This window comes from Cytophaga aurantiaca DSM 3654 (genome assembly GCF_000379725.1).
In the GTDB taxonomy this organism is placed as follows: Bacteria; Bacteroidota; Bacteroidia; order Cytophagales; family Cytophagaceae; genus Cytophaga; species Cytophaga aurantiaca.
This window is the reverse complement of record NZ_KB903664.1, coordinates 57672-115342: the sequence shown is the minus strand read 5'-3', so window position 1 is coordinate 115342 and position 57671 is coordinate 57672. Positions and strand designations below refer to the sequence as shown.

Sequence of the window (57671 nt, the reverse complement as noted above, 5' to 3'; positions counted from 1 at the left end):
TTGCTTTGATGCTGGCAATACCAATATTGTAATGCGATAAGGTTTCTACAATACGATCTTTGTTTGCACTTAATTCTTCTTTTGTTACCTGAATCGCTTTGCTTGAATCGTATTCATTCAACAAATCAAACGTTGGGTATTTATATGAAGACAGATCTAAAGTAGGATCGTAATTGAATGTTTCAAGATTGCCTACATTCTCAAGGGTATCTTCTTCCTTCGGTTTTTCGACAACAAGATCCAATTCACCTTCTGCAATTGATTCCGGCATTTCCACCAATGGTTCAACAACCGGTTCTTCAATCTGCAGTTCAGAAGTACCTTTCGTTGCAACAGGTTCTTTACGTTCAATTACCCATTCTTCTTCGTCTTCTAACTCTTCTTCTTCCTCCAGTTCTTCTTCCTCTTCTAACTCTTCCTCTGACTCTTCAATTTCCTCTTCTTCGTCTTCTTCTAACTCTTCCTCTTCTTCAAGCTCTTCTTCTGTATCTTCAATATCTCCCGGCACTTCTGCTTGCAGATCTGTAACCGGCTGCGGAGCGAATAAATGAATCTTAGTTATGTTAAAGAAATAGATACCGAACGCCAGTAGCATGAACAGCAATAAAAACGGCGTTCCCCAACCAATTAAATTATCCAGGTATAAGGCAATGTCAAATCCGATTCCTCCACTTAGAAAAGCAAGAAACTTATCTCCATCTACAGACAATACAATGTATCCAAAGGCAGTACTGATCCATAATAGAAAATAAAAATTGGTTTTAATCAAGGTTCCTAAATGGATCGGAGAGCTTAAATAAATAATTCTGAAACCGACCAGGAAGAATATCGGAAGGAACAAATACGAAGCAAGACCAAACCATTTATAAATAAAAAAGTACGATAAAACTGCGCCAATAATACCTAATAAATTATCTACTTCCCGTCCCGATTCCTGTACGCTTGTATCCCAAATAGACTCGACAATGCTTTGATCGTTTCTTCCGCTAAATAAAAATGAAGTGAATGCAATCAGCAATGCAAATGAAAAAAGCATAATGAACATACCGACTACCAAATGTAATCGACGGTCTCTCAAGAAAGTCATGATTGCAGAAGGGCCTTTGGGAGCTTTTTCTTCTTCAACTTCCGGTTCCTTTTTGTCAGCCTTTGAAGCAGTATTTGTCTTATTATTTTTTTTCTGAACAGGCGTATTTTCAGCCCTATACGTATTCTCAGCCATATGTACTTAGTAACGCCTAAAGTTAACCAAAATATATGTTAGTTACCAGTTTCTAGCTTCTAGTTACTAGACAAAAGAATTCTCATTATTTGCAATTTTCAACGTCTAGAAACTAGTACCTGGCAACTAGAAACTTTTCTTCAAAATCGCTTTATTAATTGCTCCTACCAAAGCCGGTCCTTCATAAATAAACCCTGAATACAATTGGATCAGGGAAGCTCCTGCATCCAGCTTATCTAAAGCATCCTGAGGTGAATGTATTCCACCCACGCCAATAACCGGAATGGTTCCATTCGATTTTTTTACCAGATAGCGAATAACTTCTGTAGACCTTACGGCTAATGGTCTGCCGCTTAAGCCTCCCATTCCGATCGCTTCCACGTTTTCTTTCTCAGTTACCAACCCATCTCTGGATATGGTTGTATTGGTAGCAATGATACCCGCAAGTTTCGTTTCGGTAATGATTTCAACAATATCATCTAATTGCTCATTGGTCAGATCCGGAGCAATTTTCAATAAAATAGGTTTGGGAACTGCTTTTTGATTATTCACCTCCTGCAGACTGTTCAGGATCTTCTTCAGCGGTTCTTTTTCCTGCAAAGCTCTAAGTCCGGGTGTATTTGGAGAGCTTACATTCACAACAAAATAATCTACACAATCAAATAATTCATTAAACGCTTTGATGTAATCGTTCAATGCTTCTTCGTTTGGTGTGATCTTATTTTTACCAATGTTTCCACCGATCAATACCTTCGATTTTCTTTTGCGCAAACGTGCCGCAATCTCTTTCATCCCGCCATTATTGAAGCCCATTCGGTTTATGACAGCTTCGTCCTGAGGCAAACGGAATAATCTTGGCTTATCATTTCCTGCCTGTGGGACAGGTGTAACCGTACCGATTTCAATAAAGCCAAAGCCCAGTACTGAAAACTCATCTACAATCTTCGCATCTTTATCAAACCCTGCTGCCAAACCAACCGGGTTGGGAAATGTGATTCCAAAAACCGTACGTTCCAAACGCTTATCTTCAACAGAATAGATCAGTCTGAAAACACTGCTTACACCAGGGATTTTAAATAGGAACTTAATGAATGCAAACGTTATATGATGTGCTGTTTCCGGGGTGAAACAGAACAAAATTGGTTTTATTAGGAGTTTATACAAGATCGTATGCGTTTAATTTTCTACTGCAAAAATACGCAAAGACTGGATGTGAAAGAAAGGTTTGACTTGATTGTGGAAAAACTCGTTGGGGTAGCCTAACCTGACGCCAGTCTTCAGACTGGTGCCCTTCATTTTAGTAGTCTTTGACTACTTAATTATAAAGCAGTCAAAGACTGCAAAAATGCTAGACACGAGTCCCGCTTCGCTAAGACTCGCGCCAGAAAAGGGCTTGACTTGATTGTGGAAAAACTCGTGGGAGAAATCTATTTTACTTGGGGCGATGCCCCAAGCTATGCTATCTAAGCCTTTCAGGCTTATCGGTTCACATGAGATACTTAGGCTGTAAGCCTGAAATATTCGAACTAGGGGCATCGCCCCTAGAAAACATCAATCCTACGATCTCGGATGGAAATCCTTAATGATCTGCTTTAAATAATCCCGATCCAGATGGGTATATATTTCTGTAGTTGTAATGGATTCGTGACCAAGCATATCCTGAACGGCCCGTAAATCTGCACCGCCTTCAATTAAATGTGTCGCGAAGGAATGGCGAAAAGTGTGCGGACTGACGGTTTTATTTAAACCTATTTTCGTGACCAGATCTTTAATGATCGTAAAGACCATCACGCGGGTCAATTTATTTCCTCTTCGATTTAAAAAAACATAATTTTCGGCACCTTTTACAATGTCCAGATGACAGCGTATTTCGTTTTTGTAAATCGTAATAAATTTTCTGGCTTCTCTGCCGATTGGCACCAAACGTTCTTTATTCCCTTTCCCAAGAACTTTTATAAATCCATCTTCGAAAAACAAATTCGAAATTTTCAATTCTACCAGCTCTGTAACACGTAAGCCACAACTGTAAAGGGTTTCAAGCATCGCTCTGTTGCGGACGCCTTCCGGTTTTGATTGATCAATAGCCTGCAACAACTGTTCGATTTCAGGAAACGAAAGGGTATCCGGAAGCTTGCGTCCTAGTTTTGGACTATCAATCAACGACGATGGATCTTCATCACGGATTTCTTCCATGAGTAAAAAACGGAAGAACGATTTTATACCGGATAAAATACGAGCCTGCGAATAAGCGGACATACCCAGTTCGGTAATGTATTCTAAAAATTGCTGAATATGCTTTCCCTTTACCTGCATAGGCCCGATTGAAGGTTCTGTCAATTCCAGATATTGCATAAACTTTACAATATCGTGCTCGTACGCTTCGACTGAATTACCCGACAAAGAGCGTTCAATTTTTAAATAATCTCTAAACTGCCGTATCAGGATCTTCCAATTCATGGTGTAAGTTATACGTTTTAAGTTTTAAGTTTTAAGAAAACGCCACAAATAAAATTTGATTATAATTTCAATGGTTTTAATACACCCAAAACTATTTTTCATAAAAAGTTAAATAGATACACTCTTAGAACTTAAAACATAAAACTTATAACTTATATTTACTTTATGAAAATACTCATTCTCAACGGTCCTAATCTGAACCTGCTTGGCAAACGCGAACCGGGTATCTATGGCTCAGCATCTGCTGAAGACATTTTTAATGAATTGAAACAACTTCATCCATCTGTAACATTCACGTATTTTCAGTCGAATGTTGAAGGTGAACTGGTAAACAAGCTGCACGAAGTTGGTTTTGACTACGATGGCATTGTATTTAATGCCGGTGCATACACGCATACCTCTATTGCAATTGCTGATGCAGTAGCGGGAATTAAAACACCCGTTATTGAAGTTCATATTTCAAATGTATATGCCCGCGAAGAATACAGACACAAAAGTCTGATGGCAAAAAACTGTGCAGGAATCATTACAGGTTTCGGTATGAAAAGTTACGCATTAGCTGTTCATCATTTGCTAAGTAAATAATATGTTAAATTTCTATCCCGGTCCATCCAAATTGCACGCACACGCAAATATACATGTGCAGGAAGCCATTGCGTCCGGTATACTCAGCATGAATCACAGAAGCATTGAATTCATGGAGCTGTACAAGCAGGTACAGGAAAGATTTGAAACATATTATGACCTGCCTAAAGGTTATCGCGTATATTTTACTTCATCTGCAACAGAGTGCTGGACGATCCTTGCACAATCATTTCCCAATCGTTCCTTTTTACATATTTATAATGGATCGTTTGGAAAAAAATGGATGGAGGTTTCGAAGCAATTGTCTATTGAACATGAATCTGTTGTTTTTGATATTCATTCAGAACTTAATGTACAGACTATTGATGATTCTATTTCTGCAGAAATCGTTTGTACAACACTTGCAGAAACTTCTAACGGAACATTTTTATCGCACCATATTCAGTCAGATATCCGTGAAACATTTGCGGATAGCTTAATTGCTGTGGATGCGACTTCAGCATTAGCGGGCATAGCTGTTAAATGGGAACATGCCGATATCTGGTTTGCATCTGTACAAAAATGTTTTGGTTTGCCATCCGGATTAGGTGTACTTATTTTATCGCCTCAAGCGCAACATACCATTGAACACAGAAGCAAAGACATCCAGTACAATTCATTAAAACGTATTGTAGAAAATGGTTCTACTTTTCAGACAACACATACACCTAATATTTTAGGCATCTATTTATTATCTGAACGATTAAAAGAAATAAACAGCATTCAGTTTTTACAATTAAAAGAACGAATGGATTATTTATACAATCATTTTTCAGCGCATGCATCCTTAAACCCTTTGATCATTGAAAAAGAGGTACAGTCCCCTACAGTGCTAACATTGAAAGGTGATGAAGACTATATCAAGCAAATAAAAAAATCCTTAAAAGAACAAGGTATTATTATCGGCAGCGGATACGGCATCTGGAAAGAAAATACCATACGCATTGCAAACTTTCCTGCACATACGGATGAAGATTTCAAGGAGCTGTTGTTAGCGATTTGACAATTGTCTGAACCACTGATTAATCTGATGTAAATGATTACAATGATTTCTTTCGCTAACTTATCGTAGCGCTATTTGTGACTTTTTATAGCTTTAGCTGCATTTCAAATTTATATCTGATGACATTTTAAACCCATCATAAAAATCATCTAATCAGGTTAATCAGCGCCTGTCCCGCTTTAGGAGCGGAAGTTCAGACATTACAAATTCAAATAAAACTCTTTTAACGCATCCACAAACTGTTGCGTATATTGATTATCAACATTTCGAATAATAAATTTTTCTTCTACATTATTCAAATGCTTTGCATCTTTCCGTGCATGCAACACATAACGGATCAACTTACTCTCATTATCAGACATCTCCTGAAACCTTTTTATATAAAGCCCTGCATCAGCAGCTGCTTTAATAAAATGCGTCTCTTCATAAATACTGATAAGCAGATAAGCATCTCCTTCAGACTTTAACATAAAATGTATGATCTGCATCAATTCATCGATCAGCAAATGTGATTGATGCAAGGCCATGTCTTTAGAAGTATTTCCGGTTTTAAGCGAAGAAGAAAAAAATGGAGGATTGCAAATAATTAAATCGTATTGCTTGGGTGTAAATTTAAAGTAATCCTGTATCGAACAGGTATGTAATTTTATACGTGCGTCCCACGGACTGTTAAAAAAATTATCCTGCGCCTGTTGTGCTGCCTCTTCATTCATTTCAACAGCATCAATGAATACTTCATCCGTAGTGCGCTGCGCCAGCATCAATGCCAACAGGCCGGTTCCGGTACCAATATCTAAAATAGATGTAACTTTTGAAACAACTGGAATAGTAGCTCCAAACACGCATGAATCGGTGCACACTTTCATGGCAGCAGATTCCTGCTTTACTAAAAATTGTTTGAATTGGAACCAGGAGTTGGCCATACTTAACGCGACAAATGATCTTTGTTTAACAAACCATTTTCTGTCTCGTATCCAAAATCAATCAGCTTACCCGGACCATCTGCTGCTTCAGTAGCAAGTACATCACAACGTTCGTTTTCTTTATTGCCCGCATGCCCTTTCACCCATTGAAAACGAATTTTATGTTTACTCGAAACATATAAATAGCGTCTCCACAGGTCTTCATTTTTTTTATCCTTAAAATTCTTTTTTACCCAGCCCATCAACCAGCCTTTTTCAACAGAGTCAATTACATATTTAGAATCTGAATAAATCAATACTTCATGACCGGGATCTTTCAGTGCTTCTAAACCTGTAATAACAGCAAGCAGTTCCATGCGGTTGTTTGTAGTCATGCGAAAACCGCCACTAATCTCTTTACGGTGCTGCTTAAACATCAACACAACACCAAAGCCTCCCGGACCGGGATTGCCTCGTGAAGAACCGTCTGTATATAAAGTAATCATGCTACGAAGGTAAGAGTTTTAGTTGCCAGTTGCTAGTATTTAGTTGCAAGAACAAAGTAGTGCGACACCGATGGGGTCGAAATAATTTAGCTATCATTGTGCTATAAACATGTGACTCCTCTGGAGTCATTACGCATAATCTGATATTTGGTAAAGTTTATACGAGATATCAATTGAATACCAAACATTCAAGTATTAAAACGAATATTTATTAGAAATGACTCCAGAGGAGTCACATGTTTATAGGAAAAAATCACCACCACCCGATACCGACCCCAGCGGGGTCGAACATACAATTATTCATACCATTCAAAAAGATATTCAGATTTAAATTCTATGTTAAACTTAGTAAGAAATTCTTCATACTCTTGTTTAAATGTCTTATTCGTATGATGTTGTTTTTGATTCATAATATAATGAATCACGTTATCTAAAGATGAATGACTATATGAAAATGCACCAAAACCTTCCTGCCATTGAAATTTATATGGCGATAATTTATTATCTTTAATATAGGCGTTAGAAGCTTTTTTTATCTCTCTAATTAAATCTGATAAACAACAGGTAGGTTTCATTCCTATCAAAAAATGAATATGATCCGGCATGCCATTTATTGCAATCAGTTTGTGATTTTGAACAACACCCGCAATATATTTATATAATTTTTCCTCCCATGAATGTTGAACTTGGCACTCACGGCCTTTAACTGCAAAAACAACTTGAATGTAAATTTGTGAAAATGTATTTGGCATAATGATTAAAAATTAGCTGAACTGATTGTACAAATGATATAACTATTGGTGCGACCCCGATGGGGTCGATATTACAAAATTATCATTTTGCTATAAACATTTGACCCCGTTGGGGTCATTACTACAAACATTATTTTTCAATATTAACATACGATAAAAAATAAAATCTCAACTAAATATCAACTCATACTTACAACACATTCGATATTTTATTTTCACGATACAATTGAATCATTTTCACTGCAATCAAAATTGCGGCAAACACGAACAACCATGTTACTCTGGCTTGCAAGCGATCGTATACATTGGCAAGTGCTGCCGTAAAAAATGCGTTCCAATAAATGCTAAATACAATAAATAAACAAAATACTTTTAATTCTTTCGATAACTGATTTTGAATACACGCAAACCAAAAAATACAAACCGACAATAGCAAAACAACATAATTGATAACATTTAATAAATCAAAATCAAGGTGACGAGTATTCTGCTCAGAACTCAGAAATGCAGGCAATTCTGCTGCTACATGATCTCTGATTGGCCAGAATGGTGCTGAATTATATCCATATTGAGACAAACCTGCTCCGATATTTATTTGAAAAAACTGAATAACCGATTCCCGAATACCGTAATATAAAAAACGGCTTAAATATTTTGGTGTAGTAAAAATATCTTTTACAACCGGCTTGCATACTTCATTATTTAAATAGTGCCATTTCTCTTCACCTGTTGCTTGCGCTCCATTAAAATGTGTGCGCGAAACTTTATTCAAAGCACTTTGATCATTCCAGATAAAATCAGCTGCTGAATTTGATAAACTGTCTGTATACCTGCATAACGGCGATGGTGCTGATGCACATTGATCTTGCAAATATGTTTTTAGCAAGCCCGTCTCTGAAAGTCTTCCGGTAAGAAAAACATCAGACGAGTGTGAAAAAACAAAGCCTTGATTGTTTACATATGATTGCAGACAAATCGACACAAAGCCTGCGATTGCGACACCACAAACGACTAAACTTTTCAAAACCGTTGTTTTCAATGTATTTATTTTAAAGAAATACATCAACGCTGCAATTGTACCAGTCGAAAAAATAAGGATCGGGAAATTACTAAAATGTGTCATTACAAAGAAGAATAAAATACCCATATAAAACCATTTATAGTTACTTACAGACGTGAAAAATAAATACAGAATCAAAATTATAAATGGTGTAAAAATATCCGGCATGATTTGATTTGAGTACCATGGAAGTGAACTTGCAAGAAGCAATATTGAACAGACAGCCATGTGAATGTAAATTACTTTTTCGACTTCAAAAAATCGTTTAATGATCTTCCATATTAATATTGTCGCAATTAAATTCTGAAATAAAATAATAGGCCACAAGCTCAGTTTCATTGAAACAAAACGCATGATGAATCCATAACCAAAAGGTCTATCCATAGGTACATTTCGTTTATCAAACAGCGTAACGAGATAGGTTCCTGAATCCGAAACAAACAACGGATACTTATTATACAATGCAGGTATAGATAACAGCACCGTAGTAAATAAAAATTGGAATAAGAGTCTTTTATCAAAAGACCACTTTTGTATAGAATCGTTTATCATAATTTCATTTCTTTAAAACAAACACCTAAGCTTTCTAACTTAGATAAAATAGTTTTAGCCAGCAAAGGATCAACAGGTATCACGACACCCCGTTCAGAAATATTTCCATTCAAAAATAAATCAATGCTTATTGCTAATGGTAGGCCCACAGTCTTGGCCATAGCAGTACGTTCGCTGTCTTCCCCATCTACAATCATAGAACTTTGAATGGTCTGCTTCTCTCCTTTCAACACATAAGAAATGCGGTGAATCATAACAATGCGATCGCAATCTTCTGCTTCCAATTTCCATTTTTTTTCAATAACAGACTGAAGGATTGTGGCAGCCGTAGCGGCTTGGGTGGCAATTTCAGTGTCAGACAATAAGCCTAAGGATTCAAGAAATATAGTTGCCTCTGAAGCATTCTCCTGAAACAATTCTTTTAATTTATCTTGAATAGTTTCCGTCCCCTCTAACAGAAAGTGCTGTAAAAAACTTCGTCCTGTGCGGGACGGATCTTCTTTCAGAATAATGGAATCATCTGTTAAGCCAAGCTGCACCAGATAATTCCAGCCTTCGCAAAAGCCCGGATAGCGCAATGTGCCGCGCACAAAGGTCTCTGCAGATTCCAATGCATAGAGTTTCTGGTAACTCAATGAATCCCGATTCGGATATCCTTCATATACATTCGTATCTGAAAGCTTCCAGATAGAAGGGTTTGTAAACAATCTATGATAGGGAACGATTTTTACAATGCCATCTTCCAGATAATGCGCAGCAGCACCTTGTCCGGCTAATACCACATTGCGTGGATTCCAGGACACTTTATAATTCCATGGTGGATTTGTATTGGATGGGTGTACCAATCCTCCTGTATAGGATTTAAAAGATGTTATTTGAGCACCTTGTTCTTTTAATGTATGTATAAGCGTGATGGCAGACATATGATCAATGCCCGGATCCAGACCACACTCCATCATAAACAACAAGCCCTGGCTCTTAGCTTGCTCGCTCATTGCCTTGACCTCCGCACTTACATAGGATGCTGTAAATAAATGTTTATTCTCATCCAGACACAATTTAGCAACCATCGTATGGAAAGCAGGCGGTAACATGGACACAACAATCGTTGAATTTGAAATTACCGGTAATAAGGATGCTTCATTAATTTCAGATCGAATGAAACGGATCTTTGAAAATTCCCTGCTGCGCTTTTCTACCAATGCTTGTTGTGCATCCAGCGCAGTAACAGCAATATCATCCGAAGCTATATATTCATTCAGGTATTGAAGTAAATAATAGGTTGATCGACCGATTCCAAGGATTAAGATTGTTTGCATGGTTAAAGATATAAAAATGTGAGAAGTTTTAACTAACAAAACCTATGAGGTCTTACCAATAAACAAAAAATGATTTGGATATGTCGAGGTGATTATTAAAAGACCTCATAAGTTTCTCTCTAAAATATTAAAAAAACCTGACCGTTACCGATCAGGTTTTTTTAATATTTTAGAGAGTCGTTAATTACTTAACAACTACTAATTCAGTTTTAGCAGGAGTACCATCTAAAACGTACGTAACAGTGTACATACCTTTAGCTAAACCAGCAGCATCAAATACTGTAGCATCGCTAAGAGAAGAAACAGTACCGAAGTTTTTAGTAGCAATTTGCTTACCAACCATGTCCGTAACGATCATTGTTACTGAAGCAGGATTTTGTAATGTAATGTTAACTTTAACATCACCTGATGTAGGGTTAGGATAAACTACAGAAGATGCAATGTTAGCAGCTGCAGCAGTAGAAAGAATATCATTACCGATCCAGATATCAGTGATAGAGAATGTAACAGCACCTTCACCGCCATTCAACCCAGCATTGTTTACTGAAAAACCTACTTTGTAAAGTGAATCAGCAAATTTCTTAGTCATGAAGTTACCAGCAGTAGCTATCGGATCACCATACTGACCAATTGTATTACTGAAAGAACCTAAAGCAATACTTACTGTTTGGTAGTTACCAGCAGTTGTACCAGCTGAAAGATCAACAATATAACCTTGAACGTTTGTTGAATCTTTTGATTCTAATTGAATCTTAATTTTTGGGCCCGGGCTAGCACTTTTAATTTTAAAGTTGAAGTAGTAAACAGACAGTGAACCGCCAGAAGCAGTAACATTTGTTCCCCACGGCTTACCAACGTTAGCAGTTTGGAATGAACCATTACCGAAACCACCTACATAATAACCACCTGATGCAGCTGAACGAGAACCTGTTGCTGTGATTGTTTGTACACCAGAAATAGTAACTGTATCAACAAACAAACCACCATTGATAGCTGGAGGGTTTGCTACATTTGGGTTGTTCGGATTTGAATCCGGTACACCGAAGTTAAAAGGAACACCTGTAATTTGAGTAGCACCAGTTGCTGAATTCCAAAGTACAACATGATTTTGTGCATTTGCAACCATTAAAGCCGCAAGCATTGATAAAGAAAGTAAAAATTTTTTCATACTAGTTTAAATTTATGTTGTTTACTTAATTGATGTCAATCGTATTTCAAATATATAAATTTTAATGTCGATGCATAATAAATAAAACTGTAGAGGCGTTTTACGTTTACTAAACTCAGTTCTTTTAATATATTTCCTGCCATGAATCAGTTATGAGAAAAATCTTTTTTTGTTTACTTATTTTCATTTCATTCCAATCATTTTCTCAGATCTCAATTGGATTTACGGGAGGGGTTATCCTTCCTTTACAACATGTTCCTGATACATCACTAAGACCAAGCTCCGCTTCTAAACTTGGTGTAGAATTTATTTTTGGTTTAAATACGCACTGGAAAATACGTACTGGACTAGAATATGTATCCTTTTCTTTTTCAAACTCTTTATATAAACCATATTATTCATATAACATGTATCATGCACAATATCTTAGCATACCTGTTGGTGTACGCTATGTATTTAATGGTAGCAAGCTAAAACCTTTTATAGATGGTGCATTAAGCTTCATGAGCAACATCGGACATAATAAAAATAATTCTAGTTCTCTTCCACTTACACTTGATCCGAAACCGAATTCGCTTGTTTTGTCTCCTGCAATTAACGTAGGTGTTTTATGTAATCCTTCAGATAAAATTTATGCCTCTTTCATGATGGGTTATGCAATGCAAACAGGAAATGTATATGAACTCAAAAACACTACTAATAAAGCAAAAAATGTTCGATGCAATGGTTTAAATGCAACCTTATCTATAGGATATAGTTTTAGATAGTTTTGTTTTCAGTCAATTTTGTTTTTTTAGTTACAATATTTTGCGTAATTCCGTAGAAATGAAATATCTGTAACACCAAAAAGATAATAGTAGAGTCGCACAAAGACTATTATATTAATCGATATCAGTTATATTAATCGATATCAGTCGCTCCTAAACTGGAGTTCCGTGCGTGCAATAATAGTGTTCGCAGGTTTTTATAGATATGTACTCCTCCGGAGTCATTACACCTTATCGACTATTTTATTGAATATATTTATTAGTGATAATTCAAAATTAAATTGAATACCAATTAGTAATAAACTCCAGAGGAATCCAATCGCCATTGTGGATATAAATTCCAATTGCCCCGTGAGACTGCAATTCTTAAGTTGCACTTTTCATCAAAATAACAATAACCGCTTCTAGTAAACAATCCTTTTTTACCCTTACATCCATTCAGACAAGGCAATAAAAAAACCCTGACCGTTACCGATCAGGGTTTTTAATATTTTAGAGAATCGTTAATTACTTAACAACTACTAATTCAGTTTTAGCAGGAGTACCATCTAAAACATACGTAACAGTGTACATACCTTTAGCTAAACCAGCAGCATCAAATACTGAAGCATCGCTAAGAGAAGAAACTGTACCGAAGTTTTTAGTAGCAATTTGCTTGCCAACCATGTCCGTAACGATCATTGTTACTGAAGCAGGATTTTGTAATGTAATGTTAACTTTAACATCACCTGATGTAGGGTTAGGATAAACTACAGAAGATGCAATGTTAGCAGCAGCTGCTGAAGTTGAAGCAACGATACCAGCTTTAGAAGTACTGATCCAGATATCAGTGATAGTAAATGATACAGCACCTTCACCACCATTTAAACCAGCATTGTTTACTGAGAAACCTACTTTGAAAAGTGAATCAGCAAATGCTTTCGTCATGAAGTTACCAGTAGTTCCGATTGGATCACCATACTGACCGATTGTATTACTGAAAGAACCTAAAGCAATACTTACTGTTTGATAGTTACCACCAGTTGTACCAGCTGAAAGATCAACAATATAACCTTGAACGTTCGTTGAATCTTTTGATTCTAATTGAACCTTAATTTTTGGTCCCGGGCTAGCACTTTTAATTTTGAAGTTGAAGTAGTAAGTAGCCATTGATGATCCAGGAGTACCAGTAACATTTGTTCCCCAAGGCTTACCAACGTTAGCTGTTTGGAATGAACCATTACCCATACCACCTACATAATAACCACCTGATGCAGCTGAACGAGAACCTGTTGCTGTGATTGTTTGTACACCAGAAACAGTAACTGTATCAACAAACAAACCACCATCGATAGCTGGAGGGTTTGCTACATTTGGGTTGTTCGGATTTGAATCCGGAACACCGAAGTTAAAAGGAACACCTGTAATTTGAGTAGCACCATTTGCTGAATTCCAAAGCACAACTTGATTTTGTGCATTTGCAACCATTACAGCTGCAAGCATTGATAAAGAAAGTAAAACTTTTTTCATACTAGTTTGAATTTATTTTGTTTAATTAATTGTTGTCAATCGTATTTCAAATATATAAATTTTTATACCTATAATCCATATTTAGCTAAATAATATTCCACAATTATTCAAAATTCAGAAATAACGATATGGTATTGGAAGACAACCTCGATAAACTTGAACTATAGATATTTGGATCATTATTTAATAGATTTAACAAGCCGTGGGAAAAGCGTATTTCGGGGGAGAATTTAAATAACGGACAATAAATATCCATACCAACCCCCATATCCAGACAGAAATCAAAGCCATTGGTACGTAAATCGCTCGGTTTACGCTGCTTTTTCTTCGCTCCCGCTTCAATTCCTGCCTTAAAACCGCCCAGTACATACATTCTTGAATTTCCTCTGCGCATAGATTTATACTTTAACATCAGTGGAATTTCCATAAAAGTGGATTCAATAGACTGTGTTTCAGAACTATTTGCAAAGTCATATGTAATGCTGCGGCTGTAAAAACCCACCGTTGGCAATACACGCAAATCAAAGTGATCGTGCAAGCGAAAGTTCACGATAAAACCCAAAGAAAAGCCGGGGGTGTATGTTGGAGTAACGTTCATCGCTGTATCAGCAGGATTACTTAAATAGTCTGAAGATACTTTTGATTTAAAACCCGAAGCATTTACCCCTAATGTAAACCCATAATGCATGAATTTATCATCATAAAAAGGCAGGTTTGTCCATCTCGGATCCTGGGCTTGAACTTTAAGAATAACAAATAAGGATAATACGAGCAGGCTGAAGGATTTCATGCAATTATGTAAACTATGTATTTCTTTTATTTTTTCCCGACATACGATGTACATACGCCAAATGTAAAGGGCTTATAATGCTGTACACTAAATCCAATTTTTTCCAGAATCGCACAAAATGCTTTACCATCCGGAAAGGCATTTACCGAGTCCGGCAAATAGGTATAAGCTGCTGTATCTTTGGATACCAGCTTCCCTACCATTGGTAAAATATTTTTGAAGTAAAACTGATATACCTGCTTAAAAGGGGCCTTTTGAGGCTTAGAAAACTCTAAAACCATAATATTGCCGCCTGGTTTAAGCACCCGGTGTATTTCAGACAATCCCAATTCAAGATGTTGAAAATTGCGTACACCAAAGGAAACGATTACTGCATCAAAAGTATTGTCTGCAAATTCAATTTTTTCTGAATCGCCTTTTTGCAAACGGATAATGTTGTCCAGATTTTTCTTTGCAATTTTTTCTCTGCCTATCTGCAGCATGTTCTCTGCAATATCAATTCCTACAATAGATGTTGGCTTTAGCCTTGTTGCCGCTTCGATTGCCAGATCTGCAGTACCTGTAGCAACATCTAAGATGTAGGCAGGTTTATCTTTTTTAAGCAAATTGAGTGCTTGCTTTCTCCATATTTTATCAATTCCTAAACTTAAAACACGGTTTAATAAATCGTATTTGGGAGAAATATTATTAAACATAAGCTCTACTTGCTCACGTTTTTCACTCTCTTTTTCCTGGTATGGCTTAATTGTTACTGACATAGGCGCAAAGGTACAAAATAGTTGTCAGTTGTCAGTTGTCAGTTATCAGAAAAATCCGTGCTCTTTCTTTATTTGCAGTCCCTTTAGGGACATAATATCTGTAGAAATTACGAATTAAATAAATAAAAATTTACAAGTCCCATTGGGACGGTATATTATAAAGGCGTTATCAGTCGCTCCTAAACGGAGCTCCGTACATTAAATAATTATTGGGATAGATGTTCTACAGATATTTCATCCCTACGGGATGAAGCATAATCACAATAAAATCATTGAATTCAACTACTCTACAACTATCTCGACTCTTCTGTTTTTGGATCTGCCGGCTTCTGTATCATTCGTAGCCACAGGTTTTGTCGACCCATAAGAAGCGACTTTAATTCTGGAAGCAAGTATTCCTTTTGACTCTAAATACTCTTTAACATTTGCTGCTCTTTTTTGAGCCAATGTTGTATTCACAGATTCAGGACCGGAGCCATCGGCATGCCCACTGATGGAAATCGTTGCATTCGGATTTTTCTCCAAAATAGAGACAAGCTCTCTCAATTCTGCTTTGGTTGAAGGTCCTACAGTGGATATGTTGACAGCAAAATAAAACGTTTGCTGTATTTTTTGAGCAGCAACCGGTGTAGTAACAGTAGTATCAGCAGTTACAGGAGCCGTACTCTCATTTACTTGTTTATCCGGGATCACACAGTTGTACTTAACCGCTCTGTTCTTTTCACCGATCAATGCTATATGCAAGGTATCGCGTGCAATGGTATCCCTCCCGTCAAGAACAAATACAGAATAATTATTATCTGACAAGGCAGACACATCAAATGTTCCGTCATTCAATACTGTAGCCTGCGTTGATTTGGCATTTTTAGAAGCAGTTTCAAGAGGTATAATCTGAACAATTAATCCGTCTCTTTTTACAGGTGAATTATTTTTATCTACCAGTTGCCCTTTAATCACTGCATCTTCAATAGCGATGACTTCATAGATGTCTTTTTCACCATAACCACCGGTTCTGTAAGACGACAGATATCCTTTTTCCGAGGTGTGGCTTAATATAAAATACAGATCTTCATCCGGAGTATTTACAGGATACCCTAAATTAACCGGTTTGCTCCACGCCCCTGTTGCTGTATCCAAAGTTGATTTGAAGATATCATAACCACCCATACTGGTATGTCCGCGAGAGCTGAAATACATCGTTCTTCCATCCGCACTGATATAGGGAGCATCTTCGTCTTCGTCGGTATTAATTGTTGACGAAAGCGCCTGAGGTTTGCTCCAGGTACCATCCGTATTTTTAGTCAGATAATAAATATCTAAATCTCCGTTTTTCTTGAAATGGTTTGAAGCATAATACAACGTTTTACCATCTGCAGTGAGAAATACATCCGCTTCAAAATCTATTGAATTAATTTCCTCCAAAGAAACCGGTGTACTCCATGTTCCGTTTTTATTCTCCGTTGTATAAATGTCGCCGCCATGCAGATAACTGTATATAAATAATTTTGTATCGTTATCATACAATTGAATAGAGGCGTCGTGACCGGAAGTATTTAATTGAAACGATTCAGGTGCGGACCAGGTAACAGAATCAAGTTTATGCGAATAAAAAATATTTTCGAATGGTTCTCCGTCATATTCTTCTTTTGTATCAATCACATTGGCTCTTCTTGACGTAAATAAAAGTAAGGTGTCGTTTTGTGATAATACCGGACTGTGTTCAGAATAACTGGAGTTTATTGCAGCACCAACATTTTGAACTTTATAATTCGATGGATTTGAAATATAATCTGCACCGCACGTTAATTGGTATTTATACCTTTCAACTTCCTTGTACTGAATATTGTTTTTAGAGATTTTCTGTTGAAACTTATTGTAAAAAATAAAGGCCTTTTCAAAATCGTAATTCAAATGATAGGCTCTTCCTAACCAAAAATATAAGTATTTATTGTATGTTGAATCCTTCGCATATACCTTCTCCAGATTAATAAGCGCCTGCTCTTTGGAGAATCTATGCAGATTACATACACCGCTTTTATATAAAGCATTTAAATTATCCGGATCTGTTTTTAAAACCTGTTCAAAATACGGATACGCATTTTTATATTGCTCCTTGCTGAAACAACGTTCGCCCGGACGTACTAAAATCTTCGTGTTTTGTGCAACACTCTGTAATGAGAATATTAAACTAATTAAACAAACAGTATAAAAATATTTTAACATTTTCATTACAGCAGTATTATTGTTTTATAATTTTAAACTCTGTTCTTCTGTTTAATTCCCTACCATCTTCCTCATCATCATTGGACGCCAACGGTCTTGTTTCTCCATAGCCCTCATAACTTAAGCGGTCTTTAGAGATACCTTTTGAAACCAGCCAGTTTACAACTGCCTGCGCACGTCTTTTAGACAACACTCTGTTATATTCATCCGAGCCTTTGCTATCGGTATGTCCTGAAATTTCGATCTGCATACCCGGATTTTTCTCAAGCAACTGTAATAAATTATTTAGTTCTTTATTAGATGCCTGTTTCAACGTTGCTTTATCAAAATCAAAATAGATATTTCTCAATACATAAATATTTCCAACAGCTAACTTCTTCAACGCCAAGTTTTGAGTGATCTCCTGTGCGCTTGATGTTTGTCCAGGCACATTGAATGTTTTGTTCACAAAGCCGTACCCGTCTTTTTCAGCAGACAAAGTATATTGTGTAGCAGCTGCATTATGCACTACAAAGGAATACATCCCTTTATCGTTCGCTTGTACAACAGCAACTAATTCTCCATTTGCATCTGTAAGCTGAATGGATGTTACAATTGGCAAACCTGTATCCGCATCTTTGATCACCCCTTTAATGGTGATCGGAAGCATAGCCGTGGCAACAACAGGAACAGGAAGCGGATCCGGAGTAGTTACAACCGGCTGCACATCCAGGTTCATCGCTTTCATTTTTGCGATCAAGGCCTGCTTATCTTCTCTTGGAGGCATTGAGATCATGTAAATATCTTTTTCACCTACCCCATCATCTTTAGCAGATGCATAATACCCGTGAGAACCATCCCCTGACAATACGAAGTAAATATCATTATCTGCAGTATTGATTGGATACCCCATGTTAATCGGATCGGTCCATTCAGATCTTGTAGAATCGTAATAGGTTTTAAAAATATCATAGCCCCCCATCCCTTTATGTGCACGGGAAGAGAAATATAAGGTCATACCATCAAAATCCATAAACGGACCTTCGTCATCTTCTTCTGTATTGATAACCGGTCCTAAATTTACCGGCTTGCCCCAAAAACCTTTATCATTCATTTTAACCATATACAAATCAAGGCCGCCATAGCCGCCTTCTCTGTTACTAGCAAAAAACAAGGTGTTCCCATCCGGAGAAACGGCTGCTGCATTTTCATACGATGATCGGCTATTCACAGAGCCTTCAATTGGCAAAGGTTTAGACCATGAACCATCCGGGCGTTCCTTACAATAATAAATATCTCCGGAACCATCGTCTTTATAGATAAACAATTCCGAACCATCTGCAGACAAGGCTATACTTGCATCATGTCCATCTGTATTGATGTTCGCACCAATGTTTTGAGGCGTTCCCCATTGTCCGTTTACTTTTTTAGATATGTAAATATCTTCATAATACTGCCCTGTTTCATCCAGCAAGCCACCGGTACTTCCCGGTCTTCTTGAAGTAAAGATCATTACTTTTTCATCGGCAGAGATAACCGGTGCAAAATCAGGAGATGTTGAATTTAATACCTTGCCAACAGATTCGATCTTTACATCAACCGGCTTGGCCATGAATTCAATGCCATTGGCACATTCGTACAAACGTCTGTCTACTTTTTTCAGCAAAGGACTGCTAGATGGTAAGGTTGCTCTGAATTGTGTATAAAAATCAATTGCTTCAGCAAAACGAAGGTTTTCTTGATTAGCTACGCCTAAATTGAATAAAATATCCGGATCAACTTTAGGATCCAGCTTATACGCACTTTCAAAAAAAGATAAACATTTATGCGGGTAATCTGATTTTATATATTGTATACCTATTTTATTATTTAAACTCGCATTCGTTTTATTTAATTTATACGCTTCTAAATATAATCGTAAAGCAGTAGGATTGTCGCCTGCAGCTTTTGCTGCATCGCCATCCTTAATATACCTTTTTTCATTCTGAGCCTGAGTAATGTAGGAAAGACTTAAAAGTAAATAAGCAAAAAATAGGATTTTGAATATGAATGATCTGTAATTTGTCGATTCCATAATATTTAAAATTTCTAGAAATAATCTATATTTCTTCTTTTACACGAACTTAAATGTAAAGGTTACGTTTGAATTATACAATTTTCTGAAAAAAACTTTATTTTTCACTTCCTACTCCTATTTTTTAAAAATGGATGAATAATATCAATCGAAGTCCATCGTATGCATTTATTTTAGTAAATTGTAGACCCATTATCAATAACAGAATAGAGCCCATATGAAAATGAATGCAAAATTCATCAGTAGCTACGATGATTACAAAAAGTGCCCGGAGATGTCTACGCCCGAATATGCATTCATTGGACGATCAAACGTTGGAAAATCTTCTCTCATTAATGCCATTACGGGCGTTAAAAACCTGGCAATGACCTCGTCAAAGCCCGGAAAAACGCAATTGATCAATTTATTCAATATTGAGGATAAATGGATACTTGCCGATTTACCTGGTTACGGCTTTGCAAAAGCCAGTCAATCAAGCCGAATTAAGTGGGGAATGATGGTTCATGATTATTTAAAAAACCGAAGTAACCTTACCAACGTATTCTTACTTGTAGATTCCAGACATGCTCCTTTGAAATCGGATATGGAACAAATTACGTGGTTAGCCAGCAATGGAATACCATTTAGTTTGATCCTTACTAAAATTGATAAGCTTTCAAATTCTCAAAGCCTTAAAAATATTGCTATTTGGGAAGCAGAATTGAGCAAAGATTGGGAGGAATTGCCCAAAATTATAATAACCTCGTCTGAGTCAGGAAAAGGAAAAGACGAGTTATTAGAATATATAACAGCAATCAACAAACAGATTTCAAATTAAAGGGGATACTTACAATGATTTTCCCTATACTTGCAAACTAAACCGTAACCAAATTTCAGATTATGAAAAAATTCTTATTTGTTCTTACCCTAGGTTTAATTGCCATGATTTCATACAATGAAATTCAGGCTCAAGGTACACCAACAAAAGCTGTACCTGCTGCTCAATATTATGAAGGTGGACAGACTGCTATGTATGCATTTATTAATTCTCAGCTTTTATATCCGCCAACAGCAAAAAGAAATAGAATTCAAGGTGAATGCATTGTAGGAGGTGTATTAGAAGCAGATGGTACAATGTCCAATATCACTGTAGTAAAAAATATTGGTGGTGGTTGTGGCGAAGAAGCAGCGCGAATCGTGAAATTATTAAAATTCAAAGCGCCTGGTTTTAAACAGCAAACAAGCATCCCGGTATATTTCAAATTATAATTAATCATCAACAGTACCAATCATATTAAAATTACAATGGAGTTAAGAGAAGTAGCAGCTGTATCAGGCAGAGGTGGTTTATTCAAAATACTTAAACCAACTAAAAATGGTGTAATCCTTGAAGCAATTGATGCTTCAAAAAAACGTTTTGTTGCAGGTGCAAATGAACGCGTTTCTATCTTGAATGAAATTTCAATTTATACAACTGATAAAGAAGGATCCGTTGCATTAGAAACAATTTTACAAAAGATCAATGCGAAGTATGGTGCTGATACTAAAATAACACCTAAGTCATCTGATGATGAACTAGGCGCTTTCCTTGCTTCTGTTCTACCTGATTACGATCGCGAAAAAGTTTACCTTTCCGATATTAAAAAATTAGCAAACTGGTACGCAATATTATTTGCTAATTTTCCGGAAGTATTAACTCCGAAAGCTGCAGAGAAGAAAGCTGAAAAAACTTCAACCGCTGCAACTGTTGAAGCAGAAGCAACACCTGCTCCGGCTAAAAAAGCAGCAGCTAAAAAAGAAAAGGATGAAGCTGCTCCTGCAAAAGAAGCAGCAGCGGCTAAAAAACCAGCAGCTAAAAAAGCGGCTAAAGCAAAAGGTGAATAAATCCTTAGAAATATTTGAAATTCCTATACCAGAACATCCGGAGCTAGATACTCCGGATGTTTCTCTTTTTAAGGCCAGACTAACAAAGCAACTTCATTTTTTACTGGAAAAAGATACAGCAACTTTATGGAATGGTTTGTATCGAATTGATGTATCCGAAAAGAAAGTAAAAGAAATTTTTGAAGGCATTCCGGACAGCGGCGAGATCGCACAACGCTTATGTACACTCATTGTTGAGCGCTTAATACAAAAAATGAAGATTCGCAGAGCCTATTCTTCTGATTCGGATCTAGATAAACCGCTTTAATGTTTCTCTAACAGAAGCGACGTACCAGCCACCGAATAAGTTAACGTGAACCAATAACGGATAAAGATTATAAATATCTGCACGTGTATCGAAGAAGCCTTTATCTAAAGGCAATACCTCATTATAGGCATCATAAAACTCATCTTCAAAACCACCAAATAATTTAGTGAAGGCAATTTCAATTTCTCGATTTCCGTAATAGGTTGCGGGATCAACTAAGCAAACTGTTCCCTTCTGATTTAAGGTAAAGTTCCCGCTCCACAAATCACCGTGTAATAACGTTGGTCTCGACTGAGTAAGTAAATCAGGTAAGCGGTTTCCTACTTTATCGATCATTGCCATGATCTCAGGGCCCAAAACTTTTTCGGCTTTTTTTGCCTGAGGCATGATTCGTTCGTTCAGAAAAAAATCAACCCAATTGGCATTTTGTTTATTTGATTGAGGAAGAGATCCGATATAATTATCATACTCTAATCCGAATGTAGTACCTGTTACTTTATGTAATTCAGAAAGCGTTCTGCCAAAGTCTGCCCAAAAATCCGGCACACGTTTACCAGGTTCGATCAGTTTTAAAATAAAATAACTGATGTGATCAACGGTACCAAAACCAACAACTTCGGGCGTATTATGCGGAAGTACTTTTCTCAGCAATTCGAGATTACGTACTTCCTTTTCGAACATATCAACCAAACCTGCACGATTGGTCTTGATAAAGAAATTTCCTTGAGTAGATTTTACAGCAAATGCTCTGCTGGTATTTCCTCCTCCGATAGGGCGCACTTCATGGACTTTTACGTCTGCGCCTGCCACTTGTATTAATAAGGATTCTATCGTTTCTTTATTCATTAGTACACAAATTCAGTGTTCTTCTATCAGATTGAATGTTCTCTGCGAATATAGCTTAATAATTCATAGGATGAACGTTCAAGCATCTCAAAAACATCAGAAAATCCATCCATGCCACCATAATATGGATCCGGTACATCCTTTCCTTTAAACTCTTCATCAAAATCCCTCATCAATAAAACTTTAGCCGGAAAAGGTACGTCAGGAAACACCCTGGAAATGTTCGCAAAATTGCTTTTGTCCATTGCCAGAATATAATGTTGTTGCTGTAAGTCAGTGGCCTTAAACTCTTTTCCTTTGTGGCGTAAGATTACACCTTTTTTTCCACATGTTTCTATTGCCCGAATATCAGGGTTTTCACCGATATGATATGTGCTTGTTCCGGCTGAATCAATATTGAAATGATGAGCCAAACCTTCCCGTTCAACTACATTTTTAAAAATTCCTTCTGCCATTGGAGACCTGCAAATGTTCCCCAGACACACAAAAAGTACATTAATTTGATTCATTCAATCGTATTTACTTGTATAACAAAGTAACAGAAAATCCAACAAATTAACACCGTTGAATATTCAATATTTAGTATATCTTTTTCGATTAACATCCGTTAAGATGTACTATATTGCACCAAATTGTTAACTTGTTTAACATACCCGAATGAAAAAACAGAGTTCATTTTACGCAAAAGTTTTCACTCTTTACTTACTTATTTTTATAAGTTTTCTAATGAAAACGTACACTTCTGCTAATTTTTATAATTGGACGATTGCCCTTAAAGCAACCGAACAGTTTATGGTAGTTGAAGATCTATTCCACTATCCACTTACTCCACACCAGGCTAGATAATATACATTTATTAAGTAACTCAACGTTACTAAGAATGTATGTTGCAAATGAAAATCAAAATTTTAAACGTTTTTGATTTCATAAGCACATCAATTTTATTCAAATAATTTTGATTCCCTTCAACGATTTATTATCATTGTAACTAATTATCAATTAATAATTATTATTAACAAATAGTGATTCAAAATAGCATTTCACAACCTATTTCGCTTGAAGAAATAAAAAATAAATTGACTGAATATGGCCTTAAAGCCACACATCAGCGATTGGTTGTGTATGATGCATTACAAAAAACTCACTTACACCCTTCTGCAGAAGAAGTATATACGCTTATACATTCTGACAACCCTTCTATTTCTATCGCTACGGTTTATAATACCTTAGATAGTTTTGTTGAAGCAAAATTAATTACCCGCGTTTTATCGGAAGAAGGAAAAAGCAGATACGATTTCAACACGCATCAGCATCATCATATATACCTTTGCAATACCGATGAAATCATTGACTACCATGATCCGGAATTGCAAAAAATATTAACTGCGTATCTCAAGAAAAAAAAGCTTACCAATCTTACCATCCACGAACTACAGGTACACATTAAAGCAGAAGTCATTAATCCCAAACAAAAAATTTCCATTCAGTAAAATCAATAATTGTTCACTATAAAATAAAATAAATATGTCATTAGTAGGAAAAAAAGCTCCGTCATTTGTTGCGCCGGCTGTATTAAACGGATACGAAGTTGTTGAAGAATTTTCATTGGATCAGTATTTAGGCAAAAAATATGTTGTGTTTTATTTCTATCCAAAAGATTTCACATTTGTTTGTCCGACTGAAATTTTAGCTTTCCAGGAAAAACTTGCTGCATTTGAAGCAAAAGATACTGTAGTTGTAGGTTGTTCTACAGATACGGAAAACTCTCACGTTGCATGGTTGTCTATGCCGAAAAACAAAGGCGGCATACAAGGTGTAAAATATCCACTTGTAGCTGATACAGCAAAAACTATCTCAACAAACTACGGTGTATTAGGTGGTCATTTTGATGTTGATGACAACGGACTAATGATCTTCATTGGTGCTCCGATCGCATACAGAGGAACATTCTTAATCGATAAAGAAGGTATTGTTCGTCATGAAACAGTAAATGACTTCCCATTGGGTCGTAACATTGATGAGACGTTGCGTATGGTTGAAGCTTTACAACATGTTGAGAAATTCGGCGAAGTTTGTCCTGCTAACTGGGGCGAAGGCAAAGAAGCAATGAAAGCAACTGTTGAAGGTGTTTCTGATTACTTAGCAAAGAATTAGTTTCTAGTTACCAGGTACTAGCTTCTAGACAATGAAACAAGAAAGTCCTGCTAATTGGCGGGACTTTCTTGTTTATAATATATAATATTCAGAATAATATAGTTTTTAGTTTGCTATTACTTTTACTCTATGCTTTCTTTTGTCTAGCAACTGGAAGCTAGTGCCTAGTAACTCATTTGTTATTCTGTACTGTTCTTTCGTCTAGTAACTAGTACCTAGTAACTGGAAACTATTCCACATAATCCAAATCCTTACCAAACGTTTCAGGTAAGCGGTATATAGCGACAAAGGAGATCAGGAATAATAAACCTGTAACAATAAGTGCTGCTGTAGTTAAGCTATTATATTTTTGAGGGCTACTCAGATAATCAAACAACATTGCAATCGGCACCAATGAACCTCTTACAAAATTCGGAACAGTAGTAGCCGTTGTGGAACGCAGATTGGTACCGAACTGTTCGGATGCCACCGTTACAAACATAGCCCAGAAGCCAACAGAGAAGCCCAACAGCGTAATCATGATGTAATAAACGGTTGCAGATACATCATGCAGATTCAGATAAATTAAGATCTGAATGATACAGAATGTATAAAAAATATAAAATGCTTTTTTTCTGCTTTTCAATAATTGGGAAAGTGCACCGCTTGCAATATCTCCAAAAACCAAACCTGTATAACAAAACATAATACTGTACTCCCGCTCTAATACAGCAGTTCCGCTGATGCCCATTTCTGCAGCAAACTCCGGCGCTCTACCGATCAGCACACCAATGACAAACCAGATCGGCGATCCGATAACAATGCAGTAGAGGTATTTCCATGCGGTATTTTTATTTTTAAACAGATCAAAGAAATTTCCATGACGTACGTTTTCTCCTTTTGATTTTTCAAACATACCTGATTCAAACACTCCTATTCGCAGCAACAACAGCGATAAACCCAAACCACCGCCAATAAAATAAGCCGTCTGCCAGGACATAAACTTACCCACCAAAGCCGCAACAATAGCCCCCGTTACACCTACTGAAGCAACAATCATGGTTCCATAACCACGCTTCTCTTTGCTCATTACTTCACTTACCAGTGTGATGCCTGCACCCAGTTCGCCTGCTAAACCAAAGCCTGCTATAAATCTTAAAATACCATAAGCTAAAAATGCCTGATCTTTATCCTGAAATACATCCACAAAACCGTTTGCAATATTTGCCAACGAATACATGATAATGGATCCAAAAAGAACAGATAAACGGCCTTTTTTATCTCCCAGAATCCCCCAGAAGATCCCTCCAAGCAGCATTCCGATCATTTGAATATCCAGTAACTTCTGGAAGTCTTCAATAATATTTTCCTGAAAACCAATGCCCTTAATGCTTTTAACCCCAATGATCAAAAACAGCACCAGGTCATAAACGTCCACAAAATAGCCCAATGCCGCGACCAGCACGGTTGTGGTTATGGCGTTCTTAACAGTAGAATTCGTAGTATCTGATATCATATATATGTTACTTTTCAATAAAAATCCTCGCAAAATACAAAACAGATACATGCTTATCAAACATCTACAATTTCGTACCTTGCACTACTTATGAAATTCATATACGATTTATCAATTTATGTGTACAATTGGCTGATTGTGCTGGCCAAATTGGGTGGAAATAAAAAAGCTGCATTTATTTCTGAAGGCAGAAAAGCAACCTTTTCGAAAATTGAATCTTTTAGAAGTTCATACAAAGATCCGATCGCATTGTTTCATTGCGCATCATTGGGAGAATTTGAGCAAGCGCGCCCTGTAATTGAAGCATGGAAAAAACAATATCCTGAATACAAGATTGCTGTTAGCTTCTATTCTCCTTCAGGTTATGAGGTGCGTAAAAATTACGCGCAGGCAGATCTGATTGTTTACTTACCTGCAGATACAAAAAAAGAAGCTCAGGCTTTCATACACGACCTTTCTCCTGCTATTGTATTTATTGTGAAGTATGAATTCTGGCTGAATCTATTGGATGCTATAGCAGATAAAAAAATTCCTTTGTTTCTAATATCGGGTGTGTTCCGTAAAAAACTATTGTTCTTCCGCACAGGCGGCGGCTTCATGCGCAAGCGTCTGCATGCATTCTCGCACTTCTTTTTGCAGGATCGTAATTCAGGTGAATTATTAACATCTATCGGTTTTAAGAACTGGTCTGTTTCCGGCGATACACGTTTTGATCGGGTTCAACAAACAGCCCGTGCAGCAAAACAATTGACAGAAATCGAAACATTTAAACAACAAAAACCATTGTTGGTTATTGGTAGCGGCTGGCAAGCAGATATGAATGTATTGATCCCATTCATAAATGCATTTGATCAAGAATTGAAAATCATTTTTGCTCCGCATGAAATTCATTCAAAAGAAATTGAGGAAGTAACAAAACAGCTTACTAAAAAAAGTATACTGTACTCAGGCTTCAACAAAGAACAAGCTGCAGACGCGGATATACTTGTGATCGATAATATCGGCATGCTCTCCTCTATTTATGCCTATGCAGATTATGCCTACGTTGGCGGCGCCTTTGGCAGTGGACTTCATAACATTTTAGAACCTGCTGTGTTTGGTTCTCCGATCTTCTTTGGACCAAAAATAAAAAAGTTTCCGGAAGCAGCCTGGCTGATCAAATTGGGTTATGCAAAAAGTATTACCTCTACAGAAACATTTACAAAAGAGTTTAATACGATTTATGAATCCATAACACTACAGAATTCTATCCGATCCGGTTTGAAAAGTACCATGCTGCAGGCTTGTGGGGCCACAGATCACATCATGAATACTTTATCAAAAGACTCTACTCTTAATTTCAACACGCCTACCCGATGAAAGGTACAATTTACAAATCAACAGGATCCTGGTATTCGGTTAAAGCAGAAGATGGTTCATTTTACAATGCACGTTTACGTGGTAAATTTAAAAATCTGGATCTGAAAGTAACAAATCCTTTATCAGTAGGCGACTTTGTTGAAATGACGATTGATCCGTTAACTCCAACGGAGGCAGTTATTTTTACAATTGTTCCCCGCACCAATTACATCATCCGCAGGTCTTCACACAAAACTGCATTCGGACATTTAATTGCCTGCAACATCGATCAAAGTATTTTACTGGTAACACTTAAACAACCTAAAACTTCGATTGGATTTATCGATCGTTTTTTAATTTCCTGTGAAGCATTTCGTATTCCGGCAGTTATTGTATTTAACAAATCAGATTTATACAACGACGAATTGATGGAAGAATATTTGTATTTAAAAGATGTATACACGCCTTTGGGATACACATGTATTTTAACATCGATGGAAAAAGAAGATGGCTTGCAAGAATTAATGCCCCTGCTATATGGTAAGACCTCTGTTATCTCAGGACATTCAGGTGTAGGTAAGTCAACCTTGGTGAATAAAATATTTCCTGAGCTTGCGCTTCGGACAGACATCATTTCCGATCATTCACAAAAAGGAAAACATACAACTACGTTTGCAGAAATGTACGATCTTGATGAAACATCAAAAGTGATCGACACTCCGGGTATTAAAGAATTGGGATTATTTGAAATTGAAGACAATGTGCTCTCGCATTATTTTCCGGAGATGAGAAAGTTGATGGGACAATGCCGCTTTCACAACTGCAGACACACCAACGAGCCGGGGTGTAAAGTTAAAGACGCTGTTGAAGCCTTTACTATTGCTCCGACACGTTACGAAAGTTATTGCAGTATCTTATTTGAAAAAGAAACCCATCGCTAAGAGCAATGGGTTTCTTTCAATCTATTTATTTTTTAATACAATCCAGTTCTTAGAACGATACCTGATATTGTAATACCACCATCCCTCTTCTTGTTGTTTCTTTAGGGGACTCACCTGCCTTCTGAGAGAAGTACGGTCTGTTTTGATAATCCAATGAAAACTTAGAGTGATGCCCTTTGATCAACCAGTTGATACCAATATCAAATGTTGACATGATCTTATAATCGTAATACTGAAAGGTCGATAACTGAGTCATCACATAAGGCATCAGTGTTCCGTGTTCGCCCAACAGATCATCTTTCAGTTTATATCCGATCTGTGCAGACAGTGTGTTACCTGTACCGTTCATTGCATATGCGCTGCCGCCTCCACTATTATACAATCTAGGTGTTGCAGAACCGGCTGCAGCACTTTGTCCGCTATACCCCTGACCAGCATCTGCCGGGTTCATCACGCCTAAATTACGTACATAATTTTTTCCGTAATCGCTGTATAAATATGCCGCATAAAAACTTATAGCTGTTCCTTTTTCTTTGTTGAGCGGGGCATCGTAAAACACATCAATACCTGCTGTCAGCAATTGGTGTGTGACTGTATCAATGCCGCTTGCATGAGATGCATTTGCCTGTGTATACCACATAGCATCTTTCTGATATTGAATACCGCCACCCACATTCAATATTTTTTTTGTTCCGTAATAGGTACCTGTATTATACGGAACCTTATTCGTTTCCTGATCAAAAAACTGATACATTAAATAGGTATTCAATTGCGGATTGGGACCTCTTGTAGAAAAGGTCGCTACATCGTTCTGCATATATCCGTTAATGCCTGCATTCGCTGCATCCTTTGTAAGTATACCAATGCCTGCTTGTCCGCCGGTAATATTCGAAGGACTGTTTGTAGTACTGTTTACGATAAATGGTTTTGAAACACTTACACGATAATCCAGTTTACCGATCTTACCTTTTGCATAGACCATAAACCTACGCACAAATTGATCGTTCAGATCATTTGTTGTTTGCTGATAGATCACACCATCCATTCCCATCAATGAACCAACGCCAGGTGCAGAATAGCGCAGTGGCCCAACCCATGAACCAAGGCCAGCACCGATTGTTAAATGTTTTTTTATGAATTCATAATCTCCGGTTGCATCCATCAAAAACAATCCGAATTTTCTTGCAGATAAATAATTGTAACTGTTCTCCCCAATCTGAACATAGAAATACGAACGGTCTGTTAGCTGCGCCATTGTCTGGAAACGCACACGTCTTAAACCGATATCAAATGTATTCTTTGCATTATTGGCTTGACCGTTAACTGTAGAATTTGGATTGCTTTGATTGTAGCGTACCCACACCTGGATCAGGCCTGTGAACTGCACATAGTGACTGCCATCTTCATTCAGTGCTAATTTCAGCGGTTTTATAACCTGAGGTTTGATCGCTTTTTTAGTAGGTGGTGTCAGTGTATCCTGCTGCGCATATGCAGTCCCTATAGAAAGAAGCAAAAAGATAACGATACTGATTTTTTTCATTACATAAATATTCTTAATTCACAAGAAACAGCATACATGCTTAACAGGATTTTATTTAAGCATGTATACTGTTTTATAAAATTTCTATAAGTTACTAAGAAGTTGATTGAAATAATATTGCTGTAAATGAATTTCCGTATTTTCTTATACTGAAGCAGGGATTAAAATTCAATTCGTATCGTATGAATATTTCCATCGCAGGTATATTTTATGTCAAACTTATACAGATCGCATATTTTTTTAACGATCGATAAGCCCAAACCTACGGACAATTCTGAAGTGGAACTCTTCAAAAAACGTTCAAACATGCGCTCTGCTGCAACCGGCAATGGTCGTCCGGTATTTGAGATCTCCAATACATTTTTTGAAATGGTATCAATGACAATCTTACCGTTTTCTTCCAGATTATGTTTAATTGCATTTGAAATAATATTGAACAGAAGTGTCTCAACCAAAATCTGATTTGCAGGAATAATGATGGTCTTTGTAATATTCATCTCAACCTGAATATTACGTTCTGCGATCAATTCTTCGAAGCTCACCATCAACGTTTCCAGAAGCTGTCCGATATTTATACGGGATAGTTCATAGTACTGATTGTTTTCAATTTTTGAAAGCAGGATCAAGCCTTTGTTTAATTGTGTAAGGCGGTTAATACTGTGAAAGGCCGACCCGATCAAAACCATATCTTCATCCTGTAGATTCTTGGATTGAATAAGTAATTCCAGTTTGTTTCGAATAATTGCTAAAGGCGTTTGTAGTTCGTGTGACGAATTTTCATTGAACTCTTTCTGACTATTAAAATCCCGATAAATCCGTGTGGTCATTTTTTCTACAATCTCACTCAATTCATCAAATTCATCCACATTCGATTTTTTATAGGAAATGATTTTAACATTCACCAGATCGTAATTTTTAAGACGTTCAATCAATTCGTAAAATGGTTCCCAGATTTTATTTGATATATATCCGTTAATCAATAATACTCCTACGATCAAGCCCATAAACAAGGCTACTTCAATAGGTAGAATCGAGCTGATCAGGGATTCGGCTTCCGTTAATGATTGTCTGATTGTTATTTCATAAAAATGATCGCCACGCCTGTAAACACTTTTTAATTCTCTGTAATCAATGCGTATTTTCTTTTCGTAACTATAAATACTTGTATTATAAACTTTGTCGTATAGTTTACTATCCGAACTTACTTCAATGATATCTATGAAATCACTGTTGTGTATTTCTTTAAAATCCTTTTCGTATTTTAAATTTTCTACTACTTGATTTTTCTCCTGATGAAGTGCTTCATCAATGGCATTAAAAAGAATATTACGTATTAAAAAATAGAACAGAATCGTTCCTATTGTAAATATGAAAAGCGTATAAACTAAATAATAAATGGAGCTTTTAGCTGTTAGTTTCATTACTCAGTTTGAAATTTATAACCAATACCATAAACGGTAGTTAAATAATCCTTACAGCCTGCATCTACAAGTTTTCGGCGCATGTTTTTAATATGCGTGTATATAAAATCAAATGAATTGCTTTGATCCATGTGATCGCCCCATATATGCTCTGCAATAGAATCTTTAGGTAACACACGTCCTTTGTTTGATACAAAAAATAATAACAGATCAAATTCTTTTCCTGTCAATGTTACACGTGTATCGTTTACAAATACTTCATGATTCTCGGGAATCAATCGGATTTCATTGAAAATAATATCCGTATTGCCATCAAATTGTCTTCTTCTTACAATTGATTTCAAACGTGCATTCAATTCTGATAAGTGAAATGGTTTAGTAAGGTAATCATCTGATCCAAGATCCAATCCTTTGATGCGATCGTCAAGTGTATCTTTGGCAGAAATGATTATAATACCACCTTTAATATTTTTTGTTTTGATCTCTTTAACCAGATCCAGACCATTTCCGCCTGGCATCATTAAATCAATAATAAAGCAATCGTACGCATAGGTATTCATCTTTTCCTGCCCTTCGGGGAAATCCCGTGCAACCTCACACACATAGCCTTCATGAGACAAATAGGTAATAATGGATTGCCTTAACTCCTTTTCATCCTCAATTAATAATATTTTCATAATTATATTCGTTGACTAGTGTAGCATTGCTACTAAATTTAGTTTTTTTAATTAACTTCAACAAATTAAATCAACAATCTAAAGCAAAGTTGAAGCACCATGATCTGTGTTATTGCCTGCACAAATAGGCCCAATTCGAACTCACTAAAAATATCCGAATACTATATTAAGCTTCTTGAAAAGGAAGGTGTTCCATGTACATTGATTGACTTAAATAAATTACCGGAAAGCTATTTATTCTCGGCTCTTTATCACAATCAGGGAAAAGACGCAATCTTTAATGCCATTAAAAAAACCATAGCGGAAGCTGAAAAGTTTGTGTTTGTAGTGCCTGAATACAACGGGTCATTCCCGGGAGTATTAAAAGCTTTTATAGATGGTTTGGATTATCCTGCCAGTTTTAAAAATAAAAAAGCAGCACTGCTTGGTATATCTTCCGGTGTTATGGGCGGCAGTCTGGCATTAAGCCACCTTACAGATATTTTAAATTATTTAGGAATGCATGTGCTGGCTTCGAAACCACGTATTACAAAGATCGAGCAGAATTTTGTTGGTGGTGAAATAAAAGATGCATTTGTAAAAGAATTGATCTCTGCTCAAGCTAAAGAACTTCTAAGATTTTAATAGAATGAAAAAAACAGGTGCTTTATTTATTATATGCCTTTTGATAGTAGCCTTATCAAAACAGGTGTTTGCTCAGCAAACAAATGAGTATTATTTGGGCGTATTTTCAAATACAACGGGGACTATAAAGTTTACCATGGGTGTATATCCGAGCTCTATTAATCAAAGTAAAAAAAATGATGGCACACTGTATAGCGTTATGAGTGTGGCTTTGGTGAATAATGAAAAAGCTGAGCCAATTGAATGGAACGATTTTAAAATATACATCTTGCTTAAAGATGGGACATTGGTATATAATTTTTTAACAACTGCAACAACCGGAGAATATGCGTGTAAGTATCAGGTTGCTCCGGGTACTACCCACATGCAGTATTACTGCTACGATAAAATATTTTCAGCAACGGATATAGAAAAAGTATGGCTTCATTTTGGTGACAGCCAATTTCAACCTTTGTTCTTATATAAAGATGAGATCCCTGCAGAGAAGAAGGCTCCCGCAACAACTCCTTCAAAAAAATCAGGAAAATTATAGAGCCTTGGTTTAAAAGAATTAAACCAAGGCTCTATAATTTTAGCACAACGTTTTTTTAATCTACGTTGTCGTGTAAAAACTTATTGTTCCCTAAGATCTCATTCTCATCATTCAAATTAAATCTTGAGATATTTCTATCCGATGAATGCGGATAATCTTTCAGGTTTACATTCTTACGTTCAAATGCAGGTCTGTCAAGCATATCCTTGAATTGTTCGTGAGGAATATTCGGATTGCTGTTTAAACTCTTCAAACGTTTTATTCTTTCTTCTGATTGCTGAACAAGTTTTTTCCGTTGTTCTTCAGCCATCAGAGTCTCTGCAGTAGGTGTAACGGGAGTTTCAGGAGCTACCTGTTGAATCTCAAATACAAACTCCGTTTCATCCTTTGGATTATTATCAACTTCTTCCTGAACCTTATTTGTAACAGGCGTAGGGAAGTCAAACGTGTATGTGTTTGTTGGTTCTGTTGTTTCTAAAGAAAGAGTCGATGAAACATCTTTGATTGTTGTATCAAATTTATTTCTGTTCGCCATTTCCTGATTCAATTCTACATTTGAATCGTGTGCCTTTTTATCGTCGATGGCATCAAATATGGTGATCTGTTTTGCACTATCCAGATCATAGAATTTTTTTACGTCTTTTTCAACTTTCGTTTCAGAAGACATTTTATTCGGTTCAAAACCTGTAGCAATCACCGTAACACGGATACTATCGCCCAACTCCGGATCAACACCTTGTCCCCAGATAGTATCCTGCTCAAGACCTGCACGTGCTTCGATGTAATCTGCAATTTCAGATAACTCATCCATACGTAATTCCGCATCCGGACCATACATAATAGATAACAATATTTTTTTAGCACCTGTAATATCTGTATTGTTCAATAACGGTGAAGATAATGCTTCTTCAACGGCACGTGTACCTCTACCCTCTCCGCTTGCAATACCGGAGCCCATTACAGCAGCACCCGAATCTTTCATTACCGTTTTAACATCTTCAAAATCTACGTTCACATCACTTGTAACCGTAATGATCTCAGCAATACTTTTTGCAGCAGTTGTTAAAATATTATCTGCCTTTGCAAATGCTTCGCGAATAGAAAGGTTACCATAGATGTCACGTAAACGATCGTTCAGAATAACAAGTACCGTATCGCAATACATACGCAGCTCAGCAATACCTTGCTCTGCCTGCATGATTTTCTTTTTACCTTCAAAACCAAATGGTGCAGTAACAATACCTACTGTAACGATATCCAATTCCTTTGCAAGTTTTGCAATGATCGGAGCCGCACCGGTACCTGTACCACCGCCCATTCCGGCAGTAATGAAAACCATCTTTGTATTATTGCTCAGCATTTCTCTGATTTCTTCTCTGCTTTCAAGGGCAGCATTCTTACCTCTTTCAGGGTTAGCACCTGCACCTAAACCATCGGTCAAGCCAATACCTATTTGTAATTTATTAGGTATCGGACTGCCACCCAATGCTTGAACATCCGTGTTACACACGATGAACTCAACATCTTTGATGCCTTGGCTATACATATGATTTACGGCGTTACTTCCGCCGCCTCCTACACCAATAACCTTGATGATGGATTTGTGATGACTTGGCAAATCAAACTTATACATAGGACACGAAGTTTAGTAAAAATGAATTTATTAATAGTCTTGTTTATCGTCAATATCATCCATCAACAAACCTTTCAGTCTATCGCTGGCTTTTTTCAAATTGAATCCAAACAAGGATTTAGTATCGTCTTTATAATTTTTTTCTTGAACTTTTTGGTTCTTACTTTCAACAGGTGCTGCCGTCGAAGTTTTTTCAACTACATCTGAATATTTATTTGCACGTTCGTCGATCGACCAGAAGCCTGCAAGTACCAACCCTACAGCAGTTGCATACATCGGACTTTTAACCAATTCTGTTTTGCTCTTACCCAGGTGCTCGTTCGGATACCCGATACGTGTATGCTGACCCGTCATTAACTCGAACAATTGTTTTAAGTTTTGCAACTGAGCACCACCACCAGTGATAACAATACCACCGGCTAAACGATCTTCGTAACCTGAACAAATAATTTCTGTATGAACCAACTCCAAAATTTCTTCCATTCTGCACTGAATGATCGAAGCTAAATTTTTAGCTGAAATCTCTTTTGCCGGTCTATCTCTTAACCCTTTTACAGTAATGATATCGTTTGCACGTGCTTCGCTAGCTAAAGCTGAACCGAATTTAATTTTCAATTCATCTGCTTGCTTGTGCATGATGTTGCAACCTGTTTTAATATCCGATGTGATGATATCACCACCAAACGGAATCACTGCAGTATGACGGATGATGTTATCGTAGAAGATCGCGATGTCTGTTGTACCGCCACCAATATCTACCAAACATACACCTGCTTCTTTTTCTTCTTCGCTCAATACCGACATGCTTGATGCTATCGGTTCAAGGATTAAGTTATCAATTGAAAGCTCACCTTTCTGAACACAACGATTGATATTTTTGATCGCATTGGTATTTGCTGTGATCACATGGAAGTCTGCTTCCAGACGAACACCTGTCATACCAACCGGATCTTTTATATTTTCTTCGTAATCCACTGTATACACTTGTGGCATTACATGAATAATTTCATTACCAAACGGCATAACCGTTCTGTACATATCTGCAGTTAAACGATTGATGTCATCTACAGAAATTTCTTCTTCACCATTTGGTCTGTTAAAACCATGATGGTGTAAAGAGCTTTTAATATGCTGCCCTGCAATACCAACATTTACGATACCAATATCAATACCAGATTGATCGGCAGCTTCTTTGATTGCCTTTTCAATGGCAGTCACAGTAAGGTTGATGTTCGTAACCATGCCACGAATCACACCTTCTGATACAGCTTTACCGATACCAAGTATCTCAAGTTTACCGTACTCATTCTTTCTACCAACAATGGCACAAATCTTTGTAGTTCCAATATCTAAACCAACAACAATTTTGTCGTTTGAATTAGCGTTAGATTCATTGTTTTCCTTGTACATGGGCGTAAAAATTATTCACAGACTATTTGATTATTAAAGGACACGTTCACTGTTTTGTATGCATCCCATCCTTTTGATGGAAGTATATCTCTAAAGAACATATCAATTTTTTTAAACTTGTTTTCAATATCTTCCGGCTTCCCGAATTGAATTTCATAATCACCGATCTGAGGCTGCATAAGGATGTTCCCATTTGCCTGCAACGTAAGTTGAGCGATCATTTTTTTCCAATACTCGCTTTTATCAATAAACTGGATCACTTCAAAATATTTACTGCCGACAGAGTCCGTCAATAAATAATTTTCTTTTATCAGCTTAGGAGAAAACGGTCCATCAATAATTAAAACTCGAGAGGTAAATTTATCAGAAGTCGACAGTGCTGTTGCATTGCTTCCGATATAAGCATGCGGTCCATTTTGATTAACGATTCTAGCAATTGGCTTGCTCTGTATAATTTCAACCATTAAGGTTCCTTTGTGATCTGTGCTTATTTGTGCATCTTCCACAAATTTAATGCTTTCGAGTCGTAATTCTAGATTTTTCAATTCAATATCACGATATTTTTTACCCACAATTTGATCTGCATCATTCATGGTTAATGTTCGAAGAATATCCGTTTCATCTACAAAGTAATTATCGGCTTCGTAATTGATCCGAACCACTGTAGACTTCACGGTTCTCTCGGCATGCTGGTTCTCTACAAAACCGATCAAAAAGAACATAAAAACTCCCATCAGACCAAACGTAAGTTTGTTCCAGAATGAAGCTCCGATCTTCCACTTCGACTTTGTTTTAGTTTCCTCTGCCATATCTTTTTTCACAAAGCAATTTTATCGGTTGAATAAAACGGTCTATATCTCCCGCCCCTGCTGTAACTACAACATCAAAATTCAACTTTTCTAATTCCTGCAGTACATTTTCTTTTCGTACCACTTGTTTATTTTTCGAAGGTATTAAATCCAATAATACCTCTGATGTAATTCCTTCAATCGGCAATTCGCGAGCTGGATAAATATCCATCAACAACAACTCATCCGTCAATGCAAGGCTTTGAGCAAACTCATTCATAAAATCACGTGTACGTGTATACAAATGCGGCTGAAAAATTGTTGCGATCTTTTTCCCCGGAAATACCATGCGCACGGCCTTCAGCAATGCTTCCAATTCTGTAGGATGATGTGCATAATCATCTACATACACAAGCTGATTGTTTTTATAGATGTATTCAAATCTTCTTTTTACTCCACCAAACGTGCGTAAACTCTGCTTTATAGAATCTACGGAAACTCCTGCATAATAACAAGCCAGGAATGCAGCAGTTGCATTCATTACATTGTGCATGCCCGGCATTTCAATACGAATATTATTCCAACGAAGAAAATCGTGATCAATACTGAATGTAACTCCACCATCTTCTACTACCACATTCTGAATTCTGTAATCTGCTTCAACAGACTCTCCGAACGTTACTGCCTTTGATGCCTGAGATGGAATCTGAACATCCACATCCACTCTGCGGATCACAATACCTTCCGGCTTCAGCTTTTTCAGATACTCATTAAACGAATCATAAAAAGACTGAACGTCTGAATAAATATCCAGATGATCCGGATCCATATTATTAATCACAGCAATATCCGGACTCAATTGTAAGAACGAACGATCGTATTCATCGGCTTCCGCAACAACCCAACCGGCACCATCTTCGTGATTTCCAATCAATAGATTCGTACCGTAATTTTGTGTAATACCACCTAGAAAGGCACTGCATGGTTGACCCGACTCAAACATGATATGCGCAGCCATTGACGAGGTAGTTGTTTTACCATGCGTACCTGCAATACCAATTGTTTTTAACTCTTTTGTTAAAAAACCTAATACCTGCGAACGTTTGTATAGTTGATATTGATTGTCTCTGAAGAAATTCAATTCAACATGTTCTGCCGGAATTGCAGGCGTATAAATGATAAGTGAAGAATCTTTCTTTTTGAATGCTTCCGGAATTTCCTGAACGTTATCTGCATAGTGCACCCACATTCCTTCTGCCTCTAATGCATGCGTCAGATCAGAAGGTGTTTTATCATATCCTCCAACCGCATAGCCATTCTGCTTGAACCATCTGGCCAAAGCACTCATACCGATACCACCGATACCAATTAAATAGACGCTATGTATACTTGTTAAATTCACTTCTTTACTTCATTCATTATTTCAATAACCTTATCTGCAATCTTTTCAGTTGCATTCGGTCTTGCAAAGACTTTAATATTTTTAGTCAATACTTCCTGTGCAGCGGTATCTTTCAATAACTCCAATGCTTTTTGAACCAGCTGCTCCGGCGCATTCATATCTTTAACCATCCAGGCTGCATCTTTTTCAGAAAGTGCTTTCGCATTTTTTGTCTGATGGTCCTCTGCCACATTCGGCGAAGGGACCAGAATACAAGGCTTGCCAACAATGGATAATTCTGAAATCGATAAAGCTCCTGCTCTGGAAACAATTACGTCTGCCATTGCATAGGCTTTATTCATATCGGCAATAAAATCGGTTACTTTAATCGTATCCGAATTATATTGTTTTAAATTTTCGTAATAAAATTTTCCTGTCTGCCACAATACTTGAACACCTGCCTGCTTCAATTCTTCTAAATGGCGTTCAATGGAAATGTTAATTGTACGTGCACCCAAACTTCCGCCCATAACAAATACGGTTGGTATACCAGGTTTCAAACCAAAGAACTCGTGTGCTCCTGTTCCGAATTGTTTGTAATCAACAATATCTTTGCGCACAGGATTTCCGGTATAAATAATTTTATCTCCCGGAAAGAAACGTTCCATACGTTCGTAGGCAACACAGATTGCACGAACTTTTTTAGACAATGCTTTATTCGCTATACCTGCATACGAATTCTGCTCCTGTATCAAGGTTGGTACACCTGCAGAGTTTGCCGCCTGCAACAATGGCCAGCTTGCATATCCGCCTACACCGATTGCAATATCCGGCTTGAATGTTTTAACAATTTTTCTCGCTTTGAAATAACTTGCGATAACTTTTAATGGGAACGCTAAATTATCCAAAGACAACTTACGCTGAATACCACTGATCCATAAGCCTTCAATCTTATAACCTGCTGCAGGAACTTTCTGCATTTCCATACGTCCTTTAGCTCCTACAAATAATATCTCTGCATCGGCATGTCGTGCTTTGATCTCATTTGCAATTGCTACCGCCGGATAGATGTGTCCGCCTGTACCGCCGCCGCTGATAATTACTCTATATGGATTACGCTGTTGCATACTTTGGCTCTGATGAATTCGATTCTGAAATATCTCCTCTGCTTACACTCAATATAATTCCCAATGAAAGTCCGGTGAACAATAACGATGTACCTCCCATACTTACTAAGGGTAGTGGCTGTCCTGTAATCGGACCCAAACCTACTGCTACACCCATATTGATCATTGCCTGACCAACAAGACTAAATGCCAAACCTGCAGATAACAAACCACCATATGCGCGTTCGCTATTCACAACGGTTTTCATTCCTCTATAGAGTAAAGCAAGGTATAAGAACAAGACAAATACGCCTCCTATAAATCCGTACTCTTCGATAATAATTGCATAAATAAAATCAGAAGAAGATTGCGGAAGAAAATATTTCAGATCACTATTCCCTGGGCCTTTACCGAAAAACCCTCCATTCCATATCGCTATAAATGCTTGCTCCGCCTGATCCGGTAATTCACCTGAATCATTAAAGAAATCTTTTATCCTGTTAATAGCTGTTTCCAAACGCTGACCAATCTTCAATGCAATTGTTCCAAATATTGCACCAACTAAAACCAACATGAATAAATATTTGATTGGCACTCTACCTATAAACATCAATAATAGACAAGTAGAAAATAATATCAATGCCGTAGATAAATTCGAAAGCGCGATCAAGCCACAGATCAATCCGCACCACAATACAATCGGAATAAACGATTCTTTAAAGTCTTCAATGTTCGCTTGTCTTTTAGCAAGCATACTCGCCAGATTGGCAATCAATGCAAGCTTAGCTAAATCCGAAGGCTGAAACGATTGATTGATAATAGGAATTACAAGCCATCTGCTTGCACCGTTCAATTCGCCACCCATAAGGAATGTAAAGACCAGAATAGGTACTGAAATAATTAATGCGAAACGACTTAAACGGGAATAGTATTTATAATCTACTTTATGTGCCAACCATACCAATACCAAACTGCCGATAATTAAACCTCCATGCTTAATTAAATAATACACGGTATCGCCTCCCTTTTTCTGAAATGCAAGCGCACTTGAAGCACTGTATACTACTGCAACACTGATCAATGAAAGCACTATAATAATAGTCCATATGAAAGGATCCCCTTTCAAATTATCTTTCAACCAGTATGTAAAGCGATTCAACATATCTATACAATTAACCTGCTAATTCAATTACTAAGTTTCTAAACTGATTCCCTCTATCTTCATAATTCTTGAACAAGTCGAAACTTGCACAAGCAGGCGACAACAATACGGTGTCTCCTTGTTTTGCAGAATCATGTGCAATACGAATCGCCTCCAGCATAGAGCCTGCTTCTTTTATTTCTTTAACCATGGAAGAAAAACCTGCCAATACTTTTGAATTATCTTTTCCTAAGGCAACCACTGTATGTACTTTTTCTTTTACTAAGGATTCGATCTGCGTATAATCGTTTCCTTTATCTACTCCACCAACAATCAACACAACCGGTGTTTTCATACTATCCAATGCATACCAGACAGAATCTACATTGGTAGCTTTTGAATCATTCACGTATTTTACTCCATATATAGAACCTACAAATTCCAAACGATGCGGAGCATTTCTGAAACTTTTTACTGCTTCAATACTTTCTGCTACGTCTGCACCTATTGCAATTACCGCATTTAAAGCAGCCATAATATTGATGTAATTATGTTTTCCGTTCAACGGAAAATCAGCAACAGCAGCAGTAACCGTATTATTCGTTAAATCTTTGATCTGAATCGTTGTTTCATCTGAATAAGCACCTGTAGTGTACAACTGCTTTAATGAAACAGGTAGATGCTTTGCAGTGATTGATGTATGCTTCAATTTATTTGCAACAACTTCATCTTCTGCGTATGTGATATAATAATCAGCAGGAGTTAAATTCTGAAAGATCCTGAATTTAGAATCCACATAGTTTTCAAAATTATACTCGTAACGATCTAAATGATCCGGAGTGATGTTCAGCAATACAGCAACATTTGCTTTAAACGTATACATATCATCCAGCTGAAAACTGCTCAATTCCAAAACATATATATCCTTCTGCTCCTGTATAATTTGTCTTGCTAAGCTTTTACCGATGTTACCGCCTAATCCAACAGAATAGCCTAACTTCGACAGGATGTGATAGGTCAATAAGGTAGTCGTCGTTTTACCATTGCTACCTGTGATGGCGATAAACTCAGCTTCTTCATGAATATGTCTGTATGCAAATTCAATCTCTGAAATAACCTCAATGCCTTTGGCACGGATCGTTTTCATGATGGGTGCCTTTTCAGGAATACCCGGACTTTTAACAATGATGTCCGCAGATAAAATAATATCTTCGGAATGTTTGCCTTGTTCGTAAGCAATGGAAGCATCTTCCAGTTCTTTAACAAAGGCACCAGGAATCACATTTGAATCCGATACAAAAGTAGTATAGCCGCTTGCCTTTGATAGCAAAGCCGCACCAACACCACTTTCTCCTGAACCCAATATGACTACTTTTTGACTCATGAATTATCTTAATTTTAATGTTGCCAGCGAAAGAATCGCCAATAGAATTCCAACGATCCAGAAACGTGTAACGATCTTCGCTTCATGATATCCGGATTTTTGGTAATGGTGATGTAATGGAGACATTTTAAATATCCTTCTGCCCTCACCATATTTTTTCTTTGTGTATTTGAAATACGACACCTGGATGATCACCGATAAATTTTCAATTAAGAAAATACCGCATATTGCAGGTAACAATAATTCTTTTCGAACAGCAAGTGCCATAACTGCGATTACCCCACCCAATGCAAGACTTCCCGTATCGCCCATGAATACCTGAGCCGGATAAGAATTGTACCAAAGGAAACCAATACATGCTCCCATTAACGCTGCTCCAAAGATCACAAGTTCACCGCTGTTCGGGATGTACATAATGTTTAAGTAGCTGGCAAAAATTGCATTCCCGGATACATATGCAAAAATACTTAAGGTCAATGCAATGATCGCGGATGTTCCTGCAGCCAAGCCATCAATACCATCTGTAATGTTGGCACCGTTTGAAACGGAGGTAATAACAACAATCACAAGTAATACATATAAAATCGGTGTGCAGTTGTCTGTGATCAAACATGAAATAGAACCGTAATCCAATTCATTGTTTTTCATGAATGGAATTGTTGTTAGACTTGATTCAACATCTTTGTATACAGCAGAACTTTGAATAGTTGATTTGCTTCCGTCTGCTAACGTATATTCACGAATAACAACGCTGGAGTTGTACAATAAGGTTAAGCCAACAATTAAACCCAATGTAACCTGACCAACAATTTTAAATTTACCTTGTAAGCCTTCTTTATTCTTTTTAAATACTTTTATGTAATCATCCATGAAGCCAATAAAACCAAGCCATATGGTTGATATCAATAACAACACAATGTATACGTTCTCTAACTTAGCAAACAATAATGTGGGAACAACGATACACAAAATGATCATAAGTCCTCCCATTGTTGGAGTACCTTTTTTCTCCATTTGACCTTCTAATCCAAGATCTCTAATGGTTTCACCTATTTGTTTATTTTGTATGAAGCTGATGATTTTTTTTCCGAAAACTAACGCAATCAATAACGAAACAAATGCAGCCATTCCGGCACGGAATGAAATGTATTGAAATACACCAGCCCCCAGCAGGTTGTATTTATGGTTCCAATAATCAAATAAGTAGTATAGCATTAGTTCGACTGGTATTGAAGTTGAAAATGATATTGCTCGTTGTGACTGATAATATAATTTAACATGTTGATGACGTTATTTAACAACTCCACACATTCATCGCATTCGGTACTTAACGGGTGCTTCATCTGAATTAATTTCAACCAGTACCTTGTTTGTACTGACATTTCAGAAGCAGTAGAAATAGCCTCCGTAAAATCCATCTGTGTAGTAGAAGCCCACGCAGTTTCAGAATGTTTACGTATAGACAGCCCGTATTTCAATAGTCTTGCAGACAACTCCATTTCATTATTCTTTAACAGAATAGAATAGAGATCCATAATCCTATTGGACAGTTCAAAAGTTCGGTTACTTAATAGTTCGTAAGTCATTGACTAGTCTATAGATTTAAAAGCGTTTGCACGTATATTTGTATTTCTTCTTGCCTGTTCGATTTGATCCACTAACTCTGTAAAGTCTTTGTAATCTTCTTCCAGGACCGGTATTATTTTATATATTTTAATAAATCGAATCAAATTCAATAAGCCTTTTGATTGCTTTGAAGCAGATAACATATTCAATCTGTATTCGTGATTTGTTTTAGAAATTTCTGCATGATGCAATGCATTTACAATTTCTTTATACAGCAAATCAATTCGCTCTGAAAGATCTTCACGATTCACATCGTTTAACAAAACGACAAACCGTTCAACTGAATACCTTACAGTTGTTTGGTTAAAATGTTTTATTTCTAAAAAAGAACTCATCATACTATTACTTGCCTAATGTGTCTAACACTTCTTTAACTATTAAACGGTCGTCGAACGGATATTTCACGCCCTTAATTTCCTGATAGGTTTCATGACCTTTCCCTGCGATCAATAAGATATCTCCGGGTGCAGCCAACGTACAGGCTATTTTTATTGCTTCTTTTCGATCCAATACTGTCAATACTTTTTTCTTATCAACCACACGAACTCCTTTGTCCATTTCAGAAAGGATTGCCTGAGGATCTTCGTCACGTGGATTATCGGAAGTCAAAATTATATGATCACTGAATTGGCAGGCAATATCAGCCATCACAGGTCTCTTCGCTGCATCGCGATTACCTCCACAACCAATAACTGTAATGATCTTATGCGATTCTTTTAATTCCGTAATTGTTTCCAATACATTTTTCAATGCATCAGGCGTATGCGCATAATCAACAATCACAGAAATATTTGTAGAAGACTGATACTGTTCAAAACGTCCGTGCGCTGCTTCAATCGAAGACAGCTGCATCAGTACTTCTTCTTTATCTTCTCCCAACAATACTGCTGCACCATATACAGCCAGTAAATTATATGCATTAAAATTCCCTATCAATCTAAACCACGCCTGAAAGCCATCTACATCCATTTCCAAACCATGCATCGTAGTAGAAATCAGTTTGCCTTTGAAATCTGCCATTGCAAGCAACGAATAGGTATATGTTTTTGCACGCGTATTTTGTATCATCACCCGACCTCTCTTATCGTCTGCGTTAATAAGCGCAAAAGAATCATTTGGTAAACCATCAAAAAACATTTTTTTAGCTTTGATGTATTCATCAAATGTTTTATGATAATCCAGGTGATCGTGTGTAATATTACTGAATAATGCTCCTGCAAAATTTAATCCAGCAATACGTCTTTGCACAGCAGCATGCGAACTCACTTCCATGAAACAATGCGTGCAGCCCGCAGCCACCATATCTGCAAGAAGCTTGTTTAATGAAATTGCATCTGGTGTTGTATGTGTAGACTCAATAACATTATCTTCAATTCTGTTTTCTACCGTAGATATAAGACCTGTTTTATAACCCAGTTTTCTAAACAAACGATACAACAAAGTCACTGTAGTTGTTTTACCATTTGTACCGGTAATACCAACCAGTTTTAATTTAGAAGAAGGACTGTTATAAAAATTTGAGGCAATAATTCCTAACGCTTCAGATGTATCTTTAACCTGAATGATTGTACAATCTGTTTCTCCATCTATAACCGGAAGCTCTTCACAAACAACTGTTGTAGCTCCTTTTTTAATAACATCATTGATATAAGAATGTCCATCGCTGCTTACACCTCTTACTGCAATAAACATAGAGCCTTTTTCCACTTTGCGTGAATCAAAGCATATAGCAGTAACATCTATATCTGTTCTTCCAGATACAGAAATTAAAGAGACCTTATATATTAAATCTTTTATCTGCATATTAGTTTAAAACAATAGTGATATAATTCCCCTTATTATATCTGGTACCTTTAGTGATGGATTGCGAAACAACCCTTCCCGTTCCCTGATACTGTACATGCAATCCTACATTTTCCAGAATGTATAACGCATCTTTCAATCGTAGACCTGTTACATCCGGTACAATGCCTGTAACTATTTTCCGATCGTACCAGATCACTGTTTTATTTTCTAAATGCGAAGTAACCCAATCATCGTTTGCATTGGCACCTTTATGATGTGGTATCTTCAGCGCATCACATAAATATTTCAAATCATCAAACAAACCACCCTTAATGGTTGGATAAATGCCTGTGTTAACCAGTTCCTGAGGAACGATTGGTGTATGCAATTCCAGATCCTGCGCAAATATTTTATCTGCTACTTCTTTAAATACAGGCGCAGCAACATCTGAACCATATAAATTAAATCCTTTCGGATTATCAATCACTACAATGCAGCTGTACTTCGGACGATCAGCAGGAAAGTAGCCAACAAAAGAAGTATAATATGTTTGCGTATATCTTTGCTTTACCAACCGTTGAGCCGTGCCTGTTTTACCTCCAATTTTATAATTGACATTTTTAATGTTCGTTGCCGTGCCGCTTTCAACAACACCTTCCAGCATTATTTTTACTTTACGCAATGTTTCATCCGAGCAAATTTTATCAACCACCACTTCTGTGTCATACTTATCAAGTACATGATCTGCTACACGGGTTTCTTTTACAATCATTGGCCGAACCATTTTACCGTTGTTTGCAATGGCATTGTAAAAAGATAGTGTATGAATAGGCGACATGCTTAATTCATAACCAATCGACATCCATGGAAGCGTGGTACCACTCCATGTTTTAGAAGCAGTTGTTTTAAAATAAGGTTTTGCAACACCGTCCATCTGAAATACAACAGGCTCTGTTAAGCCCATCTTTTGAATGTATTCAAGAAATTTATCCGGCTTCGCCCCAAAATATTCGTTTACCTTTTTTGAAATTGCAATGTTTGATGATTTTTCGAATGCTTGCTGCAAGGTGATCTTTCCATAGCCACCCGGCTTGGAATCACGCATGATCCGATCATAAAATTCATATTCTCCATTACCTGTATCAATCGTATCTGCCAGATTAATATCCGTATCTTCAAACAACGCAATTACCGATGCAAGTTTAAAGGTAGAGCCAGGTTCTGTTAACCCTTGATTACCGATTGCATAGTTATAATTTTCAGCATAACGTCCTTCTGCCACTTTTCCTAAATTCGCTATGGCTTTAATTTCACCCGTTGCAACTTCCATCAATACCACACAACCATAATCTGCATCGTGTGCTGCCAAGTGGTTCCGAAGTGATGCTTCAGCTACATCCTGAATATTTATATCAATTGTTGTAACAATGTCAATACCATCCACCGGAGTAATTTCATTTTCATCGTGAACAGGTTTCCAGTTTCCTCCGGATATTTTTTTGAATAATGCTTTTCCGTTTTTACCTGCTAATTCTTTATTGAAACTATATTCCAAACCTGCACCATGATTTTCTTCATTTACGAATCCAACAGTCCGTTGCGCCAAAAATGAGAAAGGCATAAATCGTTTATCAACCTTTTCAAACACAACACCACCTTTAGATCTTCCTTCAGAAAAAATAGGCCATTCCGTCATTTCTTTTTTATCCTGATAATTGATCAGTTTGTGATTCAGAACAATATATCTTTTGTTGCCCCTTCTGGCATCATTGATCTTTCTTTTATACTCACTTGCAGACTTGTCCTTAAAATACGCAGAAAGATTTTTCGACAACTGATCTATTCCCTTTCTATATACATCATTCTCTACAATCACAGGATCAATGCAAAGTCTGTAGAAAGGTAAAGAGGTAGCCAGCAAACTTCCGTCAGCAGAAAAAATATTACCGCGTGTTGGTTTTACATCTTTAAAGTCAAGAATATTTTCTTCATGCAGCTTCGCCCATCTTTCGCTTTTAATAAATTGAATATTGATGATCTTATATCCAATTGCGAAAGAAAATAACAGTGTAACCAAAAAGGCAACACGAATTCGAAGGACGATGGATTTTTTAATATTCACGCTGCTTCTCTGTTATTTTTATTGGTGGCTCGGTACTTTCTTTTAAACCTAAATTTTCAACTTGCTTTGCTACTTCTGATTGTTTGCTTTTAAACATCAGATCTGCTTTAAGCGTGGTATAATCTGCTCTCAAATCATTCACTTCTGAATTCATCTTAGCTATTTTACGAACAAGCTTATCTGCATAATGTGCATTGGCTATATACATCATCATTACAAATGCAAAAAACAATACCTTGGGAACATATTGAACAGGTAACCCTTCGTTAAATATTTGTCCGATCGGTATGTATTTATCTACCATAGAAAATACTCCTTTGCCCGACGGTTTAACGTCTTGCTCGATAGGTTCTTCAACCTGTGGCTCCGGAGTAGATCTTACTGTATTTTTTGCCATCTGCTTATTCGCGTTCTGCTATTCTTAAGCGTGCACTGCGTGCACGGTTGTTGCGTTCTTTCTCTTCGTCGTCCGGATCGATTGCTTTGCCTATTGCTTTAAAAGGTTTGTTTGTATTTCCATACAAATCCTTTTCAGCATCACCATGAAATTTTCCATGCTGTACAAAGTTTTTTACCAAACGATCTTCAAGCGAGTGATAACTGATAATTGAAAGGCGTCCGCCGGATTTCAATACTTGCTGACTTTGTTCCAATAAATCTTTTAATGCTTCAAGTTCTTCGTTCACTTCAATTCGAAGTGCCTGGAAAACCTGTGCATAGTATTTACTTTCTTTGCCTTTGGGTGCGTACTCGGATAAGACTGCAATTAATTCGGATGTACGATTGATGGGTTTGTTAATTCGATTTTTAACCAATGCCTGTGCAAGTGTTTTTGCATTACGCACTTCACCATACATACCTAAGATGCTATGTAATCCGTGTTCAGAATATTTGTTTATAATATCCGCCGCTGTTTTATCAATGGCACGATCCATACGCATATCCAATGGAGCATCGTAGCGAATAGAAAATCCTCTTTCAGGTGTATCGATCTGATGTGATGAAATACCCAGATCACCTAATAGACCATCCACTTTATCTACACCATTCAGTCGTAAATATTTTTTTATATATCGAAAGTTTGCAGGGATAAGAGTGAAGTTGGGACCGATCAGATCCTTTGCGTTATCAACCGCATCGGCATCCTGGTCAAAAGCGTATAGTTTACCGCCTTTTAAATGTTTCAGAATCTCGCGGCTGTGGCCACCTCCACCGAATGTTACATCGACGTAGATTCCTTCCGGGTTAATAGCTAAGCCTTCAATACTTTCTTTTAATAAAACCGGAACGTGATACATATGTCTTTATTCTTTTTTTGTTGGTGCTAAATATTTTTCTGCTAATTGAGCCAATTCCGAAGAGTCCTGAATTAGATATTTCTGATATAAGTCGGGCGACCAGATCTCAACACGGTTCCCCATCCCCACAACTGTAACGTCCTTATCCAGCTGTGCATGCCCTAGAAGCATCTTAGGAATAAGCAAGCGTCCATTATTATCCAGTTCAACCTCATTGATGCCTCTAAAGAAATTCCGTTGAAAGACTCTGTATTCTTCGCTGAATTCATTCAAACCGGAGACCTTAGAGTATATTTTTTTGAATTCCGTTTGAGAATACAATACGATACAGGCCTCAAAGCCTCTAGTAAGCACAACATTACCGGCGTCTAATTCGGGCAAATTGGACTTAATACGAGCAGGCAGGACCATACGGCCCTTCGCATCTACTGTACAGTCATATTCCCCTGAAAAGAACCCCATATATATTTATACTGATTTACAATTGGTTAATTCAAATTTAAAAAAGAAAAAGCAAAATCCAACCACAAAGACCCACTTTAACCCACATTTATATCAATTTAAACCATTTTGTGGAAAAATAACACCTTTTCCAACATTTATTCAGATGTTACACACGCCTTTATTCACGTTGCGAATTCAATTCATCGAATTATGTAGAAGCACGTTTTGATTGCATACCACAAGATGATATAAAACATATATATGAAGAACCTCTTTAAAGTCCCGAGCATAAAGGCTTGAGACGTGCCCGATAAAAAGATTATTGAATTAACGGATTGAAATATTACTATATCCACATCGTAAAAATAAATGTCAATAAGTTGCAACTATTCTTATAAAACCCATGAATAAAGGGATACATAAATAATATTAAAAATATATTTGAAAAAACAGCTCAGTATAAAATTGTACTTTAGCACGCTATCTCCCTATTAACGTAGCCTACAGAAAATGTGAATTACAATAAAGTTATCAACAACTGGATAAATTATTGCTGAAGCGCTTGCGGGCTAAGGGTTTTCCTATAATTTCGTAAAACAATTTTAACTTTTACAAACAAAAACTACACACTATGAACAAGGCAGAATTAATCGATGCTATTGCAGTTGAATCAAAATTAACTAAAGCAGATTCTAAAAGAGCTTTAGACGCATTCCTTAATGCTACTGGTAAAGCGCTTAAAAAAGGTGAATCAGTTGTATTGATTGGTTTCGGTACATTTAAAACTGCTACACGTGCAGCTCGTAACGGTAGAAACCCACAAACTGGTAAAGTGATTAAAATCAAAGCTAAAAAAGTAGTTAAATTCAAAGCTGGTTCTGATCTTACTAAAAAAGTTAAGTAATTAACCATCCCACTTTTTTACATAAAAAAACCCAGTCGAACCGATTGGGTTTTTTTATTGCCTTTTAGTTTCCATAACATTTAGATCTTATCTTATTTCTCTCTTTCTTCAAATCCCTGATCTAGTTTCAAAAGATAGAAAAACATCTTAAAATGTCATTTTTCAATATTTTTGCTGTCATCTGCATTTAAATTAACATACAAATACCTCACTAACTGATAATTAAAATAAACTTATCGTATGTAATAAATTTGGTTCTTTAGTTTCAGAACTAATTAAATATTTCATAACTTTACAACATTAAAGAAACAAACTTAACACTTTTAGAGATGACGAAGGAAATTATAACTGAAAAACAACGCGTACTTATAGAACAACTAGGTGTGTTTTATGAACACGAAGGATTTCATCCTGCGGGTGCACGCATACTCGCTCTCTTATTGATTGCTGACAGAAACGAATTGACATTCGATGAAATTAAAGATGCACTCAACATCAGTAAAAGTGCAACAAGCACAGCAATTAACTTATTAATTAATACAAAACGCATCGAATATTTTACCAATCCGGGCGAACGGAAACGCTATTTCAGAGCAACAATTACAAACTGGAAAAATCACATGAAAGAAAAAATGGAAGGAGTTATTACCATGCATTCTCTTATGAAAGAGATTATTGAGCAACGACCTGATTCTACTCCTCAATTCAATGAGAGCTTAAAAGAGATCCATAGTTTTATGAGCTTCTTTCATAAAGAAATTCCATCATTAATTGAGCGATGGAAGGCAACAAAAAAATAATATTCAAACACAACAATATTATTTACACTCAACCGACTTCAATCAATACATTAAATAAACATCTATCACAATGAGACTTTACATCCTGGGTCTGATGCTCGTGATCACCGCCACTCAAGCGATGGCACAGCAAAAACTTACACTTAAGCAGTGTATCGACTATAGTTTAACAAATCATTTAAGTAATCAGGTTTACCAAAACAATGTTGAAATTGCGAACCAACAAGGACGTGAAGCCTTAGCGGGTTACTTACCTCAAGTAGCGCTTGTCACAAATTTTGACAACAACCTTAAGCTGGCAACATCCATTATTCCAGGTGGCGGCCCTTTCGGACCGGATGCAAGAAAATTCCAGATGGGACAACGTTATGCAACAACTTCTGTATTACAATTGGATCAAACCATCTTTGATCAATCCATGATCTATGGGATCAAAGCAAATACGCCCAATAAAGAAATTGCCGCATTGAACGCCCAACAAAATCAGGAAACACTGATCTACAATACAACTGCAGCCTATATTGAAGCGGCGATCTATGGTGAAAAAATTCGTATTCTATCTATCAATGAAAATAAATACAAAGAACTTTTAAGTATAAAAAAGTTACAATATGAAAAAGGTACAGCTACACAAGTAGATTACAACCGGATTCTTGTAACCTATAAAAATATTGTTGCAGAAAAAACACTTGCAGAAACCAATAGAGACCTTGCGCTGAATAAGCTTAAAGATGCTATGGGTATGACTTTGGACGAGAAGCTTACAATCAATGATTCTCTGGATTACGAACGATTGATTCCAACATCAAAGGCCAGTGATTTCGATGAAACACAATTGTTCACATATAAAATTAATTCTCAAAAAATACACTTGCAGGAAATTGATGTGAAACGTAAAAGAGCTGCTTACTACCCAACATTAACGGGCTATGCAAGATATGGAGCACAATCCTACAGTCAGGCATCCAACAATCTTTTTCATACATGGTTTGATTACTCTGCTATAGGTTTAAAATTAAGTATTCCTGTATTCAGCGGTTTTAGAAAAGAAAGTCAATTGAAACAAAGTGAATTGAATCTTATGAATCTTCAAAAGAATTTCATCATAACAAACAATACATTAAAACTGCAGGCATTGAATGCGAATACACAATTACAAAAATCATACAACGATGTTGCCAACAACAAAGAAAATTTAAATCTGGCTCAGGAAGTTTTTGACATAACAAATCTTCAATACCAAAAAGGAATGGGAACATTGACGGATCTTCTGAACGCAGAGTATTCATTGAAAGAGGCACAAAACAATTACATCACTTCCATGTTGAATTTACTGTCTTCAACATTAAACAACGAAAAAGCGAACGGCACATTAATTCCATTTGCACAAAAACTGTAATACTTTATTAATCATATATACCTATGAAAAAAATATTAATCATCGGCGGAATTTTAGCTCTTGTAGCGCTTGTTACATTCAAGCTTGTTAGCAACAAAAAGAAAATTAATGAAAGCAAACAGATTGTTGATCGCTCTAAAATACCTGTTTCGGTAGCGGTTGCAGCGGTAGAAGAAAAAAGTCTGGGCAGTTCATTCAATTTACCTGCATCCCTTGCACCGATTGAAGAATCAAAAATTGCGGTCAATGTTGCTGGGAAAATAACACGCCTGTCTATTGAAAATGGTTCGCACGTAAGCAAAGGACAGATTATTGGTACAATTGATTCACAATTAAAACAACTGAATCTGGAAGCGATTGAATTATCTGAAGCAAAATTAAAAAGAGATTACGAACGTACAAAAGAATTGTATGAAGGTAAAGCTGCTACAGAAACAAATATGATTGATGCGAAATATGCTTATGACAACAAACGTATTGAAGCGGATCAGATCAGAAAGCAAATTTCGGATGGCAATATTGTAGCACCTTTCAGCGGAATCATTTCAAGCAAAAGTTTGAATGTCGGAGAATTTGCAAACATTGGTACGGTAATCGCAACCATCGTAAACATTCAAAAATTGAAAGGTGTTGTGTATGTAAATGAAAAAGATGCTTACCGTTTAAAACTAGGACAAAGCGTATCTGTTTCAACAGAAGTTTTTCCGGGAAATGTATTCAAAGGGAAAATTTCTTTCATCAGTCCAAAAGGCGATGCAAGCCACAATTATCTGGTAGAAGTTTTAATTGAAAACAATGGAAAAAATATCTTAAAGGCCGGTACCTATGTAATGGTAGCATTCAATTTCGAAAGCAATACCACTGCAATACAAATTCCTAAAATTGCATTGGCAGAAGGTTTAAAAAATCCTTATGTATATGTGGTGACTGGCAATAAAGTAGCAGTACGTAAAATTGTTACCGGTCGTGAATCCGGCGAATATGTTGAAGTTGTGAATGGTTTACAGGTTGGAGAACAGATTGTAATCAACGGTCAGATCAACTTGTTTGATGGAAGTATCATAAGCATTGTAGGCAACAAATAAATCGAATAGCCATGTCTATTACAGAAATATCCATAAAAAGACCATTACTGATTACAGTAATCTTCTTTACATTGATCCTCTTCGGATGGATCAGTTACACAAGTCTTAATTATAATTTGCTGCCGAAGTTTGAAGTAAATGTAATTACCGTTCAAACAATATACAGAGGTGCATCTTCGGATGAGATTCAGAGTTCGATCACAAAACCTGTTGAAGATGCCGTTGCATCCATCGAAGGGATTGATATGATCACCTCTACTTCTATGGAAGGCGTATCGATGATCGTTATTCAACTGAAGCCCGGTATTAGTACGATCAATGCGCAGCGTGATGCCGAACGCAAGATCAATGAAATAAAAGCATCCCTTCCGGATGATATAAATGACCCGGTTATCAGACGTGTCAATCTGGATGAAATTCCGGTATTGAAAGTCAGTGCAACTGCAAATATGTCTCAGGGACAATTGTATGACCTGATCGATCAGAAAGTAAAACCTTTGATGTTGAATGTTGCAGGTGTTGGTACTGTAAGTATCATCGGTGGTAACGAACGTGAGATCAAGATCACACTTGATAACGACAAACTTCAGGCCTACGGAATTTCTTCTGCTCAGGTAAATCAGATCATTGCAAACAGTAACTCCTCCTACCCTGCAGGTAGTGTAGAAACTTCAGACGATCGTTTATCGATCCGTATGAATGCAAAAGTTACAAGCGTAGAAGAATTAAGAAATCTTGTTGTTACAGAAAATAAAGATGGCAGCCGTGTATTGATCAAAGACATTGCTACCGTAACGGATGGACTTGCAGAATCAACCACTATTAACCGCATCAACGGTCACGGTGGTATTGGTATTGAGATCATCAAACAATCGGATGCAAACACAGTAAATGTAAGTCAGGCTGCGAAGAAACGTCTGGAAGAATTAAAAACGTTGTATGCAGCACAGGGATTCGATTATCAGATCGCAACCGATCAATCTGTTTATACCTTGGCTTCTGCGGATGCAGTAACGCACGATCTATTTCTTGCAATACTTATTGTAGGATCGGTAATGTTATTATTCCTGCACAGCATCCGCAGCTCCCTGTTTGTATTGGTGGCAATTCCATCCGCAATGATCCCGACATTCATCTTAATGTACATCTTTGGTTTCTCTTTGAACCTGATGACCTTGATGGGACTTTCTCTGGTAGTAGGTATTCTGGTAGATGATAGTATTGTTGTACTGGAAAATATTTTCCGTCACCTGGAGATGGGGAAAAATAAAGTACAAGCATCTTTAGACGGTAGAAGTGAAATCGGCTTTACAGCTATTGCGATTACGTTGGTAGACGTTGTGGTATTCCTACCTCTTGCAATGAGCACCGGTATGATCGGTAACATCTTAAGAGAGTTCTCTTTGGTTGTTGTATTTTCCACGTTGATGAGTTTGTTTGTATCGTTCACACTTACTCCATTGCTTGCATCGAGATGGGCCAAGCTGGAAGTATTAAGTAAAGATTCTTTGTGGGGATTAATCAATATTAAGTTTGAAGATCTCTTAACCACCTTGAAAGAAGCATACGGTAAGGCATTGTCCTGGGTATTAACTCGCGGACATAAAAGATATGTACTCATTTCTATTTTCGTTATGTTTATCGCCGCTTTTTCGCTTTTAGCAACAGGCTTTATTGGCTTCGCGTTTATAAGCGCGGGGGACCGTGGTGAATTTGCGATCAAAGTTGAATTGGCACCTGAAACACCGTTATACCAAACAAACTTAAAAGTAAAAGAGATCGAAAATATTTTGCTTGCTCAACCGGAAGTTGTCAAAGTATTTACCAACGTTGGTACACAGTCAGGTGCTATGGGCGGGGGTACTTCCAACTCAAACCTGGCAGAGATCACTGTAACATTGGTTGATAAATCTGAACGTACTTTATCAGCAGATAAATTTGGTGGAGCCATGCGCAATAAGATCGGAGAAATACCAGGTGTTAAAGTTACTGTACTTCCAGTAAGTATTACGGGTAATAGCCAATCACCGATTCAGATCGCTGTGAAAGGTACTGACATGGACAGTTTATGGAAAGCAGCTCGTATGCTGAAAGCAGTTGTTATTGCTACACCGGGTACAGACTATGTTGACTACAGTACGAAAAGTGTTAAGACTGAAATTGACATCAAATTAAACAGAGATAAACTATCCAATATCGGAATGAGTATTCCGGAAGTGGGGAATGCGATACAGCTTGCCTTCAGAGGAGATGATCAAACCAAATATAAAGATAAAGGAGAAGAATACAGTATTAATGTATCGCTTGACAAAGATGACAAACGCGATATTGAAAGTGTGAAGAACCTCATCATCCGTAATAATCAAGGGAACTCCATACGTTTAGGTGAAGTAGCTGAAGTAACAGAAATACTTGGACAATCGGTATTGGAACGTACCAACCGTATGAACTCGATCAAAGTAACCTCTGCTGCTGTTGGCCGCCCTTCGGGAACAATCGTTGCAGATATTCAGGCAAGTCTTGCAAAAGAAAAACTTCCAGAAGGCATCATCATAGATTATCAAGGCGATGCAAAAAATCAGAAAGATGCATTCGGTAGCCTTGGACTTGCCATGCTGATGGGTATCATTCTTGTATACCTGATCATGGTTGCCTTGTATGAAAGTATGGTGTATCCGTTTGTGGTACTCTTCTCCATACCGGTTGCATTGATCGGTGCATTCCTTGCACTTGCATTGAGCATGGAAACCTTATCGATCTTCGCCATTGTAGGTTTGATCATGCTTCTGGGCTTGGTTGCCAAAAACGGTATTCTGATTGTCGATTTTACCAATCACTTAAAATCTGAAGGCATGAATCGTTTTGATGCTTTGGTTGAAGCAGGTAAAGAACGTTTGAGACCGATCTTAATGACAACGATTGCGATGATTACCGGTATGTTACCGATTGCCCTAGCAACAAGCTCCGGTGCGGAAGTGAAGAACGGTATGGCCTGGGTTATTATTGGTGGCTTATCGAGTTCATTGATCTTAACTTTGTTCCTTGTACCTGTTATGTACATGCTTATAGATACCGCAGTTGAACGTGTAGATAAATTCTTCAGAAAACGTTTTTTTAAAAAATCACGAAAAGAATTGCTTGCAAAGGAAACGATTGATTATTAAAACGTGTTATAAAAGCATTGACATTAGTTTCCCTAATTTTGTCAATAATGGTTGTAGTTTAAGCAAAGAGCTCTGGAGAAATCCGGGGCTCTTTTGCTTTAATATTAATTCTTACTTCCGCTTCGGTTTGGGCGGTGTATAATTTGTATTTTTATTTGCAGGCTTCTTCACAACTGAATGGATTGTTTCCAATCCCATTGTTAAGTCCTTTTTCAGTTTCTTAATGTAATTCCATTGCTGTATAAAAATCCAGAATGAAATTGGGAAGACTAATATCAACAATACCTAAAAGCGTAGTGACAAAGAATAATCTTTAAATATTAATTCGGGAATACCATTCACAGAAATATTTGTATGTTCTTCCAGAACCTTATTTCTATATTCATTATAAAACGCACTATAGTTTTTCAAGAATGAAAAGAAACGATTTCTATTTAATGAAAACAACATACTAAACCGAACATCCAATATTTTTTGTGCGTCTTGATTGAGCAAAGAAAGATTTTCGGATAAGGTATTTTTCATAACCAACAATTAATATCGATACATTTTATCAAATATAGATAAATCCAATTTAAAGTTCGACTGAAGCTTTGGCTACGATGTAAAATAAAATGGTGAATAGCTATTAGCTGTATAAAATTACAATTAGATTTATAATGAACAATAGCATACCACAAATAACAATCGGTTCTGATTTTATTTTATTTTTTTTTGTGTTATCAGTAGGTTGATTAACAACATTCATTCGTTTTTTTCGATTTGATATGGTTTCCGATTTTGTTGAATTGCAATTTG

54 protein-coding genes (1 of these 54 only partly in view) are annotated in these 57671 nt (G+C 36.9%); 18 read left to right on the top strand and 36 right to left on the bottom strand.

All coding sequences use genetic code 11. The features are described from left to right. The 3 genes from A3EE_RS0117505 to xerD form a co-directional block, all read right to left on the bottom strand. A protein-coding gene (locus A3EE_RS0117505) for an FtsK/SpoIIIE family DNA translocase (protein ID WP_018344742.1) crosses the window boundary here: on the bottom strand, nt 1–1222 show its start. The gene continues 1337 nt to the left of window position 1, outside the view; 1222 of the gene's 2559 nt are visible here — the first part of the coding sequence; its start codon is at nt 1220–1222; its stop codon lies beyond the left edge, outside the window. Between the two features lie 126 nt (nt 1223–1348). Continuing rightward, nucleotides 1349–2386 carry a quinone-dependent dihydroorotate dehydrogenase gene (locus A3EE_RS0117500; RefSeq protein ID WP_026209850.1) on the bottom strand — a complete coding sequence of 346 codons (1038 nt, stop codon included), beginning with the start codon at nt 2384–2386 and terminating at the stop codon, nt 1349–1351. A gap of 393 nt (nt 2387–2779) precedes the next feature. Next, nucleotides 2780–3679, bottom strand: coding sequence for a site-specific tyrosine recombinase XerD (xerD, locus tag A3EE_RS0117495; RefSeq protein ID WP_018344740.1), 900 nt, complete (start codon nt 3677–3679; stop codon nt 2780–2782). A gap of 165 nt (nt 3680–3844) precedes the next feature. Here xerD and aroQ point away from each other — a divergent pair, with 165 nt between their 5' ends. Together aroQ and A3EE_RS0117485 are read left to right on the top strand one after the other, a co-directional pair. After that, nucleotides 3845–4264, top strand: coding sequence for a type II 3-dehydroquinate dehydratase (gene aroQ / locus A3EE_RS0117490; protein WP_018344739.1), 420 nt, complete (start codon nt 3845–3847; stop codon nt 4262–4264). A gap of 1 nt (nt 4265) precedes the next feature. Next, the gene (locus A3EE_RS0117485; RefSeq protein ID WP_018344738.1) at nt 4266–5306 is read left to right on the top strand and encodes an aminotransferase class V-fold PLP-dependent enzyme; all 1041 of its coding nucleotides are present in this window, start codon (nt 4266–4268) and stop codon (nt 5304–5306) included. A gap of 200 nt (nt 5307–5506) precedes the next feature. Here the strand turns inward: A3EE_RS0117485 and A3EE_RS0117480 are convergent, their stop codons facing one another. From A3EE_RS0117480 to A3EE_RS0117455, 6 genes are all read right to left on the bottom strand, one after another. After that, nucleotides 5507–6229, bottom strand: a complete 723-nt coding sequence (locus A3EE_RS0117480; RefSeq protein ID WP_018344737.1) for a tRNA1(Val) (adenine(37)-N6)-methyltransferase — start codon at nt 6227–6229, stop codon at nt 5507–5509. Nucleotides 6230–6231: 2 nt separating this feature from the next. Beyond that, nucleotides 6232–6714, bottom strand: a complete 483-nt coding sequence (rnhA, locus tag A3EE_RS20900; RefSeq protein WP_018344736.1) for a ribonuclease HI — start codon at nt 6712–6714, stop codon at nt 6232–6234. Nucleotides 6715–7010: 296 nt separating this feature from the next. Further along, complete coding sequence (gene tnpA, locus A3EE_RS0117470; protein WP_018344735.1) at nt 7011–7466, bottom strand: IS200/IS605 family transposase; 456 nt, start codon at nt 7464–7466, stop codon at nt 7011–7013. A 190-nt stretch (nt 7467–7656) separates the two neighbouring features. Next, entirely contained in the window at nt 7657–9078 is a 1422-nt protein-coding gene (locus A3EE_RS0117465; RefSeq protein WP_018344734.1) for a glycosyltransferase family protein, read from the bottom strand. Further along, nucleotides 9075–10397, bottom strand: coding sequence for a saccharopine dehydrogenase family protein (locus A3EE_RS0117460; RefSeq protein ID WP_018344733.1), 1323 nt, complete (start codon nt 10395–10397; stop codon nt 9075–9077). Before A3EE_RS0117460 ends, A3EE_RS0117465 begins: the two co-directional genes overlap by 4 nt. A 184-nt stretch (nt 10398–10581) precedes the next feature. Continuing rightward, entirely contained in the window at nt 10582–11565 is a 984-nt protein-coding gene (locus A3EE_RS0117455; protein WP_018344732.1) for a T9SS type A sorting domain-containing protein, read from the bottom strand. 152 nt (nt 11566–11717) lie between these two features. Between A3EE_RS0117455 and A3EE_RS0117450 the strand changes: the two genes are divergently transcribed. Beyond that, nucleotides 11718–12332 (top strand): outer membrane beta-barrel protein, encoded by a 615-nt coding sequence (locus A3EE_RS0117450; RefSeq protein WP_018344731.1) that lies wholly within the window; start codon nt 11718–11720, stop codon nt 12330–12332. A 507-nt stretch (nt 12333–12839) separates the two neighbouring features. Here the strand turns inward: A3EE_RS0117450 and A3EE_RS0117445 are convergent. From A3EE_RS0117445 to A3EE_RS0117425, 5 genes are all read right to left on the bottom strand, one after another. Beyond that, complete coding sequence (locus A3EE_RS0117445) at nt 12840–13841, bottom strand: T9SS type A sorting domain-containing protein (RefSeq protein ID WP_018344730.1); 1002 nt, start codon at nt 13839–13841, stop codon at nt 12840–12842. 103 nt (nt 13842–13944) lie between these two features. Then, a complete protein-coding gene (gene sprT / locus A3EE_RS0117440; protein ID WP_018344729.1) occupies nt 13945–14631 on the bottom strand; it encodes a type IX secretion system protein SprT in 687 nt (228 codons plus the stop codon). Nucleotides 14632–14657: 26 nt separating this feature from the next. Further along, nucleotides 14658–15389 carry a bifunctional demethylmenaquinone methyltransferase/2-methoxy-6-polyprenyl-1,4-benzoquinol methylase UbiE gene (gene ubiE, locus A3EE_RS0117435; protein ID WP_018344728.1) on the bottom strand — a complete coding sequence of 244 codons (732 nt, stop codon included), beginning with the start codon at nt 15387–15389 and terminating at the stop codon, nt 14658–14660. A gap of 282 nt (nt 15390–15671) precedes the next feature. Further along, a complete protein-coding gene (locus A3EE_RS0117430) occupies nt 15672–17618 on the bottom strand; it encodes an OmpA family protein (RefSeq protein WP_157447087.1) in 1947 nt (648 codons plus the stop codon). A gap of 10 nt (nt 17619–17628) precedes the next feature. Next, on the bottom strand, nt 17629–19665 hold the full coding sequence (locus A3EE_RS0117425; RefSeq protein WP_018344726.1) for an OmpA family protein: 2037 nt from the start codon (nt 19663–19665) through the stop codon (nt 17629–17631). A gap of 217 nt (nt 19666–19882) precedes the next feature. Here A3EE_RS0117425 and yihA point away from each other — a divergent pair, with 217 nt between their 5' ends. From yihA to A3EE_RS0117405, 4 genes are all read left to right on the top strand, one after another. Next, nucleotides 19883–20482 carry a ribosome biogenesis GTP-binding protein YihA/YsxC gene (yihA, locus tag A3EE_RS0117420; protein WP_018344725.1) on the top strand — a complete coding sequence of 200 codons (600 nt, stop codon included), beginning with the start codon at nt 19883–19885 and terminating at the stop codon, nt 20480–20482. 62 nt (nt 20483–20544) lie between these two features. After that, complete coding sequence (locus tag A3EE_RS0117415; protein ID WP_018344724.1) at nt 20545–20913, top strand: energy transducer TonB; 369 nt, start codon at nt 20545–20547, stop codon at nt 20911–20913. A 36-nt stretch (nt 20914–20949) separates the two neighbouring features. Next, nucleotides 20950–21528, top strand: a complete 579-nt coding sequence (locus tag A3EE_RS0117410; RefSeq protein WP_018344723.1) for a DUF5606 family protein — start codon at nt 20950–20952, stop codon at nt 21526–21528. Then, nucleotides 21521–21835 carry a hypothetical protein gene (locus tag A3EE_RS0117405; protein WP_018344722.1) on the top strand — a complete coding sequence of 105 codons (315 nt, stop codon included), beginning with the start codon at nt 21521–21523 and terminating at the stop codon, nt 21833–21835. Before A3EE_RS0117410 ends, A3EE_RS0117405 begins: the two co-directional genes overlap by 8 nt. On the opposite strand, the gene A3EE_RS0117400 is transcribed toward A3EE_RS0117405, so the two are convergent. Then, nucleotides 21818–22681, bottom strand: coding sequence for a fructosamine kinase family protein (locus A3EE_RS0117400; RefSeq protein ID WP_018344721.1), 864 nt, complete (start codon nt 22679–22681; stop codon nt 21818–21820). The two genes, A3EE_RS0117405 and A3EE_RS0117400, sit on opposite strands and share 18 nt — an antisense overlap. 26 nt (nt 22682–22707) lie before the next feature. After that, nucleotides 22708–23190, bottom strand: a complete 483-nt coding sequence (locus tag A3EE_RS0117395; RefSeq protein ID WP_026209849.1) for a low molecular weight protein-tyrosine-phosphatase — start codon at nt 23188–23190, stop codon at nt 22708–22710. Nucleotides 23191–23703: 513 nt separating this feature from the next. Here A3EE_RS0117395 and A3EE_RS0117385 point away from each other — a divergent pair. After that, complete coding sequence (locus A3EE_RS0117385) at nt 23704–24171, top strand: Fur family transcriptional regulator (RefSeq protein ID WP_018344718.1); 468 nt, start codon at nt 23704–23706, stop codon at nt 24169–24171. 34 nt (nt 24172–24205) lie between these two features. Further along, nucleotides 24206–24835: a peroxiredoxin gene (locus A3EE_RS0117380; protein ID WP_018344717.1), complete on the top strand. Its 630-nt coding sequence runs from the start codon at nt 24206–24208 to the stop codon at nt 24833–24835. Between the two features lie 229 nt (nt 24836–25064). Here A3EE_RS0117380 and A3EE_RS0117375 read toward each other — a convergent pair whose 3' ends face one another. Then, on the bottom strand, nt 25065–26330 hold the full coding sequence (locus A3EE_RS0117375) for an MFS transporter (RefSeq protein WP_018344716.1): 1266 nt from the start codon (nt 26328–26330) through the stop codon (nt 25065–25067). Nucleotides 26331–26420: 90 nt separating this feature from the next. Here A3EE_RS0117375 and A3EE_RS0117370 point away from each other — a divergent pair, with 90 nt between their 5' ends. Next, nucleotides 26421–27689 (top strand): 3-deoxy-D-manno-octulosonic acid transferase, encoded by a 1269-nt coding sequence (locus tag A3EE_RS0117370; RefSeq protein WP_018344715.1) that lies wholly within the window; start codon nt 26421–26423, stop codon nt 27687–27689. Continuing rightward, nucleotides 27686–28609 (top strand): ribosome small subunit-dependent GTPase A, encoded by a 924-nt coding sequence (gene rsgA / locus A3EE_RS0117365; protein ID WP_018344714.1) that lies wholly within the window; start codon nt 27686–27688, stop codon nt 28607–28609. The genes A3EE_RS0117370 and rsgA overlap by 4 nt, the downstream gene beginning before the upstream one ends. Before the next feature lie 49 nt (nt 28610–28658). Here the strand turns inward: rsgA and A3EE_RS0117360 are convergent, their stop codons facing one another. From A3EE_RS0117360 to A3EE_RS0117350, 3 genes are all read right to left on the bottom strand, one after another. Next, nucleotides 28659–30149 (bottom strand): hypothetical protein, encoded by a 1491-nt coding sequence (locus A3EE_RS0117360; RefSeq protein WP_018344713.1) that lies wholly within the window; start codon nt 30147–30149, stop codon nt 28659–28661. Between the two features lie 161 nt (nt 30150–30310). Next, complete coding sequence (locus A3EE_RS0117355) at nt 30311–31570, bottom strand: sensor histidine kinase (protein WP_018344712.1); 1260 nt, start codon at nt 31568–31570, stop codon at nt 30311–30313. Continuing rightward, nucleotides 31570–32247 (bottom strand): response regulator transcription factor, encoded by a 678-nt coding sequence (locus tag A3EE_RS0117350; protein ID WP_018344711.1) that lies wholly within the window; start codon nt 32245–32247, stop codon nt 31570–31572. The genes A3EE_RS0117355 and A3EE_RS0117350 overlap by 1 nt, the downstream gene beginning before the upstream one ends. Before the next feature lie 99 nt (nt 32248–32346). On the opposite strand from A3EE_RS0117350, the gene A3EE_RS0117345 reads away from it, so the two are divergent. After that, the gene (locus tag A3EE_RS0117345) at nt 32347–32871 is read left to right on the top strand and encodes an NADPH-dependent FMN reductase (protein WP_018344710.1); all 525 of its coding nucleotides are present in this window, start codon (nt 32347–32349) and stop codon (nt 32869–32871) included. A gap of 4 nt (nt 32872–32875) precedes the next feature. Next, complete coding sequence (locus tag A3EE_RS0117340; protein WP_018344709.1) at nt 32876–33403, top strand: hypothetical protein; 528 nt, start codon at nt 32876–32878, stop codon at nt 33401–33403. A gap of 55 nt (nt 33404–33458) precedes the next feature. On the opposite strand, the gene ftsZ is transcribed toward A3EE_RS0117340, so the two are convergent. The 15 genes from ftsZ to mraZ are packed head-to-tail and all read right to left on the bottom strand — an operon-like array spanning nt 33459 to nt 49539. Then, the gene (gene ftsZ, locus A3EE_RS0117335) at nt 33459–35036 is read right to left on the bottom strand and encodes a cell division protein FtsZ (protein WP_018344708.1); all 1578 of its coding nucleotides are present in this window, start codon (nt 35034–35036) and stop codon (nt 33459–33461) included. A gap of 30 nt (nt 35037–35066) precedes the next feature. Next, complete coding sequence (gene ftsA, locus A3EE_RS0117330; RefSeq protein ID WP_018344707.1) at nt 35067–36446, bottom strand: cell division protein FtsA; 1380 nt, start codon at nt 36444–36446, stop codon at nt 35067–35069. An 11-nt stretch (nt 36447–36457) separates the two neighbouring features. Continuing rightward, nucleotides 36458–37255: a cell division protein FtsQ/DivIB gene (locus A3EE_RS0117325; protein WP_018344706.1), complete on the bottom strand. Its 798-nt coding sequence runs from the start codon at nt 37253–37255 to the stop codon at nt 36458–36460. Then, nucleotides 37239–38636, bottom strand: coding sequence for a UDP-N-acetylmuramate--L-alanine ligase (gene murC, locus A3EE_RS0117320; RefSeq protein ID WP_018344705.1), 1398 nt, complete (start codon nt 38634–38636; stop codon nt 37239–37241). Before murC ends, A3EE_RS0117325 begins: the two co-directional genes overlap by 17 nt. Next, nucleotides 38633–39742, bottom strand: a complete 1110-nt coding sequence (gene murG, locus A3EE_RS0117315; RefSeq protein ID WP_018344704.1) for an undecaprenyldiphospho-muramoylpentapeptide beta-N-acetylglucosaminyltransferase — start codon at nt 39740–39742, stop codon at nt 38633–38635. Before murG ends, murC begins: the two co-directional genes overlap by 4 nt. Next, on the bottom strand, nt 39729–40883 hold the full coding sequence (locus A3EE_RS0117310; RefSeq protein ID WP_018344703.1) for an FtsW/RodA/SpoVE family cell cycle protein: 1155 nt from the start codon (nt 40881–40883) through the stop codon (nt 39729–39731). Before A3EE_RS0117310 ends, murG begins: the two co-directional genes overlap by 14 nt. Nucleotides 40884–40893: 10 nt before the next feature. After that, nucleotides 40894–42246: a UDP-N-acetylmuramoyl-L-alanine--D-glutamate ligase gene (gene murD, locus A3EE_RS0117305; protein WP_018344702.1), complete on the bottom strand. Its 1353-nt coding sequence runs from the start codon at nt 42244–42246 to the stop codon at nt 40894–40896. A gap of 3 nt (nt 42247–42249) precedes the next feature. Then, on the bottom strand, nt 42250–43461 hold the full coding sequence (mraY, locus tag A3EE_RS0117300; RefSeq protein WP_018344701.1) for a phospho-N-acetylmuramoyl-pentapeptide-transferase: 1212 nt from the start codon (nt 43459–43461) through the stop codon (nt 42250–42252). Beyond that, nucleotides 43461–43832 carry a four helix bundle protein gene (locus A3EE_RS0117295; RefSeq protein ID WP_018344700.1) on the bottom strand — a complete coding sequence of 124 codons (372 nt, stop codon included), beginning with the start codon at nt 43830–43832 and terminating at the stop codon, nt 43461–43463. Before A3EE_RS0117295 ends, mraY begins: the two co-directional genes overlap by 1 nt. Before the next feature lie 3 nt (nt 43833–43835). After that, nucleotides 43836–44210: a hypothetical protein gene (locus tag A3EE_RS0117290; RefSeq protein WP_018344699.1), complete on the bottom strand. Its 375-nt coding sequence runs from the start codon at nt 44208–44210 to the stop codon at nt 43836–43838. 4 nt (nt 44211–44214) lie between these two features. After that, complete coding sequence (locus tag A3EE_RS0117285) at nt 44215–45675, bottom strand: UDP-N-acetylmuramoyl-L-alanyl-D-glutamate--2,6-diaminopimelate ligase (protein WP_018344698.1); 1461 nt, start codon at nt 45673–45675, stop codon at nt 44215–44217. 1 nt (nt 45676) lies between these two features. Next, on the bottom strand, nt 45677–47779 hold the full coding sequence (locus tag A3EE_RS0117280; protein ID WP_026209848.1) for a penicillin-binding protein: 2103 nt from the start codon (nt 47777–47779) through the stop codon (nt 45677–45679). Further along, nucleotides 47769–48176, bottom strand: coding sequence for an FtsL-like putative cell division protein (locus A3EE_RS0117275; RefSeq protein ID WP_018344696.1), 408 nt, complete (start codon nt 48174–48176; stop codon nt 47769–47771). Before A3EE_RS0117275 ends, A3EE_RS0117280 begins: the two co-directional genes overlap by 11 nt. A 4-nt stretch (nt 48177–48180) precedes the next feature. Continuing rightward, nucleotides 48181–49077, bottom strand: a complete 897-nt coding sequence (gene rsmH / locus A3EE_RS0117270; RefSeq protein ID WP_018344695.1) for a 16S rRNA (cytosine(1402)-N(4))-methyltransferase RsmH — start codon at nt 49075–49077, stop codon at nt 48181–48183. Nucleotides 49078–49083: 6 nt separating this feature from the next. Next, entirely contained in the window at nt 49084–49539 is a 456-nt protein-coding gene (gene mraZ, locus A3EE_RS0117265) for a division/cell wall cluster transcriptional repressor MraZ (RefSeq protein ID WP_018344694.1), read from the bottom strand. 613 nt (nt 49540–50152) lie between these two features. Between mraZ and A3EE_RS0117260 the strand changes: the two genes are divergently transcribed. From A3EE_RS0117260 to A3EE_RS0117240, 5 genes are all read left to right on the top strand, one after another. Further along, entirely contained in the window at nt 50153–50425 is a 273-nt protein-coding gene (locus tag A3EE_RS0117260; protein WP_018344693.1) for an HU family DNA-binding protein, read from the top strand. 329 nt (nt 50426–50754) lie between these two features. Further along, nucleotides 50755–51225, top strand: a complete 471-nt coding sequence (locus A3EE_RS0117255) for a GbsR/MarR family transcriptional regulator (RefSeq protein WP_018344692.1) — start codon at nt 50755–50757, stop codon at nt 51223–51225. A 70-nt stretch (nt 51226–51295) separates the two neighbouring features. Next, the gene (locus tag A3EE_RS0117250) at nt 51296–52624 is read left to right on the top strand and encodes a TolC family protein (protein ID WP_018344691.1); all 1329 of its coding nucleotides are present in this window, start codon (nt 51296–51298) and stop codon (nt 52622–52624) included. Between the two features lie 23 nt (nt 52625–52647). After that, nucleotides 52648–53709 (top strand): efflux RND transporter periplasmic adaptor subunit, encoded by a 1062-nt coding sequence (locus A3EE_RS0117245; protein ID WP_018344690.1) that lies wholly within the window; start codon nt 52648–52650, stop codon nt 53707–53709. A gap of 11 nt (nt 53710–53720) precedes the next feature. After that, a complete protein-coding gene (locus tag A3EE_RS0117240; protein ID WP_018344689.1) occupies nt 53721–56873 on the top strand; it encodes an efflux RND transporter permease subunit in 3153 nt (1050 codons plus the stop codon). Between the two features lie 285 nt (nt 56874–57158). Here A3EE_RS0117240 and A3EE_RS0117235 read toward each other — a convergent pair whose 3' ends face one another. Next, nucleotides 57159–57398, bottom strand: a complete 240-nt coding sequence (locus tag A3EE_RS0117235) for a hypothetical protein (protein ID WP_018344688.1) — start codon at nt 57396–57398, stop codon at nt 57159–57161. Between the last annotated feature and the right edge of the window lie 273 nt (nt 57399–57671).

What these genes read in the sequence shown, in the direction of transcription:
- xerD (WP_018344740.1), bottom strand. Translation starts at nt 3,679, where the DNA reads ATGAATTGGAAGATCCTGATACGGCAGTTTAGAGATTATTTAAAAATT.
- aroQ (WP_018344739.1), top strand. Translation starts at nt 3,845, where the DNA reads ATGAAAATACTCATTCTCAACGGTCCTAATCTGAACCTGCTTGGCAAA.
- A3EE_RS0117485 (WP_018344738.1), top strand. Translation starts at nt 4,266, where the DNA reads ATGTTAAATTTCTATCCCGGTCCATCCAAATTGCACGCACACGCAAAT.
- A3EE_RS0117480 (WP_018344737.1), bottom strand. Translation starts at nt 6,229, where the DNA reads ATGGCCAACTCCTGGTTCCAATTCAAACAATTTTTAGTAAAGCAGGAA.
- rnhA (WP_018344736.1), bottom strand. Translation starts at nt 6,714, where the DNA reads ATGATTACTTTATATACAGACGGTTCTTCACGAGGCAATCCCGGTCCG.
- tnpA (WP_018344735.1), bottom strand. Translation starts at nt 7,466, where the DNA reads ATGCCAAATACATTTTCACAAATTTACATTCAAGTTGTTTTTGCAGTT.
- A3EE_RS0117465 (WP_018344734.1), bottom strand. Translation starts at nt 9,078, where the DNA reads ATGATAAACGATTCTATACAAAAGTGGTCTTTTGATAAAAGACTCTTA.
- A3EE_RS0117460 (WP_018344733.1), bottom strand. Translation starts at nt 10,397, where the DNA reads ATGCAAACAATCTTAATCCTTGGAATCGGTCGATCAACCTATTATTTA.
- A3EE_RS0117455 (WP_018344732.1), bottom strand. Translation starts at nt 11,565, where the DNA reads ATGAAAAAATTTTTACTTTCTTTATCAATGCTTGCGGCTTTAATGGTT.
- A3EE_RS0117450 (WP_018344731.1), top strand. Translation starts at nt 11,718, where the DNA reads ATGAGAAAAATCTTTTTTTGTTTACTTATTTTCATTTCATTCCAATCA.
- A3EE_RS0117445 (WP_018344730.1), bottom strand. Translation starts at nt 13,841, where the DNA reads ATGAAAAAAGTTTTACTTTCTTTATCAATGCTTGCAGCTGTAATGGTT.
- sprT (WP_018344729.1), bottom strand. Translation starts at nt 14,631, where the DNA reads ATGAAATCCTTCAGCCTGCTCGTATTATCCTTATTTGTTATTCTTAAA.
- ubiE (WP_018344728.1), bottom strand. Translation starts at nt 15,389, where the DNA reads ATGTCAGTAACAATTAAGCCATACCAGGAAAAAGAGAGTGAAAAACGT.
- A3EE_RS0117430 (WP_157447087.1), bottom strand. Translation starts at nt 17,618, where the DNA reads ATGAAAATGTTAAAATATTTTTATACTGTTTGTTTAATTAGTTTAATA.
- A3EE_RS0117425 (WP_018344726.1), bottom strand. Translation starts at nt 19,665, where the DNA reads ATGGAATCGACAAATTACAGATCATTCATATTCAAAATCCTATTTTTT.
- yihA (WP_018344725.1), top strand. Translation starts at nt 19,883, where the DNA reads ATGAAAATGAATGCAAAATTCATCAGTAGCTACGATGATTACAAAAAG.
- A3EE_RS0117415 (WP_018344724.1), top strand. Translation starts at nt 20,545, where the DNA reads ATGAAAAAATTCTTATTTGTTCTTACCCTAGGTTTAATTGCCATGATT.
- A3EE_RS0117410 (WP_018344723.1), top strand. Translation starts at nt 20,950, where the DNA reads ATGGAGTTAAGAGAAGTAGCAGCTGTATCAGGCAGAGGTGGTTTATTC.
- A3EE_RS0117400 (WP_018344721.1), bottom strand. Translation starts at nt 22,681, where the DNA reads ATGAATAAAGAAACGATAGAATCCTTATTAATACAAGTGGCAGGCGCA.
- A3EE_RS0117395 (WP_026209849.1), bottom strand. Translation starts at nt 23,190, where the DNA reads ATGAATCAAATTAATGTACTTTTTGTGTGTCTGGGGAACATTTGCAGG.
- A3EE_RS0117380 (WP_018344717.1), top strand. Translation starts at nt 24,206, where the DNA reads ATGTCATTAGTAGGAAAAAAAGCTCCGTCATTTGTTGCGCCGGCTGTA.
- A3EE_RS0117375 (WP_018344716.1), bottom strand. Translation starts at nt 26,330, where the DNA reads ATGATATCAGATACTACGAATTCTACTGTTAAGAACGCCATAACCACA.
- A3EE_RS0117370 (WP_018344715.1), top strand. Translation starts at nt 26,421, where the DNA reads ATGAAATTCATATACGATTTATCAATTTATGTGTACAATTGGCTGATT.
- rsgA (WP_018344714.1), top strand. Translation starts at nt 27,686, where the DNA reads ATGAAAGGTACAATTTACAAATCAACAGGATCCTGGTATTCGGTTAAA.
- A3EE_RS0117360 (WP_018344713.1), bottom strand. Translation starts at nt 30,149, where the DNA reads ATGAAAAAAATCAGTATCGTTATCTTTTTGCTTCTTTCTATAGGGACT.
- A3EE_RS0117355 (WP_018344712.1), bottom strand. Translation starts at nt 31,570, where the DNA reads ATGAAACTAACAGCTAAAAGCTCCATTTATTATTTAGTTTATACGCTT.
- A3EE_RS0117350 (WP_018344711.1), bottom strand. Translation starts at nt 32,247, where the DNA reads ATGAAAATATTATTAATTGAGGATGAAAAGGAGTTAAGGCAATCCATT.
- A3EE_RS0117345 (WP_018344710.1), top strand. Translation starts at nt 32,347, where the DNA reads ATGATCTGTGTTATTGCCTGCACAAATAGGCCCAATTCGAACTCACTA.
- A3EE_RS0117340 (WP_018344709.1), top strand. Translation starts at nt 32,876, where the DNA reads ATGAAAAAAACAGGTGCTTTATTTATTATATGCCTTTTGATAGTAGCC.
- ftsZ (WP_018344708.1), bottom strand. Translation starts at nt 35,036, where the DNA reads ATGTATAAGTTTGATTTGCCAAGTCATCACAAATCCATCATCAAGGTT.
- ftsA (WP_018344707.1), bottom strand. Translation starts at nt 36,446, where the DNA reads ATGTACAAGGAAAACAATGAATCTAACGCTAATTCAAACGACAAAATT.
- A3EE_RS0117325 (WP_018344706.1), bottom strand. Translation starts at nt 37,255, where the DNA reads ATGGCAGAGGAAACTAAAACAAAGTCGAAGTGGAAGATCGGAGCTTCA.
- murG (WP_018344704.1), bottom strand. Translation starts at nt 39,742, where the DNA reads ATGCAACAGCGTAATCCATATAGAGTAATTATCAGCGGCGGCGGTACA.
- A3EE_RS0117310 (WP_018344703.1), bottom strand. Translation starts at nt 40,883, where the DNA reads ATGTTGAATCGCTTTACATACTGGTTGAAAGATAATTTGAAAGGGGAT.
- murD (WP_018344702.1), bottom strand. Translation starts at nt 42,246, where the DNA reads ATGAGTCAAAAAGTAGTCATATTGGGTTCAGGAGAAAGTGGTGTTGGT.
- mraY (WP_018344701.1), bottom strand. Translation starts at nt 43,461, where the DNA reads ATGCTATACTACTTATTTGATTATTGGAACCATAAATACAACCTGCTG.
- A3EE_RS0117295 (WP_018344700.1), bottom strand. Translation starts at nt 43,832, where the DNA reads ATGACTTACGAACTATTAAGTAACCGAACTTTTGAACTGTCCAATAGG.
- A3EE_RS0117290 (WP_018344699.1), bottom strand. Translation starts at nt 44,210, where the DNA reads ATGATGAGTTCTTTTTTAGAAATAAAACATTTTAACCAAACAACTGTA.
- A3EE_RS0117285 (WP_018344698.1), bottom strand. Translation starts at nt 45,675, where the DNA reads ATGCAGATAAAAGATTTAATATATAAGGTCTCTTTAATTTCTGTATCT.
- A3EE_RS0117275 (WP_018344696.1), bottom strand. Translation starts at nt 48,176, where the DNA reads ATGGCAAAAAATACAGTAAGATCTACTCCGGAGCCACAGGTTGAAGAA.
- rsmH (WP_018344695.1), bottom strand. Translation starts at nt 49,077, where the DNA reads ATGTATCACGTTCCGGTTTTATTAAAAGAAAGTATTGAAGGCTTAGCT.
- mraZ (WP_018344694.1), bottom strand. Translation starts at nt 49,539, where the DNA reads ATGGGGTTCTTTTCAGGGGAATATGACTGTACAGTAGATGCGAAGGGC.
- A3EE_RS0117260 (WP_018344693.1), top strand. Translation starts at nt 50,153, where the DNA reads ATGAACAAGGCAGAATTAATCGATGCTATTGCAGTTGAATCAAAATTA.
- A3EE_RS0117255 (WP_018344692.1), top strand. Translation starts at nt 50,755, where the DNA reads ATGACGAAGGAAATTATAACTGAAAAACAACGCGTACTTATAGAACAA.
- A3EE_RS0117250 (WP_018344691.1), top strand. Translation starts at nt 51,296, where the DNA reads ATGAGACTTTACATCCTGGGTCTGATGCTCGTGATCACCGCCACTCAA.
- A3EE_RS0117245 (WP_018344690.1), top strand. Translation starts at nt 52,648, where the DNA reads ATGAAAAAAATATTAATCATCGGCGGAATTTTAGCTCTTGTAGCGCTT.
- A3EE_RS0117240 (WP_018344689.1), top strand. Translation starts at nt 53,721, where the DNA reads ATGTCTATTACAGAAATATCCATAAAAAGACCATTACTGATTACAGTA.
- A3EE_RS0117235 (WP_018344688.1), bottom strand. Translation starts at nt 57,398, where the DNA reads ATGAAAAATACCTTATCCGAAAATCTTTCTTTGCTCAATCAAGACGCA.